Annotated in this window: 61 protein-coding genes, 2 tRNA genes and 2 riboswitches (1 of these 65 running past the window's edge); of the genes, 25 read left to right on the top strand and 38 right to left on the bottom strand. The window is 65.3% G+C overall.

Annotated features, from left to right (window positions below):
• The 3 genes from truB to rbfA all read right to left on the bottom strand — a co-directional run.
• Positions 1-131, bottom strand: partial view of a tRNA pseudouridine(55) synthase TruB gene (gene truB / locus DC366_RS10075; protein WP_108692086.1) — the 5' portion only. 781 nt of this gene lie to the left of the window's left edge; 131 of the gene's 912 nt are visible here — the first part of the coding sequence; its start codon is at positions 129-131; its stop codon lies off the left edge, out of view.
• Between the two features lie 151 nt (positions 132-282).
• Complete coding sequence (locus DC366_RS10070) at positions 283-993, bottom strand: phosphodiester glycosidase family protein (protein WP_108692294.1); 711 nt, start codon at positions 991-993, stop codon at positions 283-285.
• A 31-nt stretch (positions 994-1,024) separates the two neighbouring features.
• Positions 1,025-1,420 carry a 30S ribosome-binding factor RbfA gene (gene rbfA, locus DC366_RS10065; protein WP_108692085.1) on the bottom strand — a complete coding sequence of 132 codons (396 nt, stop codon included), beginning with the start codon at positions 1,418-1,420 and terminating at the stop codon, positions 1,025-1,027.
• 89 nt (positions 1,421-1,509) lie between these two features.
• Between rbfA and dapB the strand changes: the two genes are divergently transcribed.
• On the top strand, positions 1,510-2,319 hold the full coding sequence (gene dapB, locus DC366_RS10060; RefSeq protein WP_439331657.1) for a 4-hydroxy-tetrahydrodipicolinate reductase: 810 nt from the start codon (positions 1,510-1,512) through the stop codon (positions 2,317-2,319).
• A 76-nt stretch (positions 2,320-2,395) separates the two neighbouring features.
• Positions 2,396-2,689 (top strand): hypothetical protein, encoded by a 294-nt coding sequence (locus DC366_RS10055; protein ID WP_108692084.1) that lies wholly within the window; start codon positions 2,396-2,398, stop codon positions 2,687-2,689.
• A gap of 24 nt (positions 2,690-2,713) precedes the next feature.
• Here DC366_RS10055 and DC366_RS10050 read toward each other — a convergent pair whose 3' ends face one another.
• Complete coding sequence (locus DC366_RS10050) at positions 2,714-3,379, bottom strand: L,D-transpeptidase (RefSeq protein WP_108692083.1); 666 nt, start codon at positions 3,377-3,379, stop codon at positions 2,714-2,716.
• Between the two features lie 297 nt (positions 3,380-3,676).
• Here DC366_RS10050 and DC366_RS10045 point away from each other — a divergent pair, with 297 nt between their 5' ends.
• A complete protein-coding gene (locus tag DC366_RS10045; protein WP_108692082.1) occupies positions 3,677-4,042 on the top strand; it encodes a dihydrodipicolinate reductase in 366 nt (121 codons plus the stop codon).
• Positions 4,043-4,059: 17 nt separating this feature from the next.
• Here the strand turns inward: DC366_RS10045 and thiD are convergent, their stop codons facing one another.
• The 4 genes from thiD to DC366_RS10025 all read right to left on the bottom strand — a co-directional run bounded on the left by thiD (position 4,060) and on the right by DC366_RS10025 (position 6,617).
• Positions 4,060-4,857, bottom strand: a complete 798-nt coding sequence (gene thiD, locus DC366_RS10040; protein WP_108692292.1) for a bifunctional hydroxymethylpyrimidine kinase/phosphomethylpyrimidine kinase — start codon at positions 4,855-4,857, stop codon at positions 4,060-4,062.
• Positions 4,854-5,471 carry a thiamine phosphate synthase gene (gene thiE, locus DC366_RS10035; RefSeq protein WP_108692081.1) on the bottom strand — a complete coding sequence of 206 codons (618 nt, stop codon included), beginning with the start codon at positions 5,469-5,471 and terminating at the stop codon, positions 4,854-4,856. The genes thiD and thiE overlap by 4 nt, the downstream gene beginning before the upstream one ends.
• On the bottom strand, positions 5,468-6,256 hold the full coding sequence (gene thiM, locus DC366_RS10030) for a hydroxyethylthiazole kinase (RefSeq protein ID WP_108692291.1): 789 nt from the start codon (positions 6,254-6,256) through the stop codon (positions 5,468-5,470). Before thiM ends, thiE begins: the two co-directional genes overlap by 4 nt.
• Before the next feature lie 55 nt (positions 6,257-6,311).
• Positions 6,312-6,405, bottom strand: a riboswitch (TPP riboswitch).
• Positions 6,406-6,440: 35 nt separating this feature from the next.
• Positions 6,441-6,617, bottom strand: a complete 177-nt coding sequence (locus DC366_RS10025; protein WP_108692080.1) for a DUF1674 domain-containing protein — start codon at positions 6,615-6,617, stop codon at positions 6,441-6,443.
• A 66-nt stretch (positions 6,618-6,683) separates the two neighbouring features.
• Here DC366_RS10025 and DC366_RS10020 point away from each other — a divergent pair, with 66 nt between their 5' ends.
• The 8 genes from DC366_RS10020 to DC366_RS09985 all read left to right on the top strand — a co-directional run bounded on the left by DC366_RS10020 (position 6,684) and on the right by DC366_RS09985 (position 15,686).
• Positions 6,684-7,946: an RsmB/NOP family class I SAM-dependent RNA methyltransferase gene (locus DC366_RS10020; RefSeq protein WP_108692290.1), complete on the top strand. Its 1,263-nt coding sequence runs from the start codon at positions 6,684-6,686 to the stop codon at positions 7,944-7,946.
• Between the two features lie 147 nt (positions 7,947-8,093).
• The gene (locus tag DC366_RS10015; protein WP_108692079.1) at positions 8,094-9,773 is read left to right on the top strand and encodes a heparinase II/III family protein; all 1,680 of its coding nucleotides are present in this window, start codon (positions 8,094-8,096) and stop codon (positions 9,771-9,773) included.
• Between the two features lie 24 nt (positions 9,774-9,797).
• Entirely contained in the window at positions 9,798-11,387 is a 1,590-nt protein-coding gene (gene purH, locus DC366_RS10010; RefSeq protein WP_108692078.1) for a bifunctional phosphoribosylaminoimidazolecarboxamide formyltransferase/IMP cyclohydrolase, read from the top strand.
• Between the two features lie 26 nt (positions 11,388-11,413).
• Entirely contained in the window at positions 11,414-11,806 is a 393-nt protein-coding gene (locus tag DC366_RS19645) for a hypothetical protein (protein ID WP_133176193.1), read from the top strand.
• 14 nt (positions 11,807-11,820) lie between these two features.
• Positions 11,821-12,291 (top strand): signal peptidase II, encoded by a 471-nt coding sequence (gene lspA / locus DC366_RS10000; protein ID WP_108692076.1) that lies wholly within the window; start codon positions 11,821-11,823, stop codon positions 12,289-12,291.
• 60 nt (positions 12,292-12,351) lie between these two features.
• Entirely contained in the window at positions 12,352-12,867 is a 516-nt protein-coding gene (locus DC366_RS09995) for a DUF3035 domain-containing protein (RefSeq protein ID WP_108692075.1), read from the top strand.
• Between the two features lie 114 nt (positions 12,868-12,981).
• The gene (locus DC366_RS09990) at positions 12,982-14,364 is read left to right on the top strand and encodes a M16 family metallopeptidase (protein ID WP_108692074.1); all 1,383 of its coding nucleotides are present in this window, start codon (positions 12,982-12,984) and stop codon (positions 14,362-14,364) included.
• An 11-nt stretch (positions 14,365-14,375) separates the two neighbouring features.
• A complete protein-coding gene (locus tag DC366_RS09985; RefSeq protein WP_108692073.1) occupies positions 14,376-15,686 on the top strand; it encodes a M16 family metallopeptidase in 1,311 nt (436 codons plus the stop codon).
• 57 nt (positions 15,687-15,743) lie between these two features.
• Here DC366_RS09985 and DC366_RS09980 read toward each other — a convergent pair whose 3' ends face one another.
• From DC366_RS09980 to DC366_RS09935, 10 genes are all read right to left on the bottom strand, one after another.
• Positions 15,744-16,439 carry an ABC transporter ATP-binding protein gene (locus DC366_RS09980; protein WP_108692072.1) on the bottom strand — a complete coding sequence of 232 codons (696 nt, stop codon included), beginning with the start codon at positions 16,437-16,439 and terminating at the stop codon, positions 15,744-15,746.
• Complete coding sequence (locus tag DC366_RS09975; protein WP_108692071.1) at positions 16,439-17,146, bottom strand: ABC transporter ATP-binding protein; 708 nt, start codon at positions 17,144-17,146, stop codon at positions 16,439-16,441. Before DC366_RS09975 ends, DC366_RS09980 begins: the two co-directional genes overlap by 1 nt.
• Positions 17,143-18,081 (bottom strand): branched-chain amino acid ABC transporter permease, encoded by a 939-nt coding sequence (locus DC366_RS09970; RefSeq protein WP_108692070.1) that lies wholly within the window; start codon positions 18,079-18,081, stop codon positions 17,143-17,145. Before DC366_RS09970 ends, DC366_RS09975 begins: the two co-directional genes overlap by 4 nt.
• Positions 18,078-19,004, bottom strand: coding sequence for a branched-chain amino acid ABC transporter permease (locus DC366_RS09965; RefSeq protein ID WP_108692069.1), 927 nt, complete (start codon positions 19,002-19,004; stop codon positions 18,078-18,080). Before DC366_RS09965 ends, DC366_RS09970 begins: the two co-directional genes overlap by 4 nt.
• A gap of 4 nt (positions 19,005-19,008) precedes the next feature.
• A complete protein-coding gene (locus DC366_RS09960) occupies positions 19,009-19,731 on the bottom strand; it encodes a haloacid dehalogenase type II (protein ID WP_108692068.1) in 723 nt (240 codons plus the stop codon).
• Positions 19,732-19,804: 73 nt separating this feature from the next.
• Positions 19,805-21,073, bottom strand: coding sequence for an ABC transporter substrate-binding protein (locus DC366_RS09955; RefSeq protein ID WP_108692289.1), 1,269 nt, complete (start codon positions 21,071-21,073; stop codon positions 19,805-19,807).
• A gap of 124 nt (positions 21,074-21,197) precedes the next feature.
• Positions 21,198-21,935, bottom strand: coding sequence for an SDR family NAD(P)-dependent oxidoreductase (locus DC366_RS09950; protein WP_108692067.1), 738 nt, complete (start codon positions 21,933-21,935; stop codon positions 21,198-21,200).
• A gap of 16 nt (positions 21,936-21,951) precedes the next feature.
• On the bottom strand, positions 21,952-23,205 hold the full coding sequence (locus DC366_RS09945) for an MFS transporter (RefSeq protein ID WP_108692288.1): 1,254 nt from the start codon (positions 23,203-23,205) through the stop codon (positions 21,952-21,954).
• A 2-nt stretch (positions 23,206-23,207) separates the two neighbouring features.
• Positions 23,208-23,966, bottom strand: coding sequence for a DUF1365 domain-containing protein (locus DC366_RS09940; protein WP_108692066.1), 759 nt, complete (start codon positions 23,964-23,966; stop codon positions 23,208-23,210).
• Positions 23,963-25,252 carry an NAD(P)/FAD-dependent oxidoreductase gene (locus DC366_RS09935; RefSeq protein ID WP_108692065.1) on the bottom strand — a complete coding sequence of 430 codons (1,290 nt, stop codon included), beginning with the start codon at positions 25,250-25,252 and terminating at the stop codon, positions 23,963-23,965. Before DC366_RS09935 ends, DC366_RS09940 begins: the two co-directional genes overlap by 4 nt.
• A 213-nt stretch (positions 25,253-25,465) precedes the next feature.
• Here DC366_RS09935 and DC366_RS09930 point away from each other — a divergent pair, with 213 nt between their 5' ends.
• Positions 25,466-26,041: a sigma-70 family RNA polymerase sigma factor gene (locus DC366_RS09930; protein ID WP_108692287.1), complete on the top strand. Its 576-nt coding sequence runs from the start codon at positions 25,466-25,468 to the stop codon at positions 26,039-26,041.
• Positions 26,042-26,047: 6 nt separating this feature from the next.
• Entirely contained in the window at positions 26,048-26,692 is a 645-nt protein-coding gene (locus DC366_RS09925) for a ChrR family anti-sigma-E factor (protein WP_108692064.1), read from the top strand.
• Positions 26,693-26,734: 42 nt separating this feature from the next.
• Here DC366_RS09925 and DC366_RS09920 read toward each other — a convergent pair whose 3' ends face one another.
• Positions 26,735-27,127: a hypothetical protein gene (locus DC366_RS09920; RefSeq protein WP_108692063.1), complete on the bottom strand. Its 393-nt coding sequence runs from the start codon at positions 27,125-27,127 to the stop codon at positions 26,735-26,737.
• Between the two features lie 44 nt (positions 27,128-27,171).
• Positions 27,172-28,218: an alkane 1-monooxygenase gene (locus tag DC366_RS09915; RefSeq protein ID WP_108692286.1), complete on the bottom strand. Its 1,047-nt coding sequence runs from the start codon at positions 28,216-28,218 to the stop codon at positions 27,172-27,174.
• 148 nt (positions 28,219-28,366) lie between these two features.
• Here DC366_RS09915 and ftsY point away from each other — a divergent pair, with 148 nt between their 5' ends.
• Positions 28,367-29,551 carry a signal recognition particle-docking protein FtsY gene (gene ftsY, locus DC366_RS09910; protein ID WP_108692062.1) on the top strand — a complete coding sequence of 395 codons (1,185 nt, stop codon included), beginning with the start codon at positions 28,367-28,369 and terminating at the stop codon, positions 29,549-29,551.
• A gap of 3 nt (positions 29,552-29,554) precedes the next feature.
• Here the strand turns inward: ftsY and DC366_RS09905 are convergent, their stop codons facing one another.
• Entirely contained in the window at positions 29,555-30,037 is a 483-nt protein-coding gene (locus DC366_RS09905) for an MgtC/SapB family protein (RefSeq protein ID WP_108692061.1), read from the bottom strand.
• Between the two features lie 66 nt (positions 30,038-30,103).
• Between DC366_RS09905 and DC366_RS09900 the strand changes: the two genes are divergently transcribed.
• From DC366_RS09900 to DC366_RS09885, 4 genes are all read left to right on the top strand, one after another.
• A complete protein-coding gene (locus DC366_RS09900; RefSeq protein WP_108692060.1) occupies positions 30,104-31,006 on the top strand; it encodes an EamA family transporter in 903 nt (300 codons plus the stop codon).
• Between the two features lie 18 nt (positions 31,007-31,024).
• Positions 31,025-31,624, top strand: coding sequence for an inner membrane-spanning protein YciB (locus tag DC366_RS09895; protein ID WP_108692059.1), 600 nt, complete (start codon positions 31,025-31,027; stop codon positions 31,622-31,624).
• A gap of 73 nt (positions 31,625-31,697) precedes the next feature.
• Positions 31,698-31,774: riboswitch (SAM riboswitch) on the top strand.
• 58 nt (positions 31,775-31,832) lie between these two features.
• On the top strand, positions 31,833-33,011 hold the full coding sequence (metZ, locus tag DC366_RS09890; RefSeq protein ID WP_108692058.1) for an O-succinylhomoserine sulfhydrylase: 1,179 nt from the start codon (positions 31,833-31,835) through the stop codon (positions 33,009-33,011).
• Between the two features lie 20 nt (positions 33,012-33,031).
• Positions 33,032-33,931 carry a dihydrodipicolinate synthase family protein gene (locus DC366_RS09885; RefSeq protein WP_108692057.1) on the top strand — a complete coding sequence of 300 codons (900 nt, stop codon included), beginning with the start codon at positions 33,032-33,034 and terminating at the stop codon, positions 33,929-33,931.
• 3 nt (positions 33,932-33,934) lie between these two features.
• Here the strand turns inward: DC366_RS09885 and folE2 are convergent, their stop codons facing one another.
• The 4 genes from folE2 to ahcY all read right to left on the bottom strand — a co-directional run bounded on the left by folE2 (position 33,935) and on the right by ahcY (position 38,131).
• Positions 33,935-35,035, bottom strand: coding sequence for a GTP cyclohydrolase FolE2 (folE2, locus tag DC366_RS09880; protein ID WP_108692056.1), 1,101 nt, complete (start codon positions 35,033-35,035; stop codon positions 33,935-33,937).
• Between the two features lie 170 nt (positions 35,036-35,205).
• Entirely contained in the window at positions 35,206-35,547 is a 342-nt protein-coding gene (locus DC366_RS09875) for a DUF2853 family protein (protein WP_108692055.1), read from the bottom strand.
• A gap of 174 nt (positions 35,548-35,721) precedes the next feature.
• Positions 35,722-36,573 (bottom strand): PRC-barrel domain-containing protein, encoded by an 852-nt coding sequence (locus DC366_RS20065; RefSeq protein ID WP_207768691.1) that lies wholly within the window; start codon positions 36,571-36,573, stop codon positions 35,722-35,724.
• A 166-nt stretch (positions 36,574-36,739) separates the two neighbouring features.
• The gene (gene ahcY, locus DC366_RS09865) at positions 36,740-38,131 is read right to left on the bottom strand and encodes an adenosylhomocysteinase (RefSeq protein ID WP_108692054.1); all 1,392 of its coding nucleotides are present in this window, start codon (positions 38,129-38,131) and stop codon (positions 36,740-36,742) included.
• 121 nt (positions 38,132-38,252) lie between these two features.
• Here ahcY and DC366_RS09860 point away from each other — a divergent pair, with 121 nt between their 5' ends.
• From DC366_RS09860 to msrA, 3 genes are all read left to right on the top strand, one after another.
• Positions 38,253-38,861: an HD domain-containing protein gene (locus DC366_RS09860; protein WP_108692053.1), complete on the top strand. Its 609-nt coding sequence runs from the start codon at positions 38,253-38,255 to the stop codon at positions 38,859-38,861.
• The gene (locus DC366_RS09855) at positions 38,858-39,343 is read left to right on the top strand and encodes a GNAT family N-acetyltransferase (RefSeq protein WP_108692052.1); all 486 of its coding nucleotides are present in this window, start codon (positions 38,858-38,860) and stop codon (positions 39,341-39,343) included. Before DC366_RS09860 ends, DC366_RS09855 begins: the two co-directional genes overlap by 4 nt.
• Before the next feature lie 121 nt (positions 39,344-39,464).
• Positions 39,465-40,118 (top strand): peptide-methionine (S)-S-oxide reductase MsrA, encoded by a 654-nt coding sequence (gene msrA, locus DC366_RS09850; RefSeq protein WP_108692285.1) that lies wholly within the window; start codon positions 39,465-39,467, stop codon positions 40,116-40,118.
• Between the two features lie 34 nt (positions 40,119-40,152).
• Here msrA and DC366_RS09845 read toward each other — a convergent pair whose 3' ends face one another.
• Both DC366_RS09845 and DC366_RS09840 read right to left on the bottom strand, forming a co-directional pair.
• Positions 40,153-40,890: a 2-dehydro-3-deoxygalactonokinase gene (locus tag DC366_RS09845; protein ID WP_108692051.1), complete on the bottom strand. Its 738-nt coding sequence runs from the start codon at positions 40,888-40,890 to the stop codon at positions 40,153-40,155.
• Positions 40,890-41,318, bottom strand: a complete 429-nt coding sequence (locus tag DC366_RS09840) for a protein tyrosine phosphatase family protein (protein WP_108692050.1) — start codon at positions 41,316-41,318, stop codon at positions 40,890-40,892. Before DC366_RS09840 ends, DC366_RS09845 begins: the two co-directional genes overlap by 1 nt.
• Before the next feature lie 147 nt (positions 41,319-41,465).
• On the opposite strand from DC366_RS09840, the gene radC reads away from it, so the two are divergent.
• On the top strand, positions 41,466-42,230 hold the full coding sequence (gene radC, locus DC366_RS09835) for a RadC family protein (protein WP_108692049.1): 765 nt from the start codon (positions 41,466-41,468) through the stop codon (positions 42,228-42,230).
• 5 nt (positions 42,231-42,235) lie between these two features.
• On the opposite strand, the gene DC366_RS09830 is transcribed toward radC, so the two are convergent.
• Positions 42,236-42,312 (bottom strand) — tRNA-Arg (locus DC366_RS09830).
• 118 nt (positions 42,313-42,430) lie between these two features.
• Here DC366_RS09830 and DC366_RS09825 point away from each other — a divergent pair.
• Complete coding sequence (locus DC366_RS09825) at positions 42,431-43,456, top strand: LacI family DNA-binding transcriptional regulator (RefSeq protein ID WP_108692048.1); 1,026 nt, start codon at positions 42,431-42,433, stop codon at positions 43,454-43,456.
• Positions 43,457-43,460: 4 nt separating this feature from the next.
• On the opposite strand, the gene DC366_RS09820 is transcribed toward DC366_RS09825, so the two are convergent.
• The 4 genes from DC366_RS09820 to petA all read right to left on the bottom strand — a co-directional run bounded on the left by DC366_RS09820 (position 43,461) and on the right by petA (position 47,195).
• Positions 43,461-44,192 (bottom strand): MauE/DoxX family redox-associated membrane protein, encoded by a 732-nt coding sequence (locus tag DC366_RS09820; protein WP_108692047.1) that lies wholly within the window; start codon positions 44,190-44,192, stop codon positions 43,461-43,463.
• A gap of 183 nt (positions 44,193-44,375) precedes the next feature.
• Positions 44,376-45,236, bottom strand: a complete 861-nt coding sequence (locus tag DC366_RS09815) for a cytochrome c1 (RefSeq protein ID WP_243405106.1) — start codon at positions 45,234-45,236, stop codon at positions 44,376-44,378.
• Between the two features lie 17 nt (positions 45,237-45,253).
• Entirely contained in the window at positions 45,254-46,597 is a 1,344-nt protein-coding gene (gene petB, locus DC366_RS09810) for a cytochrome b (RefSeq protein ID WP_108692045.1), read from the bottom strand.
• 13 nt (positions 46,598-46,610) lie between these two features.
• Entirely contained in the window at positions 46,611-47,195 is a 585-nt protein-coding gene (petA, locus tag DC366_RS09805; protein WP_108692044.1) for a ubiquinol-cytochrome c reductase iron-sulfur subunit, read from the bottom strand.
• 249 nt (positions 47,196-47,444) lie between these two features.
• Here petA and DC366_RS09800 point away from each other — a divergent pair, with 249 nt between their 5' ends.
• Complete coding sequence (locus DC366_RS09800) at positions 47,445-48,125, top strand: outer membrane protein (RefSeq protein WP_108692284.1); 681 nt, start codon at positions 47,445-47,447, stop codon at positions 48,123-48,125.
• Between the two features lie 36 nt (positions 48,126-48,161).
• On the opposite strand, the gene DC366_RS09795 is transcribed toward DC366_RS09800, so the two are convergent.
• The 4 genes from DC366_RS09795 to dapF all read right to left on the bottom strand — a co-directional run bounded on the left by DC366_RS09795 (position 48,162) and on the right by dapF (position 51,522).
• Entirely contained in the window at positions 48,162-48,764 is a 603-nt protein-coding gene (locus tag DC366_RS09795) for a glutathione S-transferase (protein WP_108692283.1), read from the bottom strand.
• A 69-nt stretch (positions 48,765-48,833) separates the two neighbouring features.
• On the bottom strand, positions 48,834-49,442 hold the full coding sequence (locus DC366_RS09790) for an FMN-binding negative transcriptional regulator (protein WP_108692043.1): 609 nt from the start codon (positions 49,440-49,442) through the stop codon (positions 48,834-48,836).
• Positions 49,442-50,692, bottom strand: coding sequence for a tRNA (N(6)-L-threonylcarbamoyladenosine(37)-C(2))-methylthiotransferase MtaB (gene mtaB / locus DC366_RS09785; RefSeq protein ID WP_108692042.1), 1,251 nt, complete (start codon positions 50,690-50,692; stop codon positions 49,442-49,444). Before mtaB ends, DC366_RS09790 begins: the two co-directional genes overlap by 1 nt.
• Positions 50,689-51,522, bottom strand: a complete 834-nt coding sequence (gene dapF / locus DC366_RS09780) for a diaminopimelate epimerase (protein WP_108692041.1) — start codon at positions 51,520-51,522, stop codon at positions 50,689-50,691. Before dapF ends, mtaB begins: the two co-directional genes overlap by 4 nt.
• A 108-nt stretch (positions 51,523-51,630) precedes the next feature.
• On the opposite strand from dapF, the gene DC366_RS09775 reads away from it, so the two are divergent.
• Positions 51,631-51,706: transfer RNA gene (locus DC366_RS09775), tRNA-Lys, on the top strand.
• Between the two features lie 301 nt (positions 51,707-52,007).
• On the opposite strand, the gene DC366_RS19870 is transcribed toward DC366_RS09775, so the two are convergent.
• Positions 52,008-52,172: a hypothetical protein gene (locus tag DC366_RS19870; RefSeq protein WP_165802883.1), complete on the bottom strand. Its 165-nt coding sequence runs from the start codon at positions 52,170-52,172 to the stop codon at positions 52,008-52,010.
• 917 nt (positions 52,173-53,089) lie between these two features.
• On the bottom strand, positions 53,090-53,362 hold the full coding sequence (locus tag DC366_RS09770) for a BRO-N domain-containing protein (protein WP_279305760.1): 273 nt from the start codon (positions 53,360-53,362) through the stop codon (positions 53,090-53,092).
• Positions 53,363-53,642 lie beyond the last annotated feature (280 nt).

The following is a 53,642-nucleotide window of genomic DNA, read 5'->3' as shown; positions in this document are numbered from 1 at the left end:
CCGGCGTGCCCCGCCTTTTTCGCCTGAAGCGCCCAGCGCACCTTGTTCACGACCGAGGTCGAGGTGATGCCGGCCGGCTTGTCCACCACCAGCCACCCGGAAATATCGCGGCCCTTGCGCTTGCGTGCCATCGGTTTGCCCCTTTGCATTAAAGCTTTTTCGCGAAACGCTTCAGGTTGTGGGGGCTAGCCCAAGGTCCGTGGGCTGTCAATCGCGCGCCGGATCGCCCTGCGATGCCAATGGCACTTGAGGAAGAACCGCCAAAGCCAGTCGCGAACCGCTTCAGCCGTCGCCGGGCGGCGTCACGGTGCCGATGATCGGCCCCAGGGGAAACCCGATATCGCTGCGGCCCAGCTCGGGCGCATAAAGGCGCGAGATGTTGCCATCGAAATACAGCGCCTGCGGCAGTTCCAGATGATCGCGGAAAAACCGCCCGAAGGTGTGAAAGTTGACCGGCCCGCCCGACATCACGAACACCGCGCGGGTGCCGTCCTGCGATGTGCCGACACCGTTGCGCACATAGCGGCTGTCGCCGTCCTTGAGAAATCTTGGATGCAGCGCGCCATCTATCACCAGCATCGGACCCGATTGGGTCGCATGGCGGCATTGCGGCGCCTCGTCCACGTAGCGCAGCGTTTCGAACACATCGGCGCGCCCCTCGCGGATGCACAGAACACCGTTGGGCAAAAGCCCGAAATTGCCCGGCCCCGCGCTTGTGACGACAGGCGCGGCTTCCTTCCCGTCCTCGATATAGAGGCCAACGGGGCTCCGGTCGGAATGATACATGCCGGCGTTCATCGCAAAGCCCAGGCTTTGCCCGGCGCGTTGCAGCACACCGTTCACGGCGCTGAAGCTGCCCAGCGTTTCGCCGCTGTCGGGCGCATTCAGAAAGACGCGCAGATCCTCCTGCGCCGCGTCCACCTCGCACACAGAATAGCGCGCGCCCTCGAATGTCTCGGTCCGGCACTCAGCCGCCTGGGCCGCGACCGGCATCACCAGCGCCAGCGCGGCGGCTGCCAGCGCCCTAATCGTCCAGGTCACGCTGAACCTCGCCCTGCGAGAACAGGCGCCGCGTTTCGTCCATCTGGTCAAACGTCGTGTCCAGCCGAAAGCGCAGGTCAGGCGCGTATTTCAGGCCCAGCTTTTTCGCCACGATGCGGCGCAGCTCGCCCTTGTTGCGGGCCAGAAGGCCCACCAGCTCGTCCTGGCCCTGGCCGCCCAGCGGCATCACATAGGCCGTCGCGATCTTGAGGTCCGGCGACATGCGCACCTCGCCCACCGTGACGGACATGCGCGCCAGATCGGCGTCGTGAATGTCGCCGCGCATCAGCACGTCGGCCAGCGTGCGGCGGACGTTCTCGCCCACCTGAAGCTGCCTTTGCGTGGGGCCTGCGCCCTCGGAAAACTTGTTCTTTGCCATGGCCGTGCATGTAAGCCCTCTGCCGCCCTTTGCCAAGCGATGATGCCCGCGCTATCAAGACCGTGATCGCAGCGCAGGAGGCAGACATCATGGCAGGGCCGGGCATAGCAGTGACAGGCGCATCGGGCCGTATGGGCCAGATGCTGATCCGAACGATTCAGGACAGCGGGCGCGCCCATCTGGTCGGCGCGGTCGAGCGGAAAGGCCACGCGTGGATCGGGCAGGACGTGGGCACGGCAATGGGCGGCGCCGCGATGGGTGTGACCGTGACGGACGACGCGCTGGAGGCGTTCGCGCCCGCTCAGGCGATCATAGATTTCACCGCGCCCGCCGCCACCGTCGCCTTCTCCAAGCTGGCGGCGCAGGCGCGCGCGGTGCATGTCATCGGCACCACCGGATTTTCGAGCGACGAGCTGGACGCGCTCAAACCCGCCGCACGCCATTGCGCGCAGGTGCGCGCCGGCAACATGAGCCTTGGCGTCAACCTGCTGACAATGCTGACAGAAAAGGTCGCCCGCGCACTGGACGAGGATTTCGATATCGAGATCGTCGAGGCACACCACAACCAGAAGGTCGATGCGCCCTCCGGCACGGCATTGATGCTGGGCGAGGCGGCGGCGACCGGGCGCGGCATCGCGCTGGACCACGTATCGGACCGGGGGCGCGACGGCATCACCGGCCCGCGCGAGCGGGGTCACATCGGATTTTCCGCCATTCGCGGCGGCGATATCGTGGGCGAACATGACGTCATCTTTGCCGCCGCGGGCGAACGGATCGTGCTGCGCCACATCGCCACCGACCGCGCCGTTTTCGCGCGCGGCGCGCTCAAGGCCGCGCTGTGGGGGCAGGGCCGCGATCCCGGCGCCTATGACATGCTGGATGTGCTGGGGCTGAATTGAGCCGCGAGGGCACGGAAAGCGCTGGTTTTCCCGCCCGAATTCAGACAGTCTTCGGGCAAAAAGGAGTTTGCCGTTTATGACCAGAAAAATCCTGCTGTTGGCCTGCATGGCGCTGCCGTTGGCCGCATGTGAGGAATTCGAGACTGCAAGCGGCAGTCCGTCGAACAACTTCCTGAACCCCGTGCCGGAAAGCGTGCAGGCAATGGCAGCGCCCTATCAGGACCTGAGCGCGGTGCGCGTCGAGCCTGCAAGCGGCTGCTTCGTCTATCGTCATGTCGGCCCGGTCGAGACGACATTCCTGCCGCTGCGCACCCGTGACGGCCGCCCCATCTGCACCCAGAAGCCCGAAGAAGAGGCGCCCGCCACCTGACCGCGGCAAGGCGCGCCGCGCAAATCAGCTTTGCGCGGTGATCCTGTCCTCGGCGGGGTAGAGCCGCGCGGTCGAGCCGGTCGCGACCTGCTCGTACAGCCCGATGATATGCGGCATCACCATGCGCACGCAGCCCGAGCTTGCCCGCCCGCCGATCGAGCGGGGCTGAGGCGAGCCGTGGATGCGCAGATAGGTGTCCCGGTTGCCGACATAGAGATAGAACGCGCGCGCGCCGAGCGGATTGTTCGGCCCGCCATTCATGCCGTCCTCATGCTGCTTGTACAGATGCGGATCGCGCTGAACCATGTCCTTGGTCGGGGTCCAGGTGGGCCATTTGCGCTTGTGTCGGATGGTGAATGTGCCCGGCTCGTACAGATCGCCCCGCCCGATGGCCACGCCATAGCGCATGGCGGTCCCGTTCGGCCGGATGTGATAAAGGTAACGCGCCACCGCATCGACGTGGATATCGCCGGGGGTCAGGCCGTCATTCGCCTCGACCACGCGGGGCAGGAAGCGCGGGTTCAGACCCCAAGGGTTCGACGTGGCGGGGTTGTAACCGGCCGGCGTGACCTGCGCGTCCCACTGCGCCCATTTCGAACTGTCGGTGGTGGCCCGGGCCTGCGCCGCACCCGGCAAGGGCGTCGAGAACAGCGCGGCTGACGTGATCAAGAAGTGGCGTCTTGTCAACATTGGGTCACATTCCTTGTATCTCTTTTTGCCCCGAAAACAGGGCAGCCAGCCGAAAAACGACCCATACCCGGCAAAAGATCCATCCGCCTACCCGTTTGGATGCCAAACATCGGTGACAGTGACAAAATTGCAAAGGCCATCAGCCGAAAGTTCAGCATAGCAAAACAGCGGCCCGAATTCCAGCGACTCCGCGCATCAGCGGCGCCATGGCCGGGCCCGCGCGTTGTGGCAAAAGTGATCCAAGGCGGGCGGCCTGCCGTAGGTTTTACATCCGAAACCACATCGCGGAGCGACGCCATGCGCCATATCCTCCTGATCGCATGCCTGCTGATGCCGGGCGCGCTGGCCCCCGCCGCCGCCATGGCGCAGACGTTTCAAACGGTCGCAAGCCGTGCGGAATTCGTACAGCTCATATCGGGGCGCCACCTGACGCGGCTGGGCATCAAGGTGGGCGTGTCGCCCGAAGGAGGCATTTCCGGGCGCGCCTTTGGCTATCCCGTCACCGGCGCGTGGGAGCGGAAGGGCGCTTACTTTTGCCGCGACCTTTACTGGGGCTCCGACAATCTGGGCGCCAATTGCCAGATCGTCCGGATCAGCGGCAGCACGATTCGCTTCATCTCCGACCGCGGCACCGGGGAATTTGCGGATCTTACGCTCAAATAAAGCGTCTGCGGCCCGCGCTATACCTGCCACTTGTGGAAATGGTGCGTCGGCCCGTGGCCATGCCCGACCGACAGGCGCGCGGCCCCTTCTATCGCGCCGGTGATATAGGATTTGGCCCGCGTCACCGCATCGCGCATGCCCTGCCCAAGGCCCAGCTGCGCGGCGATGGCTGACGACAGGGTGCAGCCGGTGCCGTGGGTGTTCACGCTGTCGATCCGCTTGGTGCGCAGCCACGTTTCGGCCCCGCAAAGGCGCAGCAGGTCCGGGCTGCGCGCGCCCGGCAGATGGCCGCCCTTCAACAGCACGGCGCGCGCGCTCAGCGCGGCAAGCTGCGCCGCCTGCGCCTGCATCGCGTCCTCGTCCGCTGCCTCGGCGCAGCCCAGCAGATCCGCCGCCTCGGGCAGGTTCGGCGTGATCAGCGCGGCCATGGGGATCAGCCGCCTGCGCAGCGCGTCCACCGCATCTGCGTGCAGCAGACGATCCCCGCCCTTGGCGACCATGACCGGGTCCAGCACGATCGGCGCCTCCAGCCCGGCCAGCGCATCCGCGACCGCGCCGATGATCGCGGCGCTGCCCAGCATGCCGATCTTGACAGCATCGATGCGGATATCCTCGCGGATGGCGGCGATCTGGGCGGTCACCATGTGGGGATCGACCAGTTGCACCGCCTGCACCCCCCGCGTGTTCTGGGCCGTTAGCCCGGTGATGGCGGCCATCGCATAGCCGCCATTGGCGGAAATCGCCTTGATATCGGCCTGGATGCCGGCGCCGCCGGATGGATCGGACCCGGCGATGGACAGGATGTTGGGGATCATTTCGCGCTCCATTCGGTTATGAGACGGCGCGCGGCGTCTTCCATGTCCGGCGCGCGCGATATGGCCGACACCACCGCGATCCCCGCCGCCCCGGCCTGCCGGATCGCGGCGGCGTCACCATGGGTGATTCCGCCGATGGCCACGCAAGGCAGTGATGTTGCGGCGATGATCCGCGCAAGACCGTCGATGCCGAGGGGCTGCGCCGCGTCCGGCTTGGTCGCCGTGGCGCGCAGGGGGCCGACGCCAAGGTAATCGACGCAGTCCCGCGGGATCGCGCCAAGCTGTGCCAGCGTCTCCACCGACAGGCCTAGGATCATGTCCGATCCGATACGCGCGCGAATGGCCGCGATATCGCCGTCGCCCTGCCCCACGTGCAGCCCGTCCGCCCCGGCCTCGATCGCGACCTGCACCCGGTCGTTAACGATCAGGGCCGCCCCCGCCGGGCGCGTGATCTGCTGAAGCGCGCGCGCAAGGACCAGCATGTCGGCGTCGCTGGCGTGCTTGTCGCGAAGTTGCACGATGCGCACACCCGCCGCCACCGCCGCGCGCACCTGACCCGGCATAGAGACAGGCGCCTCCGGATCGGTGACGAAATATACCGGCCCGAACGTCATGCCGCCGTGATCCTCGCGCGGGCGGACACATCCTGCGGCGTCATGGCATGCAGCGCGTCGAGGAACGCCACCTGAAAGCTGCCCGGCCCGCTGGCCACCCGGCCCGCCATTTCGCCCGCAACGCCGTAGGCGGCGAGCGCGGCAACGGTCGCCTCCAGCGGCGATTGCCCCGCTGCGAAGGCCGCAACCACGCCGGTGAGCGAACAGCCCAGCACCGTCACGCGCGGCATCAGCGCATGACCGCCCGCCACCCGCCAGGCGGCGCTGCCATCGGTGACGTAATCGACCTTGCCGGTGACGGCGACGACACCGCCGGTCTGGCGCGCCAGCGCTTGCGCGGGGGCCTCGGCGGCGCTGACGTCATCGGCGGTATCGGCGCCTTTGCCCGTGGAATCGGCGCCTGCCAAGGCGATGATCTCGGACGCATTGCCGCGAATGACCGTGGGCTTCAGCGCCAACAGGCGCGCGCCCGCATCGCGACGCAGCGCGGTGGCGCCCACCGCGACCGGGTCCAGCACCCAGGGCTTGCCCGCCTCAGCCATGACGCGCGCCGCCATTTCCATGGCAATGACCCATTCGGGATCAAGCGTGCCGATATTCACGCTCAGCGCATCGGCAAGGCCGGCAAACTCGGCCACTTCTTCATGGGCATGGTTCATCGCGGGGCTGGCGCCGATGGCCAGCATGATATTGGCCATGACGTTCATCGCGACGAAATTCGTGATGTTCTGCACCAAGGGCGCGCGGGCGCGCATGTCCGCCAGATGCTGTCCTGCATCAATCATCTTGCTCTCCTTGCCCGCGGGAAGGGAGAGCATCGCGGGCAAGGCCGCGATTGGCCCGGGCTGCGCTGCAACTTCCTCCGCCGGCATGATCCGGTTCAGGTTCGAAGGGTGCATCTCAGCCCCGGTTCGGGGCGCCCCTGTTACACCTGCCAAGATGGGCGCGCGGCAAGGCGGCGTCAAGCGCTCAGAAATCGATGGCGATGCCCTTCTTTTCCCAATCTCCATAGCGCACCGGCTCGGGCCCGTCCTTGCGCCCGCCCAGTTCCTTGGGCAGGTCGGGCGCCTGGGCCGCGGCGCGGCGCGCCTCGGCCTCGGCAAGGGCGCGGATGGCTTCGGGGGGCAGATCGGGGCGGTCGGTCATGGCATGGGTTCCTTTCGGCGCTGCCCCTTGATATACGCCGCCGTCACCATTCAGCAAGGATCCGCCATGCCCCCGCCATCGCCGCGCGCCGCCGCCGCCCACCTGCTGGACCAGATTTTGGGCGAGCATCGCCAGATGGCCGATCTTCTGGCGACCGGCGCGCTGGACCGGCTGGACGCGCCCGGCCGCGCCCGTGCGCAGCGCCTTGCCACGCAAACCTTGCGCGGGATGGAGCGGGCGGACCGCCTCTTGGGCAAGCATCTGCGCAAGGCCCCGCCGCTGCCGGTGATGAACCTCTTGCGCCTCGGCACGGTCGAGCTGTGCCTTGGCGGCGATGCGCATGGCGTCGTCAACGAATGCGTCGGACTGGTCGCGGGCAACAAGCGCTTTGCCAAGCTCAAGGGGCTGGTCAACGCTGTGCTGCGCAAGGTGGCCGCGGAGGGACCCGCCGAATGGGCCAAGCTGCGCGTGCCGCACCTGCCCAAATGGCTGCGCGCACCCCTCGCCGAAGCCTATGGCGCCAAGGCCGTCGCCGCGTTCGAGGCCGCGCATTTCGCCGGCGCCCCGCTGGATCTGACGCCGAAGGGCGATACCGCGGCGCTGGTCGGGGCGGTGGGCGGCATCGCCCTGCCGACCGGCTCGGTGCGCGTCCATGACGCGGGGCAGGTCAGCGCGCTGCCGGGCTTCGACGCCGGCGATTGGTGGGTTCAGGACGCCGCCGCCGCGATTCCGGCGCGCGCGCTGAACCCGGCCAAGGGCGAGGCGGTGCTGGACATGTGCGCCGCGCCCGGCGGCAAGACGCTGCAACTGGCCGCCGCAGGCGCGGATGTCACTGCGCTGGATATCTCGGACGCGCGCATGGCGCGGGTGCGCGAAAACCTTGCCCGCACAGGGCTGAACGCCGCCCTGGTGACGGGCGATGCGCTGGCGCATGACGGCCGGTATGACGCGATCCTGCTGGACGCGCCCTGCTCGGCCACCGGCACGATCCGGCGCCACCCCGACCTGCCGCATGCGCGCGACGGCTCGGAAATCGGGGATCTGATCGCGCTGCAGGCGGCGATGCTGGACCATGCGCTTGGCCTGCTCAAGCCCGGCGGACGGCTGCTGTACTGCACCTGCTCGCTGCTGCCGGACGAGGGCGAATGCCAGATCGACGAAGCGCTGCTGCGCCATCCCGGCGCGGCGGTTGACCGCGAGGCGCTGGCCGCGCTGCCTGGCATCGACCCGGCATGGATCACCGAAGAAGGCGGGCTGCGCCTGCGGCCCGATTACTGGGCGGATCAGGGCGGTATGGACGGGTTCTACATGGCGCTTCTGCGCGTGTGATGCCCGATTTTTGCGGCCGCCCGGCAATCCCACGGTGACTTGGGGCGCGCTGCGCGATATGTTGCCGCCAAACGGCGCCGCGAAGAGCGCCCAGAGGCGAGGCGCATGACTTTTTCCGGCACATATCGTGCGATATGGACGCATTGGATGAACCGCATCGCGGCCCGGCGCGCGGCGCGGGCGCGTCCGGTGACGGCCTTTGTGTCCTCACCGGAGCCGCGTACGATCGGCAGTTTCGCACGGGGGCGGCAGCTGTCGGCGGGCAACTTCATGTTCGCGGGCCACCTTGTGGAGCGGCCGGACCTGCAATTGTGGGACATCACCCCGCCCGATGCCGCGTTCGAGGCGGAAATGCAGGGCTTTGCCTGGCTGGACGATCTGGCCGCCGCCAGCGATGCGCCCGCGCGCGCCTGCGCCCAGCGCTGGACCCAGGGCTGGATCGATCGCTATGGTGCGGGGCGCGGGCCCGGCTGGACGCCCGATCTGACGGGCCGGCGCCTGATCCGCTGGATCAATCACGCACTGCTGTTGCTGGCCGGGCAGGACAAGACGGCCTCGGACGCGTTCTATCGCTCGCTGGCGCAGCAGACGGTGTTCCTTGGCAAACGCTGGCAGGCCAGCGCGCCGGGCCTGCCGCTGATCGAGGCGTTGACCGGCCTGATCTATGCCGGCCTCGCGCTGGAGGGGATGCAGGCGCATGTGCCTGTGGCCGCGCGGGCGCTGGGCCGCGAATGCGATGCGCGTATCGGCGCGGGCGGCCTCTTGCCCACGCGCAACCCCGAAGAATTGCTGGACGTGTTCACCTTGCTGACCTGGGCCGCAGCGGCGCTGGAGGACGCGGGCCAGACGCCGCCCCCATCGCTGACGGCGGCGACGGCGCGCATTGCCCCAACCTTGCGCACCTTGCGCCACGCGGATGGCGGTCTGGCGCGGTTTCACGGCGGCGGCCGGGGGCTGGAGGGGCGGCTGGACACGGCGCTGGCGGCAAGCAAGGTAAAGGCGCGGCAGAAGGACGGGCTGGCCATGGGCTTTGCCCGGCTGAGCGCGGGGCGCACATCGGTCATCGTCGACGCGGCGCCGCCACCCTCCGGCGCGGCCTCGGCGCGCGCGCATGCCTCGACGCTGGCGTTCGAGCTGACATCGGGGCGCCGCCCGCTGATCGTGAACTGCGGCTCCGGCGCCAATTTCGGCGCCGAGTGGCGTCGCGCGGGGCGGGCCACGCCCTCGCATTCAACACTGGTCGTCGCGGGCGAATCGAGCGCGCGGCTGGGCAGCGGCGCGCAGGCCGAATGGCTGACGAAAGGGCCAAGGCATGTGCCGGTCCAGATGAGCCAGGCCTCGGACGGCGTGCGCTTCGAGGGCGGGCATGACGGCTATGTCGCCCGCTTTGGCCTGACACATGCGCGCACCATCGAGATGACATTCGACGGGCGCGGCGTGGCCGGCGAGGACATGCTGCTGGCGATGTCCGACGCGGACAAGCGCCGCTTTGACGGCGTGCTGGATGCGCGCGTCATGCAGGGCGTGCCCTACCAGATCCATTTTCACCTGCATCCGGAGGTGGACGCGGCGCTGGACATGGGGGGCGCTGCCATATCGCTGGCCCTGCGCAGCGGCGAGATCTGGGTCTTCCGCACCGATGCACGCAGCAAAATGACGCTGGAGCCGTCGGTTTATCTGGAAAAAACCCGGCTGAAGCCGCGCGCGAGCAAACAGATAGTTTTATCCGGGCGCGCGCTGGAGTATGCGGGCCGCATCAGATGGTCGCTGGCCAAGGCGCAGGATACCCCGATCAGCATTCGCGATCTGGCGCAGGACGGTGACTGAGACGCCACAAATCAGGATCGCCCCATGACCGATATCGCCCCCATCCGCCGTGCCCTTCTGTCCGTGTCCGACAAGACCGGGCTGACCGATCTGGGCCGCGCCCTAGCGGACCGCGGCGTCGAGCTGCTCAGCACCGGGGGCAGCGCCAGGGCGCTGCGCGATGCGGGGCTCACGGTGCGCGATGTGGCGGATGTCACAGGCTTTCCCGAGATGATGGACGGGCGCGTCAAGACGCTGCACCCTGCCGTGCATGGCGGTCTTCTGGCGCTGCGCGACGATAAGGAGCATGTGCGCGCGATGGAGGAGCACGGCATCGGCGCGATCGATCTGCTGGTGGTCAACCTCTACCCGTTCGAAAGCACCGTCGCGAGCGGCGCGGACCCTGCCACCTGCATCGAGAATATCGACATCGGCGGCCCCGCGATGATTCGCGCGGCGGCAAAGAACCACGGTTTCGTCAGCGTCGTCGTCGATGTCGAGGATTACGCCCCCCTGCTGGACGAGATGGCGGCCAATGACGGCGGCACGACGCTGGCCTTCCGCCAAAAGCTGGCGATGACCGCCTATTCGCGCACCGCCGCCTATGATTCGGCCGTCTCCACGTGGATGGCCGCGCAGCAACAGGACAACACCCCGCGCCGCCGGACGGTGGCCGGAACGCTGGCGCAGGTTCTGCGCTATGGCGAGAACCCGCATCAATCGGCGTCCTTCTACCTGGACGGCAGCGCGCGGCCCGGCGTCGCCACGGCGCAGCAGCTTCAGGGCAAGGAGCTGAGCTATAACAACATCAACGACACGGACGCGGCGTTCGAGCTGGCCAGCGAGTTCGCCCCCGAGGACGGCCCCGCCTGCGCGATCATCAAGCATGCCAACCCCTGCGGCGTCGCCCGCGCGGCAACGCTGAAGGACGCCTATACGCGCGCGTTCGATTGCGACCGCACCTCCGCCTTCGGCGGGATCATCGCGCTGAACCAGCCGCTGGACGGCGCCACCGCCGATGAGATCGCCCAGATCTTTACCGAGGTCGTCATCGCCCCCGGCGCGGACGACGACGCGCGCCGCATCTTCGAGGCCAAGAAGAACCTGCGCCTGCTGATCACGGGCGGCATGGCCGATCCGCGCGCGGCGGCACGGACGATCCGGCAGGTCTCGGGCGGCTACCTGATGCAGGACAAGGATAACGGGCATATCAGCGCGGACGATCTGAAGGTCGTGACCAAGCGCCAGCCGACCGAGGCCGAGCTGGCCGATATGCTCTTCGCCTGGAAGGTCGCCAAACACGTCAAATCCAACGCCATCGTCTACGCCCGTGACGGCGCGACCGTCGGCGTCGGCGCGGGCCAGATGAGCCGCGTCGACAGTTGCCGCATCGCCGCGCGCAAGTCGCAGGACATGGCCGAGGTGCTGGGCCTTGCAAAGCCGCTGACCCAAGGCAGCGTCGTCGCCTCCGACGCGTTCTTCCCCTTCGCCGACGGCCTTCTGACCGCCGCCGAAGCGGGCGCGACCGCCGTGATCCATCCCGGCGGCTCGATGCGCGACGACGAGGTGATCGCCGCCGCGGACGAGGCAGGCCTTGCCATGGTGCTGACCGGCATGCGCCATTTCCGGCACTGAAAAATTCGCAAGGAGGCAATAGACCTATGAGGCTAGTTCACTTTCTTTGCGCGCTTTCTATCGGCGCCGGGATACCGTTCGCGACTGCTGCCGAAGAGTGCGCAGATGGAAATAGAGCAGATAATTTTCCCTTCTGGGAATACATCGCCAATAACGCCGTAAGAACTGCCGATAGCTATGCGACCGAACGAAATCCTGCCGCGACTTTCGTGTTTGCTGACGCCGAGCCGGTCTACCAGCATGGTGGAGAATACGTCGGTGAGTATCTGGTTAGGCTCGTCGCGGTGCTCGGAAGCAACACCAATTTCGCCATGCTTCGTCCAAATTTCGATTTCTGCGGAGATCCTGAGCACCTTGATGAAGTGCGGGAGGATCTTTTCACCGTGGTCATCGCAAAGCACAATGGTAGAGAATTCTGAAAAGGGGTCGGCGCATGCGGTGGGTATTTTGGACGGCCTTTTGCGTCTTCGTGCTGGACCAGTTCAGCAAATGGCTGGTCGTTCACTGGATGGACCTGCGCACCCTCGGCACGATCGAGGTGGCGCCGCCGCTGCTGACCCTGCGGATGGCGTGGAATTACGGCATCAACTTCGGCCTGATGGCGGGGGATTCGCCGGTGACGCGCTGGGCGCTGATCCTCGTGGCCATCATCATTTCCGGCGCGGTGCTGTGGTGGGTGCATCACGAGCCGGGCGGCAAATGGCAGAAAATCGCCGCCGGGCTTTTGATCGGCGGGGCGCTGGGCAATGTCATCGACCGCATGCTTTATGGCGCGGTTGCCGATTTTCTCAACATGTCCTGCTGCGGCATCGACAATCCCTATGCGTTCAACGTCGCCGATATCTCGATCTTTGCCGGGGCGCTGGGCCTCGTGATCTTCAGCCCCGGCAAAAAGCCCACGTGACGCCGGGGCGAACATGCGATAAACCACCACCCAGATATATCTGACAGAAGGGCCACGACCATGCGCCGCGGCATCATTGCACTCTCGATCGTGATCCTTGCCGTTGCTGCCTGCGGGCGCGGCGACGGGAAACTGACCCGCATGCGAAGCACAAGCAACGGTCCGGATGAATTCAGCGTCCTGCCGACCAAGCCGCTGCAAACGCCCCAAAGCTACAACGCCCTGCCCCCTCCCACGCCGGGCGGCGCGAACCTGGTGGATACCAATCCCACCGCCGAGGGGATCGCGGCGCTGGGCGGCAACCCGGCGGCGACCGTGCCGGGCGGGGTGAGTGCCGGGAATGCGGGCCTTGTCAATCACGCGCAGCGCCACGGCGTCACGCCCGCCATCCGGCAGGAGCTGGCTGTCGAGGATGCCCAGACGCGCCGCAGCCATGGCCGCGTGAACATCTTCAACATCGGCCCGATGGACGACTACACCACCGCCTACAAGAAACAATGGCTCGACGCGCAGTCCGAAAAGCAGCGCATGCAGCGCAGCGGCGTCGTCACGCCTTCGGCCCCGCCCGCGCAATAAGGGCGCGGGCCTGCCTGCCGCTTTCGCCGATATTCACAGATACGGCATCACGGGTTGCACAGGCACCCTGCGCCAGTATCTATGCGCCACGCCCGTTCCCAACCGGAGGCCCCCATGCGCGCCCTGACGATCGCCCTTGCCGCCCTTCTGCCCCTCGCTGCCGCCGCGCAGGACACCGCGCCTGACCCGGCACCGGAAACGGTCGGCACCGACAACGTCACCATCTTCACGCTGGCGAACGGGCTTGACCTGATCGTGATCGAGGATCACCGCGCGCCGGTCGTCACGCATATGGTCTGGTATCGCGCAGGCTCGGCCGACGAGCCGCCGGGCGCGTCCGGCGTCGCGCATTTCCTGGAACATCTTCTGTTCAAGGGCACCGACACGCTCGCCCCCGGCGAATTCTCGTCGACCGTCGCCAAGCAGGGCGGCAATGACAACGCCTTCACCAGCTATGACTACACCGCCTATTTCCAGCGCGTCGCCGCCGACCGGCTGGAGCTGATGATGCAAATGGAATCGGACCGCATGGTCAATCTGCAACTGGACGAGCAGAACGTCGCCACCGAGCGCGACGTCATCATCGAAGAGCGCAACATGCGGGTCGAGAACGATCCCGGCGCGCTGTTCCGCGAACAGAAAAACGCGGCCCAGTTCCTCAACAGCCCTTACGGCGATCCCGTGATCGGCTGGAAGCACGAGCAGCCGGAGCTGACGCTTCAGGACGCGCGCGATTTCTACGGCCTCTACTATGCGCCCAACAACGCGATCGTCGTCGTGGCGGGCGATGTGGACCCGGAGGATGTGCACGCCCTCACCCGGCAGACCTATGGCGCCCTGCCCGCCAATCCGGACCTGCCCGAACGCATCCGCCCCGAAGAGCCGCGCCAGTTGGCCGCGCGCCGCCTGACGATGCAGGATCCGCGCGTCGCGCAACCCTATGTCGCGCGCAGCTATCTCGCGCCCGAGCGTGACAGCGGCGATCAGGCCCGCGCCGCCGCCCTCACCGTCCTGGCCGAGATCCTCGGCGGCGGCACCACGTCGCTGATGGCCGAAAGGCTGCAATTCGACGAGGCCGTCGCGGTGCAATCGGCGGCATGGTATGACGGCATATCGCTCGACAAGACGACCTTCGAGATGGTCGTCGTCCCGGTCCCCGGCGTGTCCCTGGCCCAGGCCGAGGCAAAGATGGACGAGGTGATTGCCGAATTTCTGGAAAACGGCGTCGATTCCGATCAGCTGGAGCGCATCAAGATGCAGGTCCGCGCCGCGCAGATCTATGCCCGCGACGATGTGAGCGGCCTTGCAAACCGCTATGGCGGCGCGCTGGCCTCCGGGCTGACGGTGGCCGATGTTCAGGCCTGGCCGGGCGTCTTGCAGGACGTCACGGCCGAGGATGTGCTGGCTGCCGCGCGCGATCTTTTCGACGATCGCCGGTCCGTCACCGGATACCTGACCGCCCCCGAAACCGCGCCCCAACCGGAGGTATCGCAATGAGCCTTGTCCGTATGATCCGCCCGCTTGTCCTCGCGCTTGCCGCCGCGCTTCTCGCCGCGCCCGCCAGCGCCGAAATCGAGGTGCAGGACCTGACCACGCCCGGCGGCATCAACCTGTGGCTGGTCGAGGATCATACGATCCCCTTCGTCGCGCTGGAGCTGCGCTTTCGCGGCGGCGCATCGCTGGACCTGCCCGGAAAACGCGGCGCGACCAACCTGATGACCGGCCTGCTGGAGGAAGGCGCAGGCGACATGGACAGCCGCGAATTCGCCCGCCGCGCCGAGGCACTGGCCGCCAATTTCTCCTACAGCGTGGGTGACGACATGCTGGCCGTCTCCGCGCGCTTTCTGAGCGAAAACCGGGATGATGCCGTGGCCCTTCTGCGCGAGAGCCTCGTCAATCCGGCCTTCAACCAGAAATCCATCGACCGGGTGCGCGGACAGGTCAACTCGATCATCGAATCGGATCTCAAGGATCCCCGCGCCATCGCCGGGCGCGCCTTTGACAGCAAGACCTTCGGCGATCACCCCTACGGTACATCCAAGGACGGCACGCTTGAAAGCGTCGCGGGCCTGACGCGCGATGATATCGTCGCCGCGCACCGCGCCGCCCTTGTGCGCGACCGCCTTTATGTCTCGGCGGTCGGCGACATCACCGCCGATGAGCTGACCGAACTGGTCGACAGCCTGACGCAGGATCTGCCGCAGAGCTCGGACATCGCGCTGCCGGGTGACGCGAAACTCGATCTGGTCGGCGACATCACGGTGATCGACTTTGCCACGCCCCAATCGGTCGTCACCTTCGCGCAGCCGGGTATCGACCGCGACCATCCGGATTTCTTTGCCGCCTACCTGCTGAACCAGATCCTCGGCGGCGGCGGATTTGAAAGCCGCCTGATGAACGAGGTCCGAGAAAAGCGCGGGCTGACCTATGGCGTCTATTCCTACCTCGTCGACAAGGACGGCGCGCAGCTCTGGATGGGGCAGGTCGCCTCGGCCAACGACCGCGTGGCGCAGGCCATCGAGGTCATCAAGGAGGAATGGCAAAAGATGCAGCAAAGCGGCGTCACCGCGCAGGAGCTGGAAGATGCCAAGAACTACATGACCGGCGCCTATCCGCTGCGCTTTGACGGCAACGCGCCCATCGCCAATATCGCGGTGGAAATGCAGGTCGAAGGGCTGCCGACCGATTACATCGCAACGCGCAACGATCAGGTCAACGCCGTCACGCTGGAGCAGATCAACCGCGTCGCGCGCGAGTTGCTTGATCCGGCCAAGCTCAGCTTTGTCGTCGCAGGTCAGCCCGAAGGCCTGCCGGAATAGGCCGCGCCCCGGCTTCATCTTGGCAAAAATACTCGCGGCGCTGCGCCCGCCGCGGGCTCAAACGCCCAGGTAACGCGCCAGCAGCGAGGGATCGCGGCGCAGCATCTCCACCGGCACCACCTCGCCGCCGCGCCCGTTTTCAATGAACGCAATGCGGTCCGCGATGGCAAGCGCGGCATCGGGGCGCTGCTCGACCAGGATCGTCGCGACGCCCCTGCCGCGCATCTGCAGCGTCACCTGCCGGAGCGCGTCCACCATGGACGGCTGCAGGCCCTCCGTCGGCTCGTCCAGAAGCAGCGCCTTGGGCCGCAGGCACAGCGCGCGCGCGGTCGCCAGCATCTGCTGCTCGCCGCCCGACAGGGTCTGCGCGGGCTGGCGGTAGCGTTCGCGCAGGCGCGGAAACAGCGCCAGCACCTCCTCCAGCACCTCGGGCGGGCTGGACCGCGTGCGCATCCCGATCTCAAGGTTCTGCGCCACCGTCAGCCCCGCGAACAGGCGCCGGCCCTGCGGCACATAGCCGATCCCGGCACGCGGCACCTTGTGCGGCGCCAGCGCGCTGACCTCGGCCCCGTCCAGCAAGACGCGCCCGCCCATCAGCGGGATCAGCCCCATGATCGCGCGCATGGCCGTGGTCTTGCCCGCGCCGTTGCGGCCCATCAGGCACAGGATCTCGCCCGCCGAAACGCTCAGCGACAGCTCGCGCAGCACCTGCGCCGCGCCATATCCGGCACTGACCCTGTCCAGCTCCAGCATCACGGCATCCCCAGATAGGCGGCCTGCACGCCGGGATCGGCCCGCACCTCGGCCGGGGTGCCGGTCATCAGCACCTCGCCCGCGCTCAGCACCGTGACGCGGCCCGCCAGCGCCATCACCACATCCATGTTGTGCTCGATCAGCAGGATCGTGGTCTGCCCGGCCAGATCACGGACGAGCGCCTTGAACTCCGCGATCTCGCCCTCGGACAGCCCCTGCGTCGGCTCGTCCAGGATCAACAGGCGCGGCGCCTGGACCAGCCCCATCGCGATCTCCAGAAGGCGCTGATGGCCATAGCTCAGATCGCCGGCGCGCATGTCCGCCTGCTCCTGCAGCCCGGCGCGCGCCAATGCGGCGCGCACGGCGGGGCGCACTTCGGTGCGCGGCAAAAGCGGGCGCGCCGCCAGTGCGACGTTTTCCGTCACCGCCAGCCCGGCGAAGATCGACGTGATCTGGAACGTATAGGCCATGCCCAGCCGCGTGCGCCGATGCGCGGGCAGCCGCGTGATGTCGCGCCCGTCGAAGATGATCCGCCCGGCATCGGGAAAGCTGCGCCCGGCGATCATGCCCACCAGCGTTGTCTTGCCCGCGCCATTGGGCCCGATCAGGGCCCGCACCTCGCCCTCCTGCACGTCCAGCGTGACGTCGTGGACCGCGCGCACGCCGTCATACGCCTTGCTCAGCCCCTCGACGCGCAGAAGGCTCATGGCAGCCACCGCCACAGGCGCGCGCGGACCGTTCCCATCAGGCCCCTGGGCGCGAACAGCGTCAGCAACACCAGCGCGATCCCCGCGATCAGCATATATGCGCTGGTCACGCCCGAGCTGAGGTCGATCAGGTAGAACATGAACAGCGTGCCGATGAACGGCCCCAGCACCGTGCCCGCACCGCCGAGGAGCACCCACAACAGCGGCAGGATCGAGTATTCCACCGATGCAAAACTCGCCCCCGCATATCCAAAGAGCAGCGCATAGGCCGCGCCCGCCGCGCCAGATATCGCGCCCGAGGCCGCCATCGCCGCCAGTTTCAGCCGGAACGTGTCGTAGCCCAGCATCGCCGCGCGCGGCTCGTTCTCGCGGATGGCGATCAGGCTGCGGCCAAAGGGCGCGCGCACCATCCACAGGCAGGCGCCCAGCACCAGCGCGAACAGCGCCAGCGCGGCAAGATAGCGATGAGCCGCGTCGCTCAGATCAAGCCCCCACAGCATCCGCGACGCGCGCGCGATCACGAACCCTTCATCCCCGCGCGTCCAGGCGCCGAAATAGAGGATGGTCAGATACCCCGCCTGCGCAAACATCAACGTCACGATCATGAAGGCGACGCCGCGCGTGCGCAGCGCCAGCAGCCCCAGCAGGATCGCGCCGATGCCGCCCGCCGCCACGCCCGCCAATAGAGCTGTCCCGGTGCCGATATGAGGAACGCTCAGGCCCATCGCATACATGCCCGCGGCGAAAAACAGCGCATGACCAAGGCTCAGCAGACCCGTATAGCCAAAGACGATGTTGTATCCCGCAGCATAGCTGGCCAGCACCATGATCCGTGCCAGATTGCCATGGTGGTAGGGCGGCAGCACGAAATGCAGCGCAAGCAGCAGCACCAGCAGCCCGCCATGCAGGGCCAGAACGCGCGCCCGCTCGCTCATGCGCTGCGCACGCCGAACAGGCCCTGCGGGCGGAACACCAGCACCAGCGCCACCAGAAGCGTCGCCAGGATCTTGGCCAGCGTGGGCGAGAAAAAGACCGAGATGATGCCGTCGCTCAGTCCGATCAGGATGGCCGCAACCACCGTGCCCGGCAGGCTGCCGAGGCCGCCGATGATGACCACCGTAAAGGCCAGCAGCAAAGGATCAGCGCCCATCAGGTAATGCGCCTGGCTGATCGGCACGATCAGCACCGCCGCCAGCGCCGCCAGCGCCGCGCCGAGCCCGAAGACCATGGCATAGACCCGCTCGACCGGAATGCCGAAGGCCAGCGCCATATCGCGATCCGCCTGCACCGCGCGCATGACCAGCCCCATCTGGCTGCGCGCCATCATCGCCCAGACGCCCAGCAGCACGGCAATACCCGCGCCGATCACCGCCAGCTTGTAGCTGGTCGTGCTCAGCCCCCATGGCCAGTAGAGCGCAAGCGCGCCATCGCGGACCTCGAACCACGGCAGCGCAAGGCGCGTGTTAAACGGCGGCTCGACCGGGCGCGCCTCGGGGCCATAGCCCATCAGGGTGAGCTGCTGGATGATGTAGAGCAGCCCGATCGTGGCGACGATGGTGCGTTCGGGATCATAGTCCAGACGCTTCAGCACCGTCATGTCGGCCGCCACGGCGATGGCCCCCACGATCAGCGGCGCCACCACCAGGGCGACGCCAAACCCGAGGCTGGGCGGGCCGCCGACCATCTGCGTGACATACCACGCCAGAACCGCGCCCAGCATGAAAAACTCGCCATGCGCGATGTTGACCACCCGCATGACGCCGAAGACCAGGCTGAGCCCAACCGCCGTCAGCGCCAGAACGGACGCCATCACCGCCCCTTCCAGTATCGCCAGCAAAAGGTAGGGGCCCAGATCCACCCTGTCAGTCCCGCTCGGCCAGCTCGGCGCGGTGCGCCGTGACCAGATCGGCCATCGAGTGGAACATCATGTCGTAGCTTGGCAGATCGCCGGGATCCATCGTAGCGCCGAACCCGTCCTCGTCATGGCGCCGGTAGATCCAGCAATTGGCCAGCCCATGCCGGTTGGCCGGGCCGTGATCGTGAAACATGCTTTCGGCGGTGTGCAGGATGTCGCCGGGGCCCAGCCCCAGCCGCACCATCTGCGCCAGCATGTATTCAAAGTTGCGCGCGTCCGGCTTGTAGCTGCCGACATCCTCGGCCACGTAGACGGCGGTGAAGGGTCGGCCCAGCTTGGCATCGCTGAACGCGAAACTGGCGTTGTCGATATTCGACAGCACGATCAGCTTGAAGTGGTCCTTCAGATAGGCCAGCGCATCGGCACTGTCGGGGAAGGCCGGCCAATGCTCGACCGAGCGGCCGTAGGTCTGCGCCTCCTCCCATGTTGCGCGCAGGCCCCATTCCTCGGCCAGCCTCTTGTAGACCGTCGCCAGAATGTCGCGGTAATTCCTGGCGGGCGTAAACCGCTGGCAGGTGCTTTCGTGATAGGCATGCGCCTCCAGAATGGCATTACGGCTCAGATCCAGCTGCCGGGTCAGCGGCTCCAGCCCCGCGATCATCCCGCTTTCCCAGTCAATCAACGTGCCGTAGACATCGAAAGTCAACGCCTTGTAATCGCTCAGCTTCATACACTGTGCCTTTCATGTTTCCAAAGATCCCCGACCGCCGCGCAGCCGCAAACCGCGCGCCACTGCTGCCGCGTCAGAGTGGCTGCTGGGTGTAATCCACTTCATCGGGGTAAAGCGATTCATCAATGGCGGTGGTGTGCACGCGCACCAGGCGGCCATTTTCGACGCGGCTGATATATTGCTGGCCGAACACCTGATGCGTGCGCCCGTTGAAGCGCATCGGCCCCTGCGGATAGGCCCGGCTGTGCGGCATGTCGCCCATCGCCTCGACCGCTTCGATCAACGCGGCGCGGTCCTGCGGCCCGCGGTATCCTGCGGCCTCCATTCCGGCCTTGATCGCGTGCATCGTGACCCAGCAGCCGAACATATGGCCGTAGGTCGATACATCCTGCGGATCCTCGACGGCGGCACCGTGCGCGTCCACCCCAACGGTGGCGCGATAGAACGCCTCGTCCTCGGTCTCGTCCGGCTGCGCGTCGCGGCACATTCCTTCCCAGAAATAGGTGCCTTCCAGAAATTCCAGACCGGGGCTGGCGATATCCACCGCCTCCAGCGAATCGATGAATCCGAACAGCGCGGGCGCGGAGGGGCCGAAAAATTCGCCCAGTTCCTTGACGAAGGTCAGCACGGACGGCCCCACCATCACGTGATACAGCACCTCGGTATCGCGCGGGATCTTGGGAAAGTAGCGCGTGAACGACGTCTCGTTCGGCGGTATCGCGATATGGGCCAGCACCTCGCCGCCCTGCGCCTCGATCGCCTTGGTGAAATAGTCGCGGTGATCATGGCCAAAGGCGAAATCGGCGAAGATCATCGTCACCTTCTTGCCCAGGTTCTCGGCAACGAACGGCGCCATGGCCAGAACTTGGCTGCGCACATCCGTGATACCGGGCTGCAGCGTATAGCGGTTGAGCATGCCGCTTGCCACGTGATGCCCCTCGGACACCACGAAATAAGGCAGCTTCAGCTCGCCCGCCCGCGGGGCCGAGCCGATGACGACATGACTGAACAGCGTGCCATAGGCGACGTCACAGCCATGCTGATTGGCGAATTTCTCGACCACCTCGGCGCCGCGCTTGGGATTGGTGCCATCATCCTCGGCGATCATCGCCACCTCGCGGCCATTGATCCCGCCGCCCTCGTTGATCAGCTTGACCGCCGCATCGGTGGTCCGGTCATACCAACGCCCATAGGCTGCGCCGATGCCGGTGCGGTGCACCTGAAAGCCCACCTTGATCGGCTCGGCCGTCTGCGCATGGGTATAGCGCGCCCACAAGGGTAGCGCAGCGGCGCCCCCCGCCAATGTGGTCAGCGCTCCTCGCCGTGAGAGTTTTCTGGTCATCGAGGCGCCCCCTTTGTGCATCCATCACGCGCCGCGCATCCTGCGAAGCAGCGCCCGCTTTGTCCAGTTTTTTACATGACATGCGGCGGATTGCAGCGCCGCCGGCGCGGCGCGCGCGGATCGCCTACCGGGCGAAGACGCGGTTATACAGCCAATCGGGCCAGATCCGGCTGAACCGGAACAGATAGCTGAACAGGCGCGGGAAATGCCGCACCGTCGCGCCGGGATCGTTCATCATCTCGAACATCTGCTGCGCGGCCTCTTCGGGGGTCATCAGGAACGGCATGTTGAAATCGTTCTTGTCGGTCAGCCGCGTCTTGATGAAACCGGGATTGGCGATCTGGACGCGCACGCCGGTGCCGTGGAAATCGCATTGCAGGCTTTCGCCCAGCGCCATGACGCCGGCCTTGCTGGCGGCATAGCCGATCGCGCCCGGCAGCCCGCGAAAGCCCGACAGCGATCCGGTCAGCACGATATGGCCCGAATCGCGCGCCGTCATCTGCGGCACGACCGCGCCGACCGCGCGCATCGCGCCGGTAAAGTTGATGTCGCCCATCGCCTCGGCCTGCTCGTCATTCCATTCCTGCGCCTTCATCGGCCAGTAGACGCCGGCGGTATAGACCAGCCCGTCAACCTGCCCCACGGCCTCGGCGGCGCGGCGGACGCTGTCCAGATCGGCGACGTCGACGGTGACGACATGGGCGCGGCCCGGCAGGCTGTCGGCGACCTCCTGCAGCTTGTCCTCGCTGCGCGACGACAGGATCACCTCGGCGCCCGCCGCGCTCAGCTTGTGCGCCAGCGCCGCGCCCAGACCGTCACTGGCCCCGATCATCCAATAGCGTTTTCCGATCCACTCCGTCATGTGGCATTCGTCCTTTTCATGCTTGGTCCCCTGCAGGCAAAACAGGCGCCGCTGGCAAAGGTTCCCCTTCGCCCGGCAGGCGCGTCAGGGCCAGAAGGGCAATCGCGACAAGTTTCAGCGCGCAAGGCACGGCGCAGTAGAGCAGCGTCAGCAGCATCAGCGCAGCGGCGCTGTTATCCGCGCCCGGAGTGTATCCGCCCGCCTCCAGCGCAGGCAGCAGCAGGACCGCCGCCAGCGCCAGCGTGAGCTTCGACACGAAGGACCACAGGCCGAACCCCTCGGACGCCCCGGGCGAGATCTGCGCCATGCGCCGCGCGAATATCGCGGGCAGCAGCGTCATGTCCGCGCCCACGGCCGCGCCCGACAGCACGCAGACGGCGGCGAAGGGCCACACGTCGCCCCGCCCCAGCAGCGCCGCCCAGCCGAAGGCGAGGATCGCCAGCACCATCGCCGACAGCAGAACGCGGCGCGCGCCCCACCGCTCGGCCAATCGGCCCCAGACCGGCGCCGCGCCCGCCGCCGCCAAAAAGAACAGCAGCAAAAGCGGGCCTTCCCATTCAGGCGCGCCCAGCCGACTTTCGACGAAGAAAAGAAACAGCGTCGAGCTGACGGCGACCGGCGCGGCATTGACCAGCGCGATCAGCAAAAGACGCCGCGACACGCCATCACGCAGCACCGGGCCGAAGCCCCCCGTTGGGACCGCCGCACCGCGCCACTGATCCCGCATCGCCCAGAGCGCCAGCGCCCCCAGCGCCGCAAACGCCAGCGCAAAGCCCGTAAACCCGCCCAGCGCCAATGGCGCGACCGACGCCGCGCATATGCCCAGCAGCGCGCCCGTCTCGCGCCAGCGAGCCAGGCGCAGATGCCCCGCCGGCAGCGCATCTGCCGACGCAACGCCTTGGGAATAAAAGCATATCGTCAGATAGCTGAAGCCGGAAAAGACCACCGTCAGCATCAGGGCAAACCACCAGACCGGCGCGATGGGCGGCGCGGCGACAAAAAGGCCCAGCATCGCCGCTGCCATCAGCACGCCCGCCACCAGCACCGTCGCCCCGCGCCATGCCCGCGCCCAAGCGGCCAGACGGCCCAGCAGCGGATCCTGCACCACGTCGATCAGGCGCAGCGCAAACAGCACCGTGCCCAGAAGCGCCAGCGAGACGCCGTATTCGTCAACATAGAATTTCGGCGCGTGGATATAGATCGGCAGCCCCGCCGCCGCCAGATATGCCGCGAACAGCGAATAGGCAGGCAGGCGCGGTGCGGCGACGATGCTCAACGCGAGACCTCGTGCTCCGGCGGCTCGGGGCGGGCACGGTATTTCGCGCCCTTCCACCACAGCTTGAGCGCCTGCCAGTGGATCAGCGCCAGCACCCGGCGCGAGCCGAAGGGGCGGCGCCACATGGCCCGCAGAAGGCTGCGGTTGCTCATGGCATTCCGGCGCCCGACCAGCGTTGCGGTCAGCCCGCCATCGCCGCCTGTCATGTCGATCCAGATCCCGACGCGATCATCGCGGATGTCAAAGCGGAACTCGTAGTCGCCATCGACCTGCTGGAAGGGCGAGACGTGGAATATCTTGGCCGCGTGCAGCCGGTCGCTGGCCCCGATAACCGAGCCATCGGCCTTGTGACACAGATAGCTGTGACGATCCCCGAAGGTGTTCGTCACCTCGGCGATCACCTGCCGCAGCGCGCCGCCCTCGTCCCGGCAGAGCCAGAACGACACCGGGTTGAACACCTGCCCCAGAACGCGCGGCTGGGCCAGAAGCTCGATCTTCGCGGGTTGGGGCAGTTGGTATTGCTCCAGCACCTGCCGCACCCAGGGCGCGCCGATGCCCTGTTTCGGCGCGCCGCCATGATCGCTGTCATGCAGGCTGGCCAGTGCGCCGCGGTTGCGGGCAAAAAGACGCGGCGCGGCGGGCGACGGGTCTTCGGCGTCCAGCAGCACGTAGTCGATGGAATAGCGGAACGCGTTGCGCACCATTCCCTTGCGCCCGTGCCAGGTGTGGCCTGCGATATGATCGACCCGGCTCATGCCGCCGCCAGCGCCCCGCGTTCGGCAATGGCATCCGCCACGTCCAGACCGCTGCCCAGGCCATCCTCGTGAAAACCGTTCTTCATCCAGGCGCCGCAGAACCACGTGGACCGGGCGCCGTTCATCGCGGCAATCTGCCCCTGCGCCGCCAGCGCGGCGTGATCGTAGACAGGATGGCGCAGCGTGACGCGGTCATGCACCAGATCCTCGCGAATGGTGCGCGCGGTGTTCAGCGTCACGAAATGCGGATCGTCCATCGGGATGGGTTGCAGCCGGTTCATCCAATAGGTCAGGTCGATGCGGCCACCCTCCTTGCCCTTCTCCTCGGTATAGTTCCACGACGACCAAACCGCGCGCCTGCGCGGCATGACCGACGGGTCCGAGTGCAGCACGATGTCATTGGGCTGATACGCGATCGCGCCCAGCAGGCGCGTCTCGTCCGGGCTGGGATCGGCCAGCAGGCGCAGCGAATCGTCGGAATGGGTGGCCATGATCACCTCGTCGAACCGCTCCCAATCGCCGCCGGCCTTCACCTCGGCGCCGCCGGGATGGCGGCGCACGGCCTGCACGGGGCACCCGGTCCGCAGCCGCACGCCCATCTTGCGCAAATGCGCCTCCAGCCGCCGGACATATTGAACCGAGCCGCCTTGGACGGTGTACCACTGATGCTGGCCTGCGTATCCCAGCAGCGCGTGATTTTCAAAGAACCGCATCATCGCATCGGCCGGAAAATCGAGGATCTTCTCGGTCGGCGTGGACCAGATCGCGCCCGACAGGGGCAAAAGGTAATAGTCGCGAAACCACGGCCCCATCCGCAGATGCACCAGCAGATCGCCGATCGTCATGTCCCCGCCCTTGGCCGCGCCCAGCGCCTGCGCGTTGAAGCGGAAGATATCGCGCATCATCCGCAAAAAGGCCGGCCGACCCGCATTGCGCCACTGGGCAAAGGCCGCCCGCGCACCGGCCAGCCCGTATTCCACCCGGCCGCCGTCGATGGAGGCGGCAAAGCTCATGTTGCTGGGAACGACCGGTACGTCCAGTTGCGAAAACAGATCGGCCAGATGCGGATAATTGGCGTAGTTGAACACGATAAAGCCGGTATCGACAGGCTGATCGCCGTTCTTTCCGGCCATGACGGTGCGCGCATGCCCGCCAAGGCGCGGCTCGGCCTCGATGAGGGTGACGTCATGGCGGTCCGACAGCCTGTGCGCGGCACCCATCCCGGAAATGCCCGCACCGATGATCGCGATCTTGCGCCGCGCAGCGGGCTGAAGCTCGAATGGCATAGAGGTTTGTTTCCGATTTTGTTGCTTGTTCAATGGTCTACGCATTCGCACCCTTTTCGGATGCATTTTTTTATTTCGACACGCTGATGTGATCCAATCGCAGGCACCGGGCGTAGAGGTGGCATGTTAAGCACAATTGACACCGCCCGCCATGACTTGGCATCAATGACAGGCCCGCTTGCGGCCCGCCGCGCGATGTGCGGGGCCCTATTCATGCAGACGTCAGGAAAAATCCCCGTGCCGCCCAACAGGCAGAGCGAAAACAGCCGCTGGACAGCCTGCATCACGCGCATCCGTGACAGCAGCGACGAGGCCGCCTTTGCCGAACTGTTCGAGCATTTCGCGCCGCGCATCAAGGGCTATCTGATGAAATCTGGCGCCGGCGCCACGTTGGCCGAAGAATGCGCGCAGGACGTCATGGCGACCCTTTGGCAAAAGGCGCATCTGTTCGATCCGTCCCGCGCCAGCGCCGCAACGTGGATCTTTACCATCGCGCGCAACCGGCGCATCGACGCGCTGCGCAAATCGCGCCGCCCCGAGCCCGAAGAGGTGTACTGGGGCCCGCAGGAATCCCCCGATCAGGCCGATATCCTTGCTATGGAAGAAGCCGCCGTGGAACTGACCCGCGCCATCGCCGCCTTGCCCGCCAAGCAGAAAACGCTGATTGAGGCGGCCTATTTCAACGATCTCAGCCATTCCGAAATCGCCGATCAGACGGGCCTGCCGCTCGGAACGATCAAATCCCGTATCCGCCTGGCGCTGGACCGCCTGCGCCACGCGATGAAATGAAAAGCCATGACCGATAACATCCGACACCACCTGACCGATGGCTTGCTGATGGCCTATTCCGCCGGCTCCCTGCCGGAGGCGTTCAACCTGACGGTCGCCGCGCATCTGAGCATGTGCGACAGCTGCCGCGCCCGGCTGGGCGCGTTCGACAGCGTGGGGGGCGCGCTGCTGAACGGCGGCGAGCGCGCCGAGATGAGCGCAGGCAGCATGGAGGCGGCGCTGGCCGCGGCGCGCCAACGGCCCCGGCCCGCGGCGGCGCCGCGCCCGCGTGGCACGCTGCCCGCGCCGCTGATCGACTATATCGGCGGCAATCTGGACGCGGTCCGGTGGCGGCCCGTCGGCATGGGCGTGCGCCAGGCGATCCTGCCGACGGACGGCGACGCAACGGCGCGTCTGCTGCACATCCCTGCGGGCGCGGCAGTGCCCGACCATGGCCACCGCGGCACGGAACTGACGCTTGTGCTGCAGGGTGCCTTTGCGGACAGCACCTCGCGCTTTGCGAAAGGCGACATCGAGATCGCGGGCGAGGACCTGAATCACACGCCGATCGCGGAAACCGGCGATGATTGCATCTGTCTTGCCGCGACGGATGCGCCGCTGCGGTTTCGCGGCTGGATCCCGCGCATCGCGCAGCCGTTTCTCAAGATCTGACCGCTCCGATTTGAGTATTTGACCCAAGATTAATCCTTGGCGTCACACGCCCACATCCGGCCCCGGACATGACAGCGGCTTGTCGCTGCGTTCGACCTCGTAGAGTTCCTCAAGGCTCGGATCATTGGCGAATCGGGCGACCAGACCGGCGGCGCCGCGGCGGAAGGCCCAGCATTGCGGCGTCGGCTCGTCTTCGTAGACAAAGCAGATCAGGCCGCCGTCCTCGTACCACTCGCCCTCCTGGCAGCGGCCGTCCAGAAAGGACCAGCGCACCCGGCGATTGTCCAGATATTGCTCGGTCCCGTAAGGCATGCCCTGGCTGCCATAGGTGAAGGTGTGCCCGCGCGTGTAGGCATCGAACTCTTCGGGCGAGAGCGTATCTGCCGCCAGAACCGGCGGGGCGATCACACAAAGGGCAAGGAGAAGCGCGCGCATGGGATGATCCTGACATGGGATGGGCCCCGCTGGCCAGTGGGGATTTATCCTGCGCCGGGCGGGCTGGTCCAGCGGTCCAGACGCCGGTCCATGACGCGCCGCCAGAGGGGCGGGACAAGTGACAGGGCCGCCATGGCGGGCAGCGGATAGGGCAGAACCGGCATATCCGCGCGCCGCAGCCGCAGCGCCGGATAGACGCGCGCCGGGTTCACGTGGTGGTCCGAATGGCGCGGCGCGTTCAGCGTCATCGCCGAGGAAAACCGATGCGGCGTGTTCCACGAATGCTGCGGGCCCACGGGCTCCAGCCGCCCGCCGGGCAGGGTCTGGCGGCGCAGGCCATAATGCTGCACATAGTCCGACATCAGGATCTGCATCTGCGCGTAAAGGCAGATGGCGACATATGCGGCCAGCCCCGGCACCCCGCCCAGCGCAAGGGCCGCGCCCATGCAGGCCACGCCGCCCACACAATAGAGCACGTAAGGGTGCCGCCAGACGGGGCGGCCAGCGCGGCGCAGCATCGCGGTGTCCGCGGCCAACCCCGCTTTGAAGCTGCCCGGCCCGGCGCGCAGCGCGAAACGATAGAAGCCCTCGCCGCGGCGCGCGGAATTCGGATCACCATCGCTTGCCACAAGGACGTGATGCACGCGCAGATGCGCGCTGGCGTGATGGCCCACCAGCAGGCTGGTGTAGATGAGCCGCCCCATAAGACGCAGCAAGCGCGCCGGTTTGTGGATCAGCTCATGCGCCGCCGGATGCGAGATCTGCCCAAAGACAAGCGCCGTCGCCAGCCCGAGAAAGGCGCGCTGCCAAGGGCCGAGCGCGCCAAGTGTCTCGGCGGGCATGGCGATGGCGCGCACCACCAGCGCCAGCAACAGCAGATGTGCGAGCCCGATGATCGGCAGCAGCGGGATCGCGGCTGGAAATTCGCCATCGCCGCCTGCGTCTTCGGCGCGCCGGGCGCTCAGCCGGTCCAGCGCGAAAGACGGCACCGTCATGTATCCCAGCGCCAGCGCAGGCCACGGCCCGCCCGTAGTGGCGCCCAGCGCGATCATCGCCAAAGGGGCCAGGGTGGCGCCGTAGAACATCAACATCACTGCGCCTTTCCCAACGCCTTTTACCGACGGGCCGACCGCATTGCGGCAAAACGGCAGAACGTCCTGTCCATTGGGCACGTTCGGACCCTTCCATATCACGTCCAAGCCGACTAGGTCATAGAGGGTCTGCAATTTCGGAGGCGTCATGGCATTTTTCAAGAAGCTGAAGGATCGGCTGTTCAATTCCTCTTCCAAGCTGGACGAAGGACTGGATGCGATCATGCAGGACGGCCAGACCGAGGCAGACGCCGCACCGGACCCGCAGCCCTCCGCGCCCCCGGCGCCAGTGGCCGAACCCGCGCCGCAGGAAATCCCGCCGCCCCCGTCCGAGGTGCCGGATCCTGCGCCCGCAGAGGTGCCATCGGGCCGCGCGGACCCGCCCGCGGCGCCCACACCGATCGAGATTCCGCTGGACACCCCGCCATCTGCCGAGCCTGCGGCGCGCGGCGGGCTTCTGGGCCGCCTTCTGGGCCGCGAGAGCGCCAAGGCGCCGCGCCGGGTGCTGGATGACGACATGCTGGAGCAGCTCGAAGAGCTGCTGATCACCGCCGACATGGGCGTCGACACCGCGCTGCGCGTCACCGCCAACATGGCCGAGGGCCGCATGGGCAAACGCCTGTCGGCGCAGGAGATCAAGGAATTGCTCGCGCGCGAGATCGCCCGCATCATGGAGCCTGTCGCGCGCCCCATGCCGATCTATGCCAAGACGCCGCAGGTGGTGCTGGTCGTCGGCGTCAACGGGTCGGGCAAGACGACGACCATCGGCAAGCTGGCCAGCCAGTTCAAGGCCGCGGGCAAATCGGTGGTCATCGCCGCCGGGGACACGTTCCGCGCCGCTGCCGTCGAGCAGCTTCAGATCTGGGGCGACCGGGCGGGCGTGCCGGTGCTGACCGCGCCCGAGGGCAGCGATCCGGCATCGCTCGCGTGGGACGCAATGGCGCAGGCCGAGCGGGACGGCGCGGACCTGCTGATGATCGACACCGCCGGACGCCTGCAGAACCGTGCCGACCTGATGGAGGAATTGTCCAAGATCGTCCGCGTCATCCGCAAGAAGGACCCCAGCGCGCCGCATAATACCCTGCTGGTGCTTGACGCTACCACCGGCCAGAACGCGCTGAGCCAGGTCGAGACGTTCCAGAAGCTCGCCGATGTCTCGGGCCTCGTCATGACCAAGCTGGACGGCACGGCGCGCGGCGGCGTGCTGGTCGCGCTGGCAGACAAGTTCGGCTTGCCCATTCATGCCATCGGCGTGGGCGAGCAGATCGACGATCTGTCGCCCTTCGATCCCGAGGAATTCGCGGCCGCCCTGACGGGCCTTGGAACGGAGTAACGACTATTCCTGTCCGATCCGCCGGCCGACAAGGCCAACCAGCGTCAGCACCGTGACCACGATCACCGTTGCCATCGCCGCCAGCGGCATCTGCCCCGATCCGCAGGCCAGCCCGATGCCGCCCGCCAGCCACATCGAGGCGCCGGTGGTGGTGTTGCGCACCTTGTCCCCGGAGGTAAAGATTATCCCGGCCGCAAGGAACGCGACCCCGGCGGTCACCGCCTCGATCAGGCGCAGGGGGTCCACCTGCAGTTCGGCGTCGGCGCCAAAGGACATCGCAGACAGCTGTTGGCTGACGATAATGAACAGGCAGGCCGCGATCGACACCAGCATATGGGTGCGCAGGCCCGCGGGCTTGCTCCGCCACTCCCGCTCAAACCCGATGACGCCGCCCAGCACAAGCGCAGCCATCAGGCGGATGCCCGCTATCAAAGGCGGAACCGAGGTAAAGGTGCCGTCGATCTCGTTGGCGATGGTGTCGAGCATCTGCCCTCCTGTCGCTGCTGCACTCAAACGTAGAGGCGCGCGGCATGGTTCCCGGCGGGGCGCGAGATGAGCGATTGGCTGATATCGCTGGAGGGCACGCCCGCGGGCCATCATCTGGCGCTGGCGCTGGCGCTGATGGCCGCGATCCTGCACGCGGCCTTTGGCGCACTGCAGAAGGGACGGCACGATCCGTGGCTGACGCGCGGCGCGATCGACGCCAGCTATGCGGTGATGGCCGCGCCCTTTGCGCTGTTCGTCGTGCCCTGGCCCGAGCCGCATATGTGGCCCATCTTTGCCGGCGCCTGGGCGATCCACATCGTCTATAAACTGCTGCAGGCGATGGCCTATACGCGCGGGGCCTATACGGTGGTCTACCCTGTGGTGCGCGGCACCGGCCCGCTCTTTGCGGTGATCGGCGCCTACCTGATCTTTGGCGAGCAGTTCAACCTTGTCCAATGGGGCGGCGTCGCGGTGCTGCTGTCGGGCATCTTCGGGCTGGCGGCCTATAACATGGCTTATCTGACCGCCGCGCGCGACACATTGGCGGCGGCGCTGACATTGGCGCTGATGACAGGCTTCATGGTGGCCGCCTATACCACCTATGACGCCTATGGCATCCGCGCCACGGCGGACCCGTTTACCTTCCTTGCGTGGTTTTTCCTGATCGACGGGCTGACCATGCCGGTGATCGCGCTGCACCGGTGGCGCGCGATGGCGGCGCCTCCTTCGCCCGGCCCCCTCATGCTGCGCGGTGTGATCGGCGGCATCGTCGCCTTCTTTTCGTTCGGCTCTATCATGCTGGCCACGCGCCTCGACAATGTGGGCGAGGCGGCCGTTCTGCGCGAGACATCCACCGTCTTTGCCGCCCTCATCGGCTGGCTCGTGCTGGGCGAGACGGTGGGGCCGCGCCGCACGGTGCTGATGTCGCTGATTGCCATTGGCGCCGTAATCGTTGAAATGGGCGGCTAAGCCGCGAAGGAGACATCCATGAAAGAACGCAAGATCAACGGCGCGCTGAAAACCGCCCTCGAACTGGGGCCGATCCTGGCGTTCTTCGTCGCCTACCTGTTGCTCAAGGACCGGATCTTCACGATCGGCGGCACCGAATATGACGGCTTCATCATCGTCACGGCGGGGTTCATCCCGGTTTTTCTGGCCTCGATTGGCGTGCTCTGGGCGCTGACCGGACACCTGTCGAAGATGCAGCTGATGACGGCGATCCTGATCACCGTTTTCGGCGGCCTCAGCATCTGGTTCAACGATCCGAAATTCTTCAAGATGAAGCCGACGATCATCTACCTGCTCTTCGGCGGCATCCTCGCCATCGGGCTGCTGCAACGCCGCTCCTATCTGCAAACGGTCATGGACACCGTCATGCCGCTGACGCATGAGGGATGGATGATCCTCACCCGCCGACTGATGCTGTTCTTTTTCGGCCTTGCGCTGCTGAACGAGATCATCTGGCGCACCCAGTCCGAGGAAACCTGGGTCTATTTCAAGACCTTCGGCCTGACCGCCGCGATCTTCGTGTTCTTCATCACCCAATCCAGACTGTTTCAGGAACACAGCTCCTCGCCCAAGGAGTGACCTGCCGTTCTTCTTGCACCAAATATCCCCGCCGGAGGCTCCGGCAGTTGACGCAGGCGCGCGGCGGGAGTAGTGGCAAAACCGTGGCGATTTGTTACCGGATTGCGGGCCACGTTAAACAATTCGCTAAAAGGTCACGGGGAAAGGCCCCCCTTTTCGCATGACCGGCACGGGGTTTTATTGGGGCATCGCCCCCGGAGGTCGAAACATGACAGATGACTGGAAGACGCGCACCGAAATGGTGCATGGCGGCACGGCCCGCAGCGGCTGGGGCGAGGTGAGCGAGGCGATCTTTCTCACCCAGGGCTTCGTCTATGACACGGCCGAGGCCGCGCAGGCCCGCTTTATCGAGGCGGGGCCGGACGAATTCATCTATGCCCGCTACGGCAATCCGACCGTGTCGATGTTCGAAAAGCGCATCGCCCTGCTGGAAGGGGCCGAGGATGCCTTTGCCACCGCCAGCGGCATGGCCGCCGTGTCGGGCGCGCTGACATCGCTGCTGAAGGCGGGCGATCACGTGGTGGCGGCGCGGGCGCTCTTCGGCTCGTGCCTTTATATCCTCAGCGATATCCTGACGCGCTATGGCGTCGAGGTCAGCTTCGTGGACGGCACCGATCTGGACCAGTGGCGCGATGCGATCCGCCCCGATACCACGGCCGTCTTTTTCGAGACCATCGCAAATCCGACCCTTGAGGTCGTCGATATCGAGGCGGTCGCGCGGCTTGCCCACGACCATGGCGCGCTGGTCGTGGTCGACAATGTCTTTGCCACGCCCGTCTTTTCCCGCGCCATCAGCCAAGGCGCCGATGTGGTGATCTATTCGGCCACCAAACATATCGACGGCCAAGGCCGCGCCCTTGGCGGCGTCATCCTCGGCACGCGCGACTTCATTCGCGGCACGCTTGAGCCCTACATGAAGCATACGGGCGGCTCGATGTCGCCCTTCACCGCGTGGATCATGCTCAAGGGGCTGGAGACGATCGACTTGCGCGTGCGGGCGCAGGCGGCCACTGCGCTGGCGCTGTCAAACGCGTTGCAAGAGCATCCCAAGCTGTCGCGCGTCGTCTATCCCGGCCATGCCAGCCACCCCCAGCACGATCTGGTGCTGCGCCAGATGGGCGAGGGCGGCACCGTCGTGGCGCTGGAACTGGCAGGACAGGCCGAGGCGTTCCGGTTTCTCAACGCGCTGGGGATCGTGCTGATCTCCAACAATCTGGGCGATACGAAATCCATCATCACGCACCCGGCGACCACCACGCATCAACGTCTGCCCGAAGACCAGCGCGCGCAGCTTGGCATCACGCCGGGCCTTGTGCGCCTGTCGCTGGGCATAGAGGATACCGGCGATCTGATCGCGGATATCCTGCAGGCGCTGGACGCGGTCTGAACCCATATGGAGAGAGGCTTATGACCCAACGACTGACCGGCATCGTCACGCCCCTGCTGACGCCTTTCAACGATGATTTCAGCGTCGCGGATGACCTGTACACCGATCACGCGCGCCAATGCCTTGCGGACGGCGTGCATTACCTGTCGCCCTTCGGTACCACCAGCGAGGCACTGAGCCATTCGGTTGCCGAGCGGATGCGTCTGGTCGAGCTTCTGGTCCAGAGCGGCGCCGCGCGCGCCGATCAGCTGATGCCCGGCACCGGCCTGTGCAATCTGGAGGAAACCGCGGCGCTGAGCCGCCATGCGGTCGAGCTGGGCTGCCGCGCGGTGATGACGCTGCCGCCCTTTTTCTTCGTCGGCGCCAGCGACGAGGGGCTTTATCGCTATTTCAGCCTGCTGATCGAAAAGGTGGGGAGCGATGCGCTGACCATCTGCCTTTACCATATTCCGCAATATGCCGGCATCGGCTTTACCCCCGCGCTTGCCGCGCGTCTGAACGAGGCGTTCCCCGAGGTTGTGACCGCGCTCAAGGACAGTTCGGGCAACTGGGAAAACACCCGCGCGGTGATCGAGGCCGCGCCGGGCATCTCCGTCTTTCCGGGCAGCGAGGGGGCGATGCTGGACGCGATGGCGCTGGGCGGTGGCGGCTGCATCTCGGCCAGCTGCAATTCGAACGCGGCGGGGATCCGGCGGCTGTATGACCTTTCGCGCGCGGACGACGCGGCGGGCGCGAAGGCGCTGCAGCCCCAGATCGACGCGCATCGCGCCGCGGTTCAGGCCGGCGGGCTGATCCCTGGCCTGAAGGCGCTGAAGGCGCAGCAGACCGGCGATGCGCGCTGGCTGAACCTGCGCCCGCCGCTGTTGCCCGCAACGCCCGATCTGGCCGCGCCTCTGGCCGACACCATCTGGCGCGGCTGACGGTCAGCCGACGTGGAACAGCGTCGCGAACAGCCTGGGGTCCAGGCTTTGCGCGGCGAAGGTGTCGCCTTCGGTCAGGACGCTGACGGCGTCGTGGCTGTGCAGGCTTTCCTGATGGCTGGCCACGATCCGAAAATCGCCGATCCGCCCATCGGCCAGCAGTGCCTCGCAAAACAGGCGCGCGGCGTCCTCGACAAAAATCGGGTTGGCTGCGTTCAACTCGGCAAAGGCCTGTTCATCCTCGCGCTTGACCATCACTTGCGTTTCGGTGGGCACGGCGCTGCGGGCGATCTCGATCAGATCCTCGAACCACAGGCAATCGTCGCAGGTCACCTCGACCGAGATCCGCGCGACCGAGCGCTGGGAATGCGGCGTCGCAAGCTGTCCGCGCGCCTGCCGCGCATGTTCGCTCAGCTCCAGCGAGCAGGGGCAGGTGCTGGAATAAACGTAATCCAGATGCATGAATTTGCGCCGCACGCCATCCGTCTCGACCAGTTCCAGCGCGATATTGTAGTATTGATAGCCCTCCAGCCCCGAGCGCAGCGATTTGATCCTGGCCGGGTAGGAGAACCGCATCTGGATGCGCGCATCGACGCTGCCCAGATCTGAGATGTAGTCGTCCAGCGCATCGGCCATCACCTCGAAGCTGAACGTGCGCTCGGCATGCTTGTAAAAGCTGCGCATGATCCGCGACATGTTGATGCCCTTCTTGTTGGCCTCCAGGCTGACGGTCCCGGTGACGGACGTCTCCAGCGTCAGGTCGGCGCCATCGCGGGTGTGAAACCGGATCGGCAGGCGAAAATTTGAAATGCCCACATGCTGAAGTTGCTGGCGCGACCCCTTTATCAGGGATGAGGGGCCGTTCTGCAGATCCGGCATGGTGGCGCGATAGGCATCATCGGCGTCGAAATCCTCGGGATAGGCGCGGGCAAGCGCGGGATAGTTCGCCACCTCGCCGCGCGGCAGAAGGCGCGAGATCGCGGGATCCAGGTCCGCCACTTCCTCGGGCGTGGCCTGCGCGGCCCAGCGGCGCAGCAGCGCCAGCGCGTCCTGCGCCTCCCCGCGCTCGGGCGGCGTTTGGATATCACTGGGTTGATGTGTCATCTCCGGACCCTTCCCGTTCGACTGTCCCAGCGATACTTAGGGCGGCGCACCCGCAATTGCCACGCCGGGCCGCCGCAAAATTGACGAATGGCAAGGGCGCAGCGCCGCGATGGGCATGCCCGGCGCCCGCCAAAGGCATGGCAGGCGCGCGGATCTGGCCGTTGATGTGGTCAGGCGTAGACCGATTCCTTGCCGAAATGCTTGGTCAGCATGTAATAGACGACGGCGCGATACTTGTTGCGCTCCGAGCGGCCATAGGTATCCATCACCTTGTTGATGGCATCCATCAGCTGCGGGCCGTCGGCCAGCCCCAGCTTCTTGATCAGGAAGTTGTCCTTGACGGTCTCCAGCTCGCCCGGCTGGCTGCCTGCGACGGTCGAGGCGTCCGCGTCGTATATCGAAGGGCCGCAGCCGATCGTCACCTTCGTCAGCAGATCCATGTCCGGCGTCATGCCGCATTTGGATTTCAAATCTTCCGCATAACGCGCGATCAAATCATCCCGTTTGCCCATTCCAAATCTCCTTTATCGGTAAATCATATGGTGTCGACTTTGTCAGACCGTCCCTCGGTCACGGAAAACATTACTGATCGGGCGCGATATGACAAAGAAAAAACCCCCGGCCCTTGCGGACCGGGGGCAGCGTTTGAATGCGCAGTTCTTGTGCGCTGCGGACGCGTGCGCGGCTTACTCCGTCGCCGTGTCGTCCTCGGTGGCTGCATCGTCTGTCGCGGCATCGTCCGTTGCAGCGTCATCCGTCGCGGCATCATCCGTTGCTGCATCATCTGTCGCGGTGTCGTCAGTTGCAGCATCATCCGTTGCCGCATCGTCTGTTGCGGCATCATCCGTTGCCGCGTCGTCCGTGGCGGCATCATCCGTTGCCGCGTCGTCCGTGGCGGCGTCGCCGCTGCCATCGTCGGACGTGGACATATCGGTATCCGCAGCCGCGTCACCCTCGGCCGCCGCACCGGTGTCATCCGTGGATGCCGCCGGATCTTCGGCTGCGGCGGGATCGTCCGTCTGCGTTCCGTCGCCTTCGGTTGCCGACGTGGATGACGAGCCGTCAACGCTTGCCATCAGATCAGCCAGCGGCGTTTCGTCCGGCAGGCTTTCGGTGCCCGACTCGTCGAATTCGGGACGCTCTTTCAGCGTCTCTTTCGTCTCGTCGAGCACGACCATCTGCTGGGATGCGTCATATGAGAAATCGTCCAGCGGCACGGCTACGGTATATTCGCCGAGGCCCAGAAAGCCACCAATGCCGATGATCGCGGACGCGCTGCCGCTCTGGCCGACGACATAATCGATATCGCCGATCGTATCGCCATTGGGCTGATAGACGTTCTGACCAACCAGATCGCCAACGGTCATTTCGTTGATCGACGTGAATTCCGCAGGCATCGCTGCCGCACCCGCATCAACATCCGTTGTCGCCATGCTGTCATTCGCAGGGGCAACATCGTCACTGGTGGTCTGGGCGATGGCCCCGCCGGAAATAAGCGCTGAAATTGCAGCAGTCATCATAAGGGTCTTGAGAGACATTTTGCGTTCCTCCTTCGCATCACGTTACAGGCAATCAATCCGCATGGAGGGGTTTGGTTCCCGCCGTGGCGTGCGACATGAGGAAAGGCAGGCTTCCTTGGCGGAAACCTGCCTGTTGTAGCCTTGTCATCAGTGGTTTTACGCCGATAAACGTCGGCGCAGAGCCTTAATAGCGGTAATGCTCGGGCTTGAAGGGGCCTTCGGGCGTGACGCCGATATAGGCGGCCTGCTCGGCCGAAAGGGGCGTCAGCTTCACGCCGATGCGGTCCAGATGCAGGCGCGCGACCTTTTCATCCAGATGCTTGGGCAGGATATAGACCTGATTGTCATACTGATCGCCGTTCTTCCACAGCTCGATCTGCGCCAGCACCTGATTGGTAAAGCTGGCCGACATGACAAAGCTGGGATGCCCGGTCGCGTTGCCAAGGTTCAAAAGACGCCCCTCGGACAGCAGGATCAGACGATTGCCCGAAGGCATCTCGATCATGTCCACCTGTTCCTTGATGTTGGTCCATTTGTGGTTCTTCAGGCTGGCGACCTGAATTTCATTGTCGAAATGGCCGATATTGCCGACGATCGCCATGTCCTTCATCTCGCGCATATGCTCGATGCGGATGACGTCCTTGTTGCCGGTGGTGGTGATGAAGATGTCGGCTGTGGACAGCACATCCTCCAGCAGCACCACCTCGAAGCCGTCCATCGCGGCCTGAAGCGCGCAGATCGGGTCAACCTCGGTCACTTTCACCCGCGCGCCGGCGCCCCGCAGCGACGCGGCCGAGCCCTTGCCGACATCGCCGTAGCCCATGACCACGGCGACCTTGCCCGCCATCATGGTATCGGTCGCGCGGCGAATCCCGTCGACCAGCGATTCCTTGCAGCCATATTTGTTGTCGAACTTGGATTTGGTGACCGAGTCGTTGACGTTGATCGCGGGGAACGGCAGCTGGCCCTTCTTGTGCAGATCATAAAGGCGGTGAACGCCTGTCGTCGTCTCCTCGCTGACGCCCTTGATCGCGTCGCGGGTTTTCGTGAACCAGCCGGGGCTCTCTTTCATGCGCTTCTTGATCTGCGCAAAGATCGCCTCTTCCTCCTCGGAGGTGGGCACCTCGATCAGCTCCGTCTCGCCCGCCTCGACGCGCGCGCCGAGCAGCACGTAGAGCGTCGCATCGCCGCCATCGTCAAGGATCATGTTCGCGCCTTCCGGGAACTGGAACGAGCGGTCGAGGTAATCCCAATGCTCCACCAGCGTCTGGCCCTTGATGGCGAAAACCGGGGTTCCGCCCTCGGCAATCGCCGCCGCCGCGTGGTCCTGCGTCGAGAAGATGTTGCACGAGGCCCAGCGCACATCGGCGCCCAGCGCATTCAGCGTCTCGATCAGCACGGCGGTCTGGATCGTCATGTGCAGGCTGCCGACGATGCGCGCGCCTTTCAGCGGCTTTTCCTCGCCGAACTCTTCGCGCAGAGCCATCAGGCCGGGCATCTCCGTCTCGGCGATGTCCAGCTCCTTGCGGCCATAGGCGGCCAGATTGATGTCCTTGACGATATAGTCGTTTGCCATCTCGGTCGGCTCCTTGCGAATTTGGGTTGAAGCGCAAATAGCATCGGTGCCGAGATGCGGCAATGCTGGAAAACCGCGCTGCCGGACGCTATGACGTGGGCGGATCGAACTGGAGTCCGACATGGCAGCCCCCCGCGCCCCCAAATCACGAGCCTGGCAAAAGATGCTGTCGGGCCGCAGGCTGGACCTGCTGGACCCGACGCCGGTCGATATCGAGATCGACGACATTGCCCACGGGCTTGCCTTCGTGGCGCGCTGGAACGGCCAGACATCGGGCGATCACGCCTATTCGGTTGCCGAACATTCGCTGCTGGTGGAGCGCATCTTTGGCCGCATCGCGCCTAAGGCGCCGCCGAAATGGCAACTGGCGGCGCTGCTGCACGATGCGCCGGAATACGTGATCGGCGACATGATATCGCCGGTCAAGAACGCGGTCGGTCCGGGCTATGAAGAGCTGGACAAGCGTCTGACAGCGGCGATCCACATCCGCTTTGGCCTGCCCGCCGTGATCCCCGCCACGGTCAAGAAGCAGATCAAGAAGGCCGATCGCGTCAGCGCCTGGATGGAGGCGACGCAAATTGCCGGGTTCGACACGGGCGAGGCCGACCGTTTCTTTGGCCGCCCCGATCCCGCGCTGATGGAGGGGCTGGCGATCCGCCTGCGGCCCCCGCTGGAGGCGCGCGGCGACTATACCGCGCGCACCGCCCAGCTGCTGGAGCAGATGGAATGATCACCGTCCGCCGTGCGGCGGCGCTGGATGCGCCCGCCATGGCCGAGCTGCTGAACGAGATTACCGACGAGGACGGCAAAACCGCCCGCGGGCGGCCCGTGACAGCCAATGATATCGCGCAGATGATGCAATCGGCGCCGGACCGTTCGGCTTGGCATGTGGCACAGAATCGCGACGGGGCGCTGCGCGGCTTTCAATATATCGAGCCGTCGGGCCATCTGCCGCCCGAAGCGTGCAGCATCGCCACTTTCGTCAAGGTGGGCCGCACCGGCCTTGGCACGGGATCGGCGCTTTTCTCGGCAACCGCGCAGGCGGCGCGCACCCTCGGCTATGTCTGGATCAGCGCCGAGATAAGCGCGGAGAATGAGGGCGGTCTGATTTATTACCAAAGCCGCGGTTTTCGCGTTTATGGGCGCCGCGCGGATGTCCCGCTGGCCTCCGGGCGGCGGGTGGAGAAGATCCTCAAACGCTACGACATCTGAGCGCGCGCCGATCACCGCGTTTCACCCTTGCGTGAGGGCGTGTTTCGCCGGGTTGGCGGGGCCACCGTCATGCGCCATGCTCGCGGTGAGCCTCAGGAGGATACCGCCCGTGACACAAGTCATGACACATATCAAAACCGCGCTGCTGGGCGCGCTGATCGCCGTCGGGTTTAGCGTTCAGGGCGGCACTGCGCATGCGGCGGCGACCGAAACCCTGACCGTCGCCGGCGGCTGTTTCTGGTGCGTCGAGGCCGATTTCGAGGCGGTCAAGGGCGTGTCCGAGGTGGTCTCGGGCTATACCGGCGGCACCACCGACAATCCGACCTACAAGGATGTTACCCGCGGCGGCACCGGCCATTACGAGGCGGTCCGGATCATGTATGACCCGGCGCAGGTCTCGCGCGCGCAATTGCTGGCGATGTTCCTGCGCTCGGTCGATGTGACCGACGCAGGCGGCCAGTTCTGCGATCGCGGCGAAAGCTATCGCACCGCGATCTTCGCCGAGGGGGCCGCCGCCGAAGACGCCAAGGCGGCGATCCGGCAGGCCCAGCAGGAACTGGGCCAGGAAATCGTGACGCCTGTCCTGCCGCTTCAGACCTTCTACGAGGCCGAAGAGTATCATCAGGATTACTACAAGGGTTCGGACCTGCAGATCACCCGTTTCGGGATCAAAGATCAGGCCGAGGCCTATAAACGCTATCGCAGCGCATGTGGCCGCGATGCCCGCGTGCGCGAGCTGTGGGGCGATGCCGCCCCCTTTGCCAAAGGGCACTGACACTTTCGAAACCTGACGTTTGGCGGCAGCGTCGTCAGCCCGTAAGGCCCGCCGCCGCACCCAGCGCGGCCAAACCGGCCGCCCATGCCTGCGCCAAGGGTGTTGCGTCTGTCATGACGCCTTGTTGCCGCAAGGCCGCGCCATAGGCCGCGTCGGGCCCCACGATCCGCACGCTCTGGCCCAGCCAATAGGGCCGCATCGACGCCAGCTCGGCGCCCAAGAGATGCCCGGCCAACGCCGCCTCCGCGCCGCTCAGATCCGCGGCGTAAATCTGCGCGGCCAGCCGTTCGGGGCGCGAGAGCGTATCGTTCAGCGCCGCCTCATCAATCGCGGCGTCCAGCCGGGCGCCCAGAGCCGCGGCGATCCGCCCCGTCGCGGCCCCTTGAAAACTGACGATCTCGCGCGCGCTGACATGCACCCAATGCGTGATCCCGTCGCCCCCCGCCGCGCCGTCCGGCAGCAAGGCAATGCCCTCCCAGTCAGGCTGATCCGCCATGACCCCGGCGATCAAGATACGCGCCCGGGACGGCAGATGCGCGGCCGGAGACATCTGCCGCAGCGCGCCCAAAACACCGCCCGAATGGCCAAGCGTCGCAGCAGGCGGAGGGCTTTGCGATGCCTCGTCCAGCCGGATCAGCCGCGAGGGCGCAATGCCGCATTCCTCCCGGGCTTCGGCCAGCGATGAAAACGCGCGGTTCGTCGCCGCGCCTGCCAGCAGCTGGTGCAGCGTCACGCGGCGCTCATCGCTCAGAACCCCCCAAGGCGCTGTCATCAGCCCTTGCCGCCTTGGGCAGCCATCTGCGCCACCACGGCGCGCATGTCATATCCAGCGTCGGCAGCGGCACCGATGATCTCATTCTCCGGCATCTGGCCGATCTGGTGAATGCTCCACATCATCGTGCAGCGTGTGCCGCTGCGGCAATAGGCCAGGACCGGCGCGGGCAACTCGGCCAGTGCGGCCTTGAAATCGGCCATATCGGCGGCGCTCAGCCCGCCCGAAACGATCGGCACATCGGCAAAGTCGAGCCCCGCCTGCCGTGCCGCCGCCTCGATGGCGGCATGGTCCGGCTGCCCGGCCTCCTCGCCATCGGGACGGTTGCACATGATCGAGCGGAAGCCCGCCGCCTTGATGCCGGGCACGTCATCCGGTTCGATCTGGGGCGAAACGCTGAAGGTGTCGGAAATCCTGCGCAGGTCCATGAGCCGCTCCTTGGGTAAATGTCGGCGCCAATATGCAGGCAAAGACGGCCCGGTATCAATGGCCTGCGCCGGCATCACCCCGGCCCCTCATCTAATTCACGACACGCCTTAACCCGCCGTTAAACAGTTTCGGCAATCCTGCCTGTCATGAGCGGTTATTCCCATTTCAGCGAGGCGGCGCTGCCCCTCTTTTGCGGTGACGAGACGGTGGTCGCGGCCCGAACCCCCGGCGCGGCGCAGCCGTCCTATATCCGCGATCATCGCGCCCGCCTGCGCAGCCGCTTCATGCAGGGCGGTGCCGGCCCCATGCCGGATTACGAGTTGCTGGAGCTGGTGCTTTTCCGCGCCATTCCGCGGCGCGACGTCAAGCCGCTGGCGCGGGCGCTTTTGGATCGGTTCGGCGATTTCAACGGCGTCATATCCGCTTCTGCCCATCAGCTGCAGAAGATATCCGGCATCGGTGATGCTGTGATCGTGGAGCTGAAGATCGTCGAGGCGGCCAGCCAGCGGCTGGCGCGCGCCCGCGTCATGCAGCGGCAGGTCATTTCATCCTGGGACGCGCTGCTGGATTACTGCCACACCACGATGGCCCACCGCGACACCGAACAGTTCCGCCTGTTTTTCCTCGATACCAAGAACGTGCTGATCGCCGACGAGGAACAGGCCAGCGGCACCGTCGATCACGTCCCGGTATATCCCCGCGAGGTGGTCAAACGCGCGCTGGAACTGAATGCCTCCGCGCTGATCCTTGTGCACAACCACCCGTCCGGTGATCCGACACCTTCGGATGCGGATATCGTGATGACGCAAAAGATCAAGGATGCCGCGGCAATCATGGGGATCACGCTGCATGATCACCTGATCATCGGCAAATCATGCGAACTCAGCTTTCGCAGCGAAGGATATCTTTGAGCGGCTGGTGACCCCGGCAGGATTCGAACCTGCAACCTGCCCCTTAGGAGGGGGCTGCTCTATCCAGTTGAGCCACGGGGCCGTGGGCGTCTGAATAGCGCGGCAGGTTCGGTTTGTCATGCCGGAATCCACTCGCGCGCCGCGCTTGATCACGGCGCGATGTTCGCGATAACATCGCGCAAACCGATCGGGGTATTGATGTGACCGCAGACCAGAACCGCCCGCTGACCCTTCGGGACGTGTCCGAAGCGTCCGGCGTCTCCGAAATGACCGTCAGCCGCGTCCTGCGCAACCGCGGCGACGTGTCGGACAGCACAAGGCAGCGCGTGCTGGCCAGTGCCAAGGCGCTGGGATACGTGCCCAACAAGATCGCCGGCGCCCTGGCGTCGAACCGGGTCAATCTGGTTGCGGTGATCATCCCCTCGATGTCCAACATGGTCTTTCCTGAGGTGATGACCGGCATCACCGACGTGCTGGAAGAAACCGAGCTGCAGCCTGTCATGGGGCTCACCGACTATACGCGCGAAAAGGAAGAGAAGGTCCTTTACGAGATGCTGTCATGGCGCCCCTCGGGCGTCATCATCGCGGGGCTGGAACATTCCGAAGCGTCGCGCGCGATGTTGCGCGCATCCGGGATCCCGGTGGTCGAGATCATGGATGTCGACGGCACGCCTGTCGATTCGGTCGTGGGCATCTCTCACCGCCGCGCGGGCGAGCAGATGGGGCGCGCGATCCTCAAGGGGGGATATCGGCGAATCGGCTTCATGGGCACGACGATGCCGCGCGATCACCGGGCGCGCAAACGCTATGAGGGGCTGACCAATGTTCTGGCCAAGGCCGGTGTCGAGATTGCCGAGCGCGAGTTTTATTCGGGCGGCTCGGCGCTGGTCAAAGGGCGGGAGATGACGCAGGCGATGATGGAGCGGGATCCGGAGCTGGATTTCCTTTATTATTCCAATGACATGATTGGCGCGGGCGGACTGCTTTGGTTGCTTGAGCATGGCTATGACATCCCGAACCGGATCGGCCTGGCGGGGTTCAACGGGCTGAACATGCTGAAGGGTCTGCCGCGCGAATTGGCCACGATGGATGCCTGCCGCCACGAGATCGGGCGGCGCGCGGCACAGATCATCGCGGACCGTGTGCAGCCGGGCGCGGATCAGGCGCCGCAGCATATCGCGCTGGAGCCGACGATCAGCTACGGCGATACGCTGCGTCGGCCGTGACGCATCATTTGAGCAGCATCCAAATCCCCATCACCAGCATCATCACGTTTTCAGTGAGCGATACGAATCCCAGCGGCACATTGCTGTCGCCGCCCGCGCAGGCACATTTCAGCTCGCGTTTATCGATATAGACCGCCTTGATGACCGACACCGCACCGATGCCCCCGATGAATATGGCGACGGGCGACGCGATCCAGATCAACGCGCCCGACAGCATCAGAATGCCCGCCAGCGCCTCGCCGAAGGGATACAGATACGCATAGCGGACCCAGCGCCGGGCCAGCAGGTCATAGTTCAGGAACATCGTGGAGAAGCTGCGAACGTCCTGCAATTTCTGGATCGCAAGGACGGTCATCGACAATGCGATGAACCATTCAAGCGTCCTGATCGACAGAACCGTTCCAAAGGTGGCCCATGACAGCGCCAAGGCCATCAGCGCGGTAGTGCTGAAGATGGCGATAATGGGCACATAGCTGGTCTCGCCTTCTTCGCGGACGTGCTGGCCAAAGAATTCGCGCAGCTCGTCATGGCCACCGATCCGCTTACCGTCGATATATGTCTGCGGCGTGGTGTCGACGCCTTCTTTCGCCATGAACGCGTCGGTTTCCTCGCGCGTCTCCAGCCAATGATCCTCCACCTCGTAGCCCTCGCGTTCCAGCAGGTCCTTGGATTTCAGACCGAACGGGCAGAGGTGGCCAGGCATGACCATCCGGTAGAGCGTTGCTGTTTTCGGCATCTCAGTCTCCTCTCGCGTGTCAGTGCGGTTGGCCTGCGACGCGGTGCATCGGCCGCGCGTGAAGTGCTATGGCGACAAAACGAGCCTCCGGCGCTGGAAGGTTCCCGAAATCGCCTGAAATACGAAAAAACCCCGCTCGCCGGGGCGAGCGGGGTTTGAATCCGGGGGGCAGATCCGGCTTGGTTAGTGCTTTTTCCTACCCTTGATGGGCGCCCAGATGCGCTTGTTTGTCAGGTAGAGCAGGACCGAAAGCACGGTCAGGAACAACACGCCCGTCAGGCCGGCATATTTGCGGGCCATCAGCTTGGGCTCCGCGGTCCACATCAGGAATGCGGCCACGTCCTTGGCTTCCGCTTCGATCGTGGCTTCATGGCCGTCGTCATAGGTGACATCGTCCCCCCAGAGGGGTTGCGCCATCGAAATCCAGCTGCCGGGCACCGTGTGATTCCCGGCCTCGTCCTTGCACTCGTCGGGGAAACCGCCCGATGCGAAGGCCGAGTTATAGCTTCCGGGAAAATCCTCGGGCGCGCAATCGGGCGCGTCGTGGTAGCTGACCAGCAGGGTATAGATATACTCCGGGCCGCCGATCCCCTTGAGCAGCTGGTTGATGCCGGTGCCGTAGGGGCCGTGGAAGCCGGCCCGCTTTTTCGCCATGAGCGACAGGTCAGGCGCGGTTTCGAGGTTGGACATCGGAAAACGGTCCGATGCCTTCGCCTCGCGGAAATCGTCCAGCTCTTCGTCGAAGACCTCGAACTGGCTGGCATAGGCGCGCACCTGATCCTCCGGCAACTGCGGGCCGCCCTCGTCATGCAGGGTGCGCAGGGGCACATATTGCAGGCCGTGGCAGGCTGCGCAGATCTCGGTATACACTTTCAGGCCGCGCTGCAGTTGCAGCGTGTCGAACTTGCCGAACGGGCCCTCGAAGGAAAAATCGACATCCTCCATATGCACACCGGCACCGGCGGCATTGGCCACCTGCCCCGAAATCGCTGCGACCGAGAGTGCGGCGGCGACGGCCAGAGGCGCGCCAATTTTACTGAACATTGTTTTCATGTCCCCTCTCATTCGGCAGGTTTGACGATGGTATGCGTGCCACCGGTCTGCGCGTCGTAATGCGCATTGAAATCGTCCTCGATCGTCGCGGGCTGCGGCAGCGGCTTCTCGATCACGCCCAGAAGCGGCAGGATGATCAGGAAGTAGGCGAACCAATAGGCCGACGCGATCAGCGAGATGACCCCATAGATCCCTTCGGCCGGCATGGCCCCTGCCCACATCAGCACCATGAAATCCAGGCACAGCAGGCCGAACCACCACTTGAACATCGGGCGATACCGGCCCGACCGCACGCCTGATGTGTCCAGCCAGGGCGCCAGCGCCATGACCGCGATCGCGCCGAACATCGCCAGCACGCCAAAGAACTTGGCATCGATGATACCGCCGGTGATCCAGCTTGCCGCGATCACGACCCAGACATCGCCGGTAAAGGCACGCAGGATCGCGTAGAAGGGCAGGAAGTACCATTCAGGCACGATATGCGCGGGCGTCACGAGGGCATCCGCCTCGATATAGTTGTCGGGGTGGCCCAGATAGTTGGGCATGAAGCCGACGATGGCAAAGAAGACGGCCAGAATCACGGCCAGCGCGAACAGATCCTTCATCACGAAGTAGGGCCAGAAAGGCACGGTGTCCTTTTCCGCCTCGGCCTTCGAGGTGCGGCGCACTTCGACGCCGGTCGGGTTGTTGTTGCCCGTGCTGTGGAAGGCCCAGATATGGACCGCAACCAGCGCCGCGATGATGAAGGGCAGCAGATAATGCAGGCTGAAGAAGCGGTTCAGCGTGGCGTTGTCCACCGCAGGCCCGCCCAGCAGCCATGTCTGGATCGGCTCGCCGATGAAGGGAATCGCACCGAAGAGGCCGGTAATCACCGTGGCACCCCAGAACGACATCTGGCCCCAGGGCAGAACGTAGCCCATGAAGGCCGTTGCCATCATCGCAAGATAGATCAACATGCCGATGATCCACGTGATCTCGCGCGGGGCCTTGTAGGAGCCGTAATAGAGGCCGCGGAAAATGTGCAGATAGACGGCGACGAAGAACAGCGAGGCGCCGTTCATGTGCAGGTAGCGGATGAAATGCCCGCCATTCACGTTGCGCATGATGTGTTCGACCGATGCGAAGGCATAGTCGATATGCGGCGTATAATGCATCGCCAGAACGATGCCGGTGACGATCTGCAGCACAAGGCAGAAGGTCAGGACGATGCCCCAGATCCACATCCAGTTGAGGTTCTTGGGTGTCGGGAGCATCAATGTGTCATAAAGCAGCCCGACAATGGGCAGGCGGCGGTGAAGCCACTTTTCGCCCCGCGTGCCGGGTTCGTAATGATCGTGCGGAATACCAGCCATCTATTTTGTGTCCTTATCCCAATTTGATCGTTGATTCGTCGGCAAATTCTGCGATGGGAATCCACAGATTCTCGGGCGCGGGGCCTTTGCGGATACGTCCGGCGGTATCGTAATGCGAGCCGTGGCAGGGGCAGAACCATCCGCCGAACTCGCCCGCGCCGTCCCCGATGGGCACGCAGCCCAGATGGGTGCACACACCGATCATCACCAGCCATTCCTCGGCCGCGTCGCCCTCGGCGCCCGGCATGGCGATGGTGCGGTTCGCGTCCGTTGCGGGCTGCACGCCGTCAAGGTTGGGGTTCTGCGATGTCGGGTCGATCAGCGAATCGACGTTAACGTCACGCGCGGCCTCGATTTCGGCCTGGCTGCGGCGGCGGATAAAAACGGGCTTGCCCAGATACTTGACCGTGATCTGGGTGCCGACCTCGACGTCCGACACGTCAACCCGGATCGAGCTGAGCGCCTGCACGTCCGCCGACGGGTTCATCTGGTTGACCAGCGGCCAAACGGCTGCGCCGGTCGCGACGGCGCCAGCGCCGGCTGTGGCATAGTAGAGGAAGTCCCTCCGGGTGCCTTCGTGATCGTCTGCGTGGGACACGAGGTATACTCCATTGTCGAAGACCGCCTGCGGCGGCCCATGCGGTTTTCGGGCCGCAAGCCATGCCCGCGACTGTTCCGCTGTGGGTTTTAGCGAGGCTTGGCCAGCCCGTCCAGTGTCCAATGCCCCACACTTGCCGGGGGCGCGCATGTGTCGCGCTTGAGACAGGGCCATGGCCGGTGTATGACTGCGCGCAGATGTGGCGACGCCACGACCATCGTCCTGATGCCCAAACGGAAAGCCGCCCCGATGCTGAAATCACTCAAGACCGCGACCGCAGCGATGCTGCTGCTTGCCACGCCCGCCGCCGCCGAGCTGGAGCTCAGCCTTTATCTGGGCACACAGACCGCCAGCGACAGCGACGCGACAGGCTTCATGCCGAACGGCGGCGGCCCGATCAACCGCAATGTCGACTGGGAAGGCAAATCCTTTGACGCGCCCATTTACTACGGTGGCCGCGCGATCTGGTGGACCGCGAACAATCTCGGCTTCGGCATCGAGGGCACCCATACCAAGGCCTATGCCAGCACTGCGGACATGAGCGCGATGGGCTTTGACCGGCTGGAATTCACCGACGGGCACAACATCGTCACGGCCAACGTGATGAAACGGTTTCCGGGCGCCTTCAATGGCAGCAACTTCACGCCCTATGGCGGCGCGGGCATCGGTGTGGCCGTTCCCCATGTCGATATCCTGGCGAGCGGCGCGACGAACCGCACCTATGATTACGAGGTGACGGGGCTGGCCTTGCGCGGAATCGCGGGCATGAAATATTCGCTGACCGAAAACTGGGCGCTGTTCGGCGAGTATCAGATCACGTGGTCGGATAATGACGTGACGATCGACGGCGATCCCGGCGGCGCAAACGGCAAGCTGCGCACCGAGCTGGTCACGCATGCCGTCAACATCGGCGTCAGCTACAGCTTCTGATCTGCCTCCACCGCTATCGCGATGTCAAACCCGGCCTCATTCAGGCCGGGTTTTTTGCATGCTCTCGCGTTTGCAGAACACGTCCAGCCACGTGGCCAACTGTGGGCGCGCGGCGCGCCATTCACGGTGGCCGTGCCGGAACTCGATATAGCTGAGCGCGCAGGCGACCGAGATCTGGCCGATGTCCAGCGGCCCTGCCAGATGGCTCATCCAGCGGCCCTCCAGCGCGTCCATGGCGGCGGTGATCTTGGCCCATTGCGCGTCCATCCAGCCATCCCATTGCTTGTCGTCGGGGCGCATCCGCAGCTCGTAGATCATCGACACACCGGCATCCATGATCGCATCACCCGTCGCCTCCAGCGTCAGTGTCTCCCACTGGCGGGCCTTGGGATAAAGCGTGCCGCCGACCAGCGAATCGAGATATCGGCAGATCACCCGGCTGTCATAAAGCGTGCAGCCATCCTCCCGGATCAGCGACGGGATCTTGCCCAGCGGATTTGCAGCCACCACGCCCGGATCGCTTTTCAGCGGGGTTGTCGTGACGATCCTTTGCTCGATTCGGTCCGCCAGCTGCAGTTCGTGGATGACCGCGGCAACCTTGCGCGCAAAGGGCGATGTGGGGCCCATCAACAGTTTCATGCGGGTCCGCTCCTTTTCTGGCGCCTTTTGCGGCACCGTAAAAGCGCGCCCCGGCGCTGTCCAGAGCGGTCAGGCGCCGCGCATCAGCGCCGCGAGCAGCGCGGTTTCCTGGCCCATGCCATAGGCGTCCACGTTATCCGCAGCCGACAGGCGCGCCGCCTCCGGCTTGTTCTGGTTCAGCTTCCAGGTGCCGTGCACCTCGGTGATGGTCATCCGGCATGGCACGATCTGGCGCATCATCCGGTCGAGGGTATCGGGCGTCATCTTGGCGGCGGTCCACGGCGTCTTGGGCAGCAGCCTGTCCTCATGCGCGGCCGACTGGCGATCCAGCAGCGCGCGCAGCTCGGCCTCGGGGCGCAGGGTGATGTCGCCCACCAGATGCACGGCGACATAGTTCCACGTCGGCACCTGATCGGGCATCCCGTACCAATCGGGCGAGATATAGGAATGCGGCCCCTGCACCGCCAGCCGCGCAGGCGCCGCGCCAAGCCGCGCGATGGGGTTCGAGCGCACGAGGTGGAAATCGGCCACATCGCCCGCCTTATTCAGAACAAAGGGGACATGGCTGACCAGCGGCGCGCCCGCCGCGGCCACCGCCAGCATGCCAAAGCCCTGATGCCGCGCGAAGTCCAGATTGAAGGCGGCGGTTGCCACGCGATAGACGGGATTTGGATGCATCAGGCCGCGACCAGCTGCGCGCCGCGCGCGCCGGTGATATGCGCAGCCACGATCCGCCCTTCTGGGCGCGGCGCGTCAAAGGCAACCTCGGTGAATTGCTCGGTCCGGCCCATATGGGGGTTTTCCATCAGAACCGCGTGATCGCGCCCCACCTGCCCCGCCAGATGCCGCGCAACCTGCGCGTCGCCCGCGCGGCGCAACCGCGCCGCGCGCGCCTTGATGGCCGCGCCGTTCACCTGCGGCATCCGCGCGGCGGGCGTGCCGGGGCGCGGCGAGTAGGGAAAGACGTGCAGCCATGTCAGATCGCATTCGCGCACCAGCGCGAGGGAATTTTCGAAATGTGCCTCTGTCTCGGTCGGGAAACCGGCAATGATGTCGGCACCGAAGGTCATCTCGGGGCGCAGGCGCCGCGCCTCTTCGGCAAAGCGGATCGCATCGTCGCGCAAGTGGCGCCGCTTCATCCGCTTGAGAATCAGATCGTCGCCATGTTGCAGGCTCAGATGCAGATGCGGCATCAGCCGCGATTCGGTCGCGATGGCCTGCATCAGGTTCTCGTCCACCTCGATCGAATCGATCGAGCTGATTCGCAGGCGCGGCAGATCCGGGACCAGCCGCAAGATGCGCATGACCAGATCGCCGAGGCGCGGCCCGCCCGGCAAGTCCGCGCCCCATGAGGTCAGATCCACCCCGGTCAGCACCACCTCGTTATAGCCGCGCTGCACCAGCCGCTTGATCTGGTCCACCACGACGCCCGCCGGGACGCTGCGCGAATTGCCGCGACCGTAGGGGATAATGCAAAACGTGCAGCGATGATCGCAGCCGTTCTGCACCTGCACATAGGCGCGGCTGCGCGTGCCGAACCCGTCGATCAGATGGCCCGCGGTTTCGGTGACGGACATGATATCGTCGACCTGCACCGGCTCCGTCCCGAAATCGCCGGCAAGGCCGGACCACGTGCTGGCCTGCATCTTTTCGGTATTGCCGATGACGGCGTCGACCTCGGGCATGGCGGAAAATGTCGCAGGCTCGGTCTGGGCCGCGCAGCCGGTGACGATGATGCGCGCATCCGGGTTGTCGCGGCGCAGGCGGCGGATGTCTTGCCGGGCCTTGCGCACCGCCTCGGACGTCACGGCGCAGGTGTTGACGACAACGGCGCCCTCCAGCCCCGCCTCGGCGGCCAGTTCCTTCATCGCCTCGGTTTCATAGGCGTTGAGGCGGCAGCCATGGTTGGAGAAGATCGGCGCGCTCATTGCAAACTCTCCAGAAACTGCGCGGTCAGCGTGCCGCTGGCCACATGCATCGTCGGGCCGGTCATCCAGACGCCATCCTCGCGCCAGTCGACCATCAGCGTGCCGCCGTCCAGATCCACGCGCACGGCGCGCCCGGTCAGCCCCCGCCGGGCCGCCGCCACGGCGACCGCGCAGGAGGAGGACCCGGACGCAAGCGTCAGCCCCGCGCCCCGCTCCCACACGCGCATGCGGATGTGATCGGGGCCGATGATGCTGGCGATCTGCACATTCGTGCGCTCGGGGAACAGCGGATGATGCTCGTAGCGCGGGCCGAACTGGTCCAGCGGGATCGCCTCGGCGTCGGGGACGAAAAAGCTGCAATGCGGATTGCCCATGCCGGTGGCGACGGGCCCGCCCTCGATCGGCAATTCCAGCGTATCCATCGCCTCGGCCAGCGGGATCTCCTGCCAGTCCAGCTGCGGCGCGCCCATGTTGACGGATGTCAACCCGCCCCCCGCATCACGCGCATGAAGATCGACGCGCGCGGTGGTCAGATGCACGGCGCCCGCGCCGCTTTCGTCCATCAGGTATCGCGCGATGCAGCGCGTGGCGTTGCCGCAGGCGCCCGCAACGCTGCCGTCAGTGTTCCAGAACGCCAGATGCGCGTCCCCGGCGCCTGCCGTGATGACCGCCAGTTGGTCAAACCCGATGCCACGCCGCCGATCGCCCAGGGCGCGCGCCAGCTCGGCAGTGACAGCCAGATCCCGGTCGCGCGCGTCCAGCACGACAAAGTCGTTGCCAAGGCCATGCATCTTCATGAAGGCCAGATCGGAGGGTGCGTGCGGTGCCATGCGGCGGCGTATAAACCTCTGTCTGAAAGGAATCCAGCGATTGCGCAGCTTTGGCGTCCGAATTGGGGTTGACCCCCGGGACGTGTCTTTCTAATTACGCCACCTAGTGGGCCGTTAGCTCAGTTGGTAGAGCAACTGACTTTTAATCAGTGGGTCGCAGGTTCGAATCCTGCACGGCTCACCACTGATACAAATTGTGATGCGTCACAGGAGTCTGCCACAAGTGGCAGGCTTTTCGCCGCAATGGTCAGCAAGAGTTTCCACAAGCATGCGCACCCAAGTTGCTGCGCAATTTGTATCTCACTACCATTTTCCTGGCTCAGGGTGTCGTGGTCTTTCAACGTCTCAACATCAGTCGACGTAGGTCGACTCAATGAAGTTCTGACGGCCTTCATATACCTTCCCTAGCACATCCTTGAGTCCGGAAGGGCGTTTGGAGAGATTGATGACGAGAGTGTCCATGGCGCGGGTCAAAGGGATCATGGTCACTGCGCTGCAAACGCGGCGGCCAGACCCTCCGGGGTATCGAACAGCCCGCCAAGTTCTTGAGGCGCGTCCAACCATTGCTGGTACTTGTCGTCAAAGAAATCGTCGAAAGCATAGTTGATGACGGTCCAGCCTTCGATTCCGCGGCAAGAGTCGTACTGCACGATTCGCAGCGCATCACGCTGTTCGCTTCGGTGAGGATGGACGGATCTCCCTCCTCCGCGAATCCTTCAACCCTCTCGTGATGACCGCCGCCGGCACCTTTGGCCGAGATGGTGGACCCCGGGCAGCACCCCTTGCCGATTTGGAAACGGATCGGACGGCCTGGGCGTGCGACTTCTTCGCCGTGGTGGACTCGCTCGACGCCGCGCGCATGACGCCACGCTTCGGTTCGGCAAAGGGGAGACCACACGGGGCACTGTCGGTGCCTGATCGACCATGCGAGGGTGTTACCTCCTCCATCCTCCTCCTCATCAACTTAGCATGAAGCTGTATGTAGAAGGTGTATGTGATAGATGATGATAGAGATGAACCCTAGGGTGAACCTTAACGGGAACCTTTAAGGGAGGCCTTATGGTTCACCTTAACATGTAACCTTACATAACCTTCCATTCGCACCTATCCTAAGGTGTGGGTTAATCGGAAATCCCTGTGTGTGTTAATTGATTTTGTTGTGAGTTATCAAGGCACTGCCTCAAATCTGCCCCTCGGTGCCCAAGCGGGCCGATCTGGGCCAGCCAAGCGGGGCCTTTCGGTCGTCTTTCAGGTGCCCGTTCGGTTCTCCGGGGGGCGCTGGCGTTGTAGCTGGCAGGGGTTCCGCCGCCGCCGCCGCCGCTGGTCGGCATGATAGCGCCTGCTTTCCCAAGGGTGTGGTTTTTTCTGGAAGGCCCGTAGAGCGCGGGGAAGCGCCTCACAGCGCCTGTAAGGCCTCGTCCGCACCCCACCCCCTAGTCTAAAGAGCCTTTCGGCCCTGTACGGTGCTCTTAAGGCGCTCTGTTTAGGTGTCAGAGAGTTACTGATGGTGAGCACCTATCCCTCAGCAGCACCCATATTAGTCAATAGTGCTGACCTTTATCCAGCTTCAGCCTCCATCCTTGCGGATAGCGGGCAGCACGGTTCCGGTGACCCAGTCTTGGAACTCCTTGGCCTGCGACTTGTTGGACCGCATGGTCAGGCGGTAGAGACCCTGCTCATTGATAGTCACCAGCGGCTTACCGGGCTGTAACCCACAGTACATCCGTTGTACGGTGCTGCGCTCATCCGCTGCCAGCTTCTGATACGCGGTGCGGGAAGTGACCCCAATCGCCTTACACACATCCACGGCCAAGAACCACGGCTCGCCGTCGATCAGGATTGTTCGCAGTTCAATGTTGTGGAACTTGAAGGTGGAAATTTCAGGGGTTGTGCTGGTGTTCCCGCCAGCGGGATTGTCTCGTTAATGCAATGAAAACAATATGTTGCCAGGCTTTCAATGCCCACCTAGTGTCCCCTCAGACACCCCAGAAAGGACCGAACACATGACACTGACACTGAAGAGCAGCTTTGCCTTCGCCCGCATGAGAACGGCGGTGCGAAAGTCGGCCGCGGTAGCGGCGGGATGAGCCTGCTGCGGGCGGCGTAAAAGTCGTCCACCT

Origin of the sequence: Pelagivirga sediminicola (genome assembly GCF_003072125.1) — a bacterium.
Classification (GTDB): domain Bacteria; phylum Pseudomonadota; class Alphaproteobacteria; order Rhodobacterales; family Rhodobacteraceae; genus Roseovarius; species Roseovarius sediminicola.
Note: the sequence above shows the minus strand (reverse complement) of the source record. Positions and strands in the feature narration are given on the sequence as shown.

What these genes read in the sequence shown, in the direction of transcription:
- DC366_RS10070 (WP_108692294.1), bottom strand. Translation starts at nt 993, where the DNA reads ATGCCGGTCGCGGCCCAGGCGGCTGAGTGCCGGACCGAGACATTCGAG.
- rbfA (WP_108692085.1), bottom strand. Translation starts at nt 1,420, where the DNA reads ATGGCAAAGAACAAGTTTTCCGAGGGCGCAGGCCCCACGCAAAGGCAG.
- dapB (WP_439331657.1), top strand. Translation starts at nt 1,510, where the DNA reads ATGGCAGGGCCGGGCATAGCAGTGACAGGCGCATCGGGCCGTATGGGC.
- DC366_RS10055 (WP_108692084.1), top strand. Translation starts at nt 2,396, where the DNA reads ATGACCAGAAAAATCCTGCTGTTGGCCTGCATGGCGCTGCCGTTGGCC.
- DC366_RS10050 (WP_108692083.1), bottom strand. Translation starts at nt 3,379, where the DNA reads ATGTTGACAAGACGCCACTTCTTGATCACGTCAGCCGCGCTGTTCTCG.
- DC366_RS10045 (WP_108692082.1), top strand. Translation starts at nt 3,677, where the DNA reads ATGCGCCATATCCTCCTGATCGCATGCCTGCTGATGCCGGGCGCGCTG.
- thiD (WP_108692292.1), bottom strand. Translation starts at nt 4,857, where the DNA reads ATGATCCCCAACATCCTGTCCATCGCCGGGTCCGATCCATCCGGCGGC.
- thiE (WP_108692081.1), bottom strand. Translation starts at nt 5,471, where the DNA reads ATGACGTTCGGGCCGGTATATTTCGTCACCGATCCGGAGGCGCCTGTC.
- thiM (WP_108692291.1), bottom strand. Translation starts at nt 6,256, where the DNA reads ATGATTGATGCAGGACAGCATCTGGCGGACATGCGCGCCCGCGCGCCC.
- DC366_RS10025 (WP_108692080.1), bottom strand. Translation starts at nt 6,617, where the DNA reads ATGACCGACCGCCCCGATCTGCCCCCCGAAGCCATCCGCGCCCTTGCC.
- DC366_RS10020 (WP_108692290.1), top strand. Translation starts at nt 6,684, where the DNA reads ATGCCCCCGCCATCGCCGCGCGCCGCCGCCGCCCACCTGCTGGACCAG.
- DC366_RS10015 (WP_108692079.1), top strand. Translation starts at nt 8,094, where the DNA reads ATGAACCGCATCGCGGCCCGGCGCGCGGCGCGGGCGCGTCCGGTGACG.
- purH (WP_108692078.1), top strand. Translation starts at nt 9,798, where the DNA reads ATGACCGATATCGCCCCCATCCGCCGTGCCCTTCTGTCCGTGTCCGAC.
- DC366_RS19645 (WP_133176193.1), top strand. Translation starts at nt 11,414, where the DNA reads ATGAGGCTAGTTCACTTTCTTTGCGCGCTTTCTATCGGCGCCGGGATA.
- lspA (WP_108692076.1), top strand. Translation starts at nt 11,821, where the DNA reads ATGCGGTGGGTATTTTGGACGGCCTTTTGCGTCTTCGTGCTGGACCAG.
- DC366_RS09995 (WP_108692075.1), top strand. Translation starts at nt 12,352, where the DNA reads ATGCGCCGCGGCATCATTGCACTCTCGATCGTGATCCTTGCCGTTGCT.
- DC366_RS09990 (WP_108692074.1), top strand. Translation starts at nt 12,982, where the DNA reads ATGCGCGCCCTGACGATCGCCCTTGCCGCCCTTCTGCCCCTCGCTGCC.
- DC366_RS09985 (WP_108692073.1), top strand. Translation starts at nt 14,376, where the DNA reads ATGATCCGCCCGCTTGTCCTCGCGCTTGCCGCCGCGCTTCTCGCCGCG.
- DC366_RS09980 (WP_108692072.1), bottom strand. Translation starts at nt 16,439, where the DNA reads ATGCTGGAGCTGGACAGGGTCAGTGCCGGATATGGCGCGGCGCAGGTG.
- DC366_RS09975 (WP_108692071.1), bottom strand. Translation starts at nt 17,146, where the DNA reads ATGAGCCTTCTGCGCGTCGAGGGGCTGAGCAAGGCGTATGACGGCGTG.
- DC366_RS09970 (WP_108692070.1), bottom strand. Translation starts at nt 18,081, where the DNA reads ATGAGCGAGCGGGCGCGCGTTCTGGCCCTGCATGGCGGGCTGCTGGTG.
- DC366_RS09960 (WP_108692068.1), bottom strand. Translation starts at nt 19,731, where the DNA reads ATGAAGCTGAGCGATTACAAGGCGTTGACTTTCGATGTCTACGGCACG.
- DC366_RS09955 (WP_108692289.1), bottom strand. Translation starts at nt 21,073, where the DNA reads ATGACCAGAAAACTCTCACGGCGAGGAGCGCTGACCACATTGGCGGGG.
- DC366_RS09950 (WP_108692067.1), bottom strand. Translation starts at nt 21,935, where the DNA reads ATGACGGAGTGGATCGGAAAACGCTATTGGATGATCGGGGCCAGTGAC.
- DC366_RS09940 (WP_108692066.1), bottom strand. Translation starts at nt 23,966, where the DNA reads ATGAGCCGGGTCGATCATATCGCAGGCCACACCTGGCACGGGCGCAAG.
- DC366_RS09935 (WP_108692065.1), bottom strand. Translation starts at nt 25,252, where the DNA reads ATGCCATTCGAGCTTCAGCCCGCTGCGCGGCGCAAGATCGCGATCATC.
- DC366_RS09930 (WP_108692287.1), top strand. Translation starts at nt 25,466, where the DNA reads ATGCAGACGTCAGGAAAAATCCCCGTGCCGCCCAACAGGCAGAGCGAA.
- DC366_RS09925 (WP_108692064.1), top strand. Translation starts at nt 26,048, where the DNA reads ATGACCGATAACATCCGACACCACCTGACCGATGGCTTGCTGATGGCC.
- DC366_RS09920 (WP_108692063.1), bottom strand. Translation starts at nt 27,127, where the DNA reads ATGCGCGCGCTTCTCCTTGCCCTTTGTGTGATCGCCCCGCCGGTTCTG.
- DC366_RS09915 (WP_108692286.1), bottom strand. Translation starts at nt 28,218, where the DNA reads ATGTTGATGTTCTACGGCGCCACCCTGGCCCCTTTGGCGATGATCGCG.
- ftsY (WP_108692062.1), top strand. Translation starts at nt 28,367, where the DNA reads ATGGCATTTTTCAAGAAGCTGAAGGATCGGCTGTTCAATTCCTCTTCC.
- DC366_RS09905 (WP_108692061.1), bottom strand. Translation starts at nt 30,037, where the DNA reads ATGCTCGACACCATCGCCAACGAGATCGACGGCACCTTTACCTCGGTT.
- DC366_RS09900 (WP_108692060.1), top strand. Translation starts at nt 30,104, where the DNA reads ATGAGCGATTGGCTGATATCGCTGGAGGGCACGCCCGCGGGCCATCAT.
- DC366_RS09895 (WP_108692059.1), top strand. Translation starts at nt 31,025, where the DNA reads ATGAAAGAACGCAAGATCAACGGCGCGCTGAAAACCGCCCTCGAACTG.
- metZ (WP_108692058.1), top strand. Translation starts at nt 31,833, where the DNA reads ATGACAGATGACTGGAAGACGCGCACCGAAATGGTGCATGGCGGCACG.
- DC366_RS09885 (WP_108692057.1), top strand. Translation starts at nt 33,032, where the DNA reads ATGACCCAACGACTGACCGGCATCGTCACGCCCCTGCTGACGCCTTTC.
- folE2 (WP_108692056.1), bottom strand. Translation starts at nt 35,035, where the DNA reads ATGACACATCAACCCAGTGATATCCAAACGCCGCCCGAGCGCGGGGAG.
- DC366_RS09875 (WP_108692055.1), bottom strand. Translation starts at nt 35,547, where the DNA reads ATGGGCAAACGGGATGATTTGATCGCGCGTTATGCGGAAGATTTGAAA.
- DC366_RS20065 (WP_207768691.1), bottom strand. Translation starts at nt 36,573, where the DNA reads ATGTCTCTCAAGACCCTTATGATGACTGCTGCAATTTCAGCGCTTATT.
- ahcY (WP_108692054.1), bottom strand. Translation starts at nt 38,131, where the DNA reads ATGGCAAACGACTATATCGTCAAGGACATCAATCTGGCCGCCTATGGC.
- DC366_RS09860 (WP_108692053.1), top strand. Translation starts at nt 38,253, where the DNA reads ATGGCAGCCCCCCGCGCCCCCAAATCACGAGCCTGGCAAAAGATGCTG.
- DC366_RS09855 (WP_108692052.1), top strand. Translation starts at nt 38,858, where the DNA reads ATGATCACCGTCCGCCGTGCGGCGGCGCTGGATGCGCCCGCCATGGCC.
- msrA (WP_108692285.1), top strand. Translation starts at nt 39,465, where the DNA reads ATGACACATATCAAAACCGCGCTGCTGGGCGCGCTGATCGCCGTCGGG.
- DC366_RS09845 (WP_108692051.1), bottom strand. Translation starts at nt 40,890, where the DNA reads ATGACAGCGCCTTGGGGGGTTCTGAGCGATGAGCGCCGCGTGACGCTG.
- DC366_RS09840 (WP_108692050.1), bottom strand. Translation starts at nt 41,318, where the DNA reads ATGGACCTGCGCAGGATTTCCGACACCTTCAGCGTTTCGCCCCAGATC.
- radC (WP_108692049.1), top strand. Translation starts at nt 41,466, where the DNA reads ATGAGCGGTTATTCCCATTTCAGCGAGGCGGCGCTGCCCCTCTTTTGC.
- DC366_RS09820 (WP_108692047.1), bottom strand. Translation starts at nt 44,192, where the DNA reads ATGCCGAAAACAGCAACGCTCTACCGGATGGTCATGCCTGGCCACCTC.
- DC366_RS09815 (WP_243405106.1), bottom strand. Translation starts at nt 45,236, where the DNA reads ATGTTCAGTAAAATTGGCGCGCCTCTGGCCGTCGCCGCCGCACTCTCG.
- petB (WP_108692045.1), bottom strand. Translation starts at nt 46,597, where the DNA reads ATGGCTGGTATTCCGCACGATCATTACGAACCCGGCACGCGGGGCGAA.
- DC366_RS09800 (WP_108692284.1), top strand. Translation starts at nt 47,445, where the DNA reads ATGCTGAAATCACTCAAGACCGCGACCGCAGCGATGCTGCTGCTTGCC.
- DC366_RS09795 (WP_108692283.1), bottom strand. Translation starts at nt 48,764, where the DNA reads ATGAAACTGTTGATGGGCCCCACATCGCCCTTTGCGCGCAAGGTTGCC.
- DC366_RS09790 (WP_108692043.1), bottom strand. Translation starts at nt 49,442, where the DNA reads ATGCATCCAAATCCCGTCTATCGCGTGGCAACCGCCGCCTTCAATCTG.
- mtaB (WP_108692042.1), bottom strand. Translation starts at nt 50,692, where the DNA reads ATGAGCGCGCCGATCTTCTCCAACCATGGCTGCCGCCTCAACGCCTAT.
- dapF (WP_108692041.1), bottom strand. Translation starts at nt 51,522, where the DNA reads ATGGCACCGCACGCACCCTCCGATCTGGCCTTCATGAAGATGCATGGC.